Annotated in this window: 47 protein-coding genes and 1 pseudogene (1 of these 48 running past the window's edge); 6 read left to right on the top strand and 42 right to left on the bottom strand. The window is 70.3% G+C overall.

The window, feature by feature from the left end:
• Positions 1-296: 296 nt before the first annotated feature.
• The 8 genes from ACZ7J0_RS32780 to ACZ7J0_RS32745 all read right to left on the bottom strand — a co-directional run bounded on the left by ACZ7J0_RS32780 (position 297) and on the right by ACZ7J0_RS32745 (position 5,784).
• Positions 297-719, bottom strand: coding sequence for a hypothetical protein (locus ACZ7J0_RS32780; protein WP_470893555.1), 423 nt, complete (start codon positions 717-719; stop codon positions 297-299).
• Positions 716-1,117, bottom strand: a complete 402-nt coding sequence (locus ACZ7J0_RS32775) for a hypothetical protein (RefSeq protein WP_470893554.1) — start codon at positions 1,115-1,117, stop codon at positions 716-718. The genes ACZ7J0_RS32780 and ACZ7J0_RS32775 overlap by 4 nt, the downstream gene beginning before the upstream one ends.
• The gene (locus tag ACZ7J0_RS32770) at positions 1,114-1,956 is read right to left on the bottom strand and encodes a WhiB family transcriptional regulator (protein ID WP_470893553.1); all 843 of its coding nucleotides are present in this window, start codon (positions 1,954-1,956) and stop codon (positions 1,114-1,116) included. Before ACZ7J0_RS32770 ends, ACZ7J0_RS32775 begins: the two co-directional genes overlap by 4 nt.
• On the bottom strand, positions 1,953-2,240 hold the full coding sequence (locus tag ACZ7J0_RS32765; protein ID WP_470893550.1) for a hypothetical protein: 288 nt from the start codon (positions 2,238-2,240) through the stop codon (positions 1,953-1,955). The genes ACZ7J0_RS32770 and ACZ7J0_RS32765 overlap by 4 nt, the downstream gene beginning before the upstream one ends.
• A complete protein-coding gene (locus ACZ7J0_RS32760) occupies positions 2,237-2,437 on the bottom strand; it encodes a hypothetical protein (protein ID WP_470893548.1) in 201 nt (66 codons plus the stop codon). The genes ACZ7J0_RS32765 and ACZ7J0_RS32760 overlap by 4 nt, the downstream gene beginning before the upstream one ends.
• Before the next feature lie 73 nt (positions 2,438-2,510).
• A complete protein-coding gene (locus tag ACZ7J0_RS32755; RefSeq protein WP_470893546.1) occupies positions 2,511-4,202 on the bottom strand; it encodes a DNA cytosine methyltransferase in 1,692 nt (563 codons plus the stop codon).
• Positions 4,202-5,161 carry a Rad52/Rad22 family DNA repair protein gene (locus ACZ7J0_RS32750; protein WP_470893544.1) on the bottom strand — a complete coding sequence of 320 codons (960 nt, stop codon included), beginning with the start codon at positions 5,159-5,161 and terminating at the stop codon, positions 4,202-4,204. The genes ACZ7J0_RS32755 and ACZ7J0_RS32750 overlap by 1 nt, the downstream gene beginning before the upstream one ends.
• A gap of 83 nt (positions 5,162-5,244) precedes the next feature.
• Positions 5,245-5,784, bottom strand: coding sequence for a hypothetical protein (locus tag ACZ7J0_RS32745; protein WP_470893543.1), 540 nt, complete (start codon positions 5,782-5,784; stop codon positions 5,245-5,247).
• A gap of 224 nt (positions 5,785-6,008) precedes the next feature.
• Between ACZ7J0_RS32745 and ACZ7J0_RS32740 the strand changes: the two genes are divergently transcribed.
• Both ACZ7J0_RS32740 and ACZ7J0_RS32735 read left to right on the top strand, forming a co-directional pair.
• Complete coding sequence (locus ACZ7J0_RS32740; RefSeq protein ID WP_470893541.1) at positions 6,009-6,407, top strand: WYL domain-containing protein; 399 nt, start codon at positions 6,009-6,011, stop codon at positions 6,405-6,407.
• 14 nt (positions 6,408-6,421) lie between these two features.
• Positions 6,422-6,841 (top strand): hypothetical protein, encoded by a 420-nt coding sequence (locus ACZ7J0_RS32735; protein WP_470893539.1) that lies wholly within the window; start codon positions 6,422-6,424, stop codon positions 6,839-6,841.
• Between the two features lie 190 nt (positions 6,842-7,031).
• On the opposite strand, the gene ACZ7J0_RS32730 is transcribed toward ACZ7J0_RS32735, so the two are convergent.
• Genes ACZ7J0_RS32730 through ACZ7J0_RS32720 form a run of 3 tightly spaced genes read right to left on the bottom strand, consistent with a single transcriptional unit; the run spans position 7,032 to position 9,625 of the window.
• On the bottom strand, positions 7,032-8,195 hold the full coding sequence (locus tag ACZ7J0_RS32730; RefSeq protein WP_470893537.1) for a helix-turn-helix domain-containing protein: 1,164 nt from the start codon (positions 8,193-8,195) through the stop codon (positions 7,032-7,034).
• An 11-nt stretch (positions 8,196-8,206) separates the two neighbouring features.
• Positions 8,207-9,298: a tyrosine-type recombinase/integrase gene (locus tag ACZ7J0_RS32725; protein ID WP_470893535.1), complete on the bottom strand. Its 1,092-nt coding sequence runs from the start codon at positions 9,296-9,298 to the stop codon at positions 8,207-8,209.
• Between the two features lie 6 nt (positions 9,299-9,304).
• Positions 9,305-9,625, bottom strand: coding sequence for a hypothetical protein (locus ACZ7J0_RS32720; protein WP_470893533.1), 321 nt, complete (start codon positions 9,623-9,625; stop codon positions 9,305-9,307).
• A gap of 732 nt (positions 9,626-10,357) precedes the next feature.
• On the opposite strand from ACZ7J0_RS32720, the gene ACZ7J0_RS32715 reads away from it, so the two are divergent.
• Entirely contained in the window at positions 10,358-10,756 is a 399-nt protein-coding gene (locus tag ACZ7J0_RS32715) for a hypothetical protein (protein WP_470893531.1), read from the top strand.
• A 35-nt stretch (positions 10,757-10,791) separates the two neighbouring features.
• Here the strand turns inward: ACZ7J0_RS32715 and ACZ7J0_RS32710 are convergent, their stop codons facing one another.
• The 26 genes and pseudogenes from ACZ7J0_RS32710 to ACZ7J0_RS32585 form a co-directional block, all read right to left on the bottom strand.
• On the bottom strand, positions 10,792-11,817 hold the full coding sequence (locus ACZ7J0_RS32710) for a hypothetical protein (protein WP_470893529.1): 1,026 nt from the start codon (positions 11,815-11,817) through the stop codon (positions 10,792-10,794).
• Between the two features lie 145 nt (positions 11,818-11,962).
• Positions 11,963-14,275, bottom strand: a complete 2,313-nt coding sequence (locus tag ACZ7J0_RS32705) for a GDSL-type esterase/lipase family protein (RefSeq protein ID WP_470893528.1) — start codon at positions 14,273-14,275, stop codon at positions 11,963-11,965.
• A 12-nt stretch (positions 14,276-14,287) separates the two neighbouring features.
• Entirely contained in the window at positions 14,288-14,995 is a 708-nt protein-coding gene (locus ACZ7J0_RS32700; protein WP_470893526.1) for a collagen-like protein, read from the bottom strand.
• Positions 14,992-15,342 carry a hypothetical protein gene (locus ACZ7J0_RS32695; protein WP_470893524.1) on the bottom strand — a complete coding sequence of 117 codons (351 nt, stop codon included), beginning with the start codon at positions 15,340-15,342 and terminating at the stop codon, positions 14,992-14,994. Before ACZ7J0_RS32695 ends, ACZ7J0_RS32700 begins: the two co-directional genes overlap by 4 nt.
• 24 nt (positions 15,343-15,366) lie before the next feature.
• The gene (locus ACZ7J0_RS32690; RefSeq protein ID WP_470893522.1) at positions 15,367-15,723 is read right to left on the bottom strand and encodes a hypothetical protein; all 357 of its coding nucleotides are present in this window, start codon (positions 15,721-15,723) and stop codon (positions 15,367-15,369) included.
• Between the two features lie 34 nt (positions 15,724-15,757).
• Positions 15,758-16,030: pseudogene (locus ACZ7J0_RS32685) on the bottom strand (peptidoglycan-binding protein); the annotation flags it as partial.
• Between the two features lie 1,049 nt (positions 16,031-17,079).
• On the bottom strand, positions 17,080-17,904 hold the full coding sequence (locus tag ACZ7J0_RS32680) for a hypothetical protein (RefSeq protein WP_470893520.1): 825 nt from the start codon (positions 17,902-17,904) through the stop codon (positions 17,080-17,082).
• 146 nt (positions 17,905-18,050) lie between these two features.
• The gene (locus ACZ7J0_RS32675; protein WP_470893518.1) at positions 18,051-19,814 is read right to left on the bottom strand and encodes an autotransporter outer membrane beta-barrel domain-containing protein; all 1,764 of its coding nucleotides are present in this window, start codon (positions 19,812-19,814) and stop codon (positions 18,051-18,053) included.
• Positions 19,811-20,914: a hypothetical protein gene (locus ACZ7J0_RS32670; protein WP_470893516.1), complete on the bottom strand. Its 1,104-nt coding sequence runs from the start codon at positions 20,912-20,914 to the stop codon at positions 19,811-19,813. The genes ACZ7J0_RS32675 and ACZ7J0_RS32670 overlap by 4 nt, the downstream gene beginning before the upstream one ends.
• Positions 20,911-21,849: a hypothetical protein gene (locus tag ACZ7J0_RS32665; RefSeq protein ID WP_470893515.1), complete on the bottom strand. Its 939-nt coding sequence runs from the start codon at positions 21,847-21,849 to the stop codon at positions 20,911-20,913. The genes ACZ7J0_RS32670 and ACZ7J0_RS32665 overlap by 4 nt, the downstream gene beginning before the upstream one ends.
• Before the next feature lie 10 nt (positions 21,850-21,859).
• Positions 21,860-22,762: a phage distal tail protein gene (locus tag ACZ7J0_RS32660; RefSeq protein ID WP_470893513.1), complete on the bottom strand. Its 903-nt coding sequence runs from the start codon at positions 22,760-22,762 to the stop codon at positions 21,860-21,862.
• On the bottom strand, positions 22,755-27,968 hold the full coding sequence (locus ACZ7J0_RS32655; RefSeq protein WP_470893511.1) for a phage tail tape measure protein: 5,214 nt from the start codon (positions 27,966-27,968) through the stop codon (positions 22,755-22,757). The genes ACZ7J0_RS32660 and ACZ7J0_RS32655 overlap by 8 nt, the downstream gene beginning before the upstream one ends.
• 18 nt (positions 27,969-27,986) lie before the next feature.
• Positions 27,987-28,256, bottom strand: a complete 270-nt coding sequence (locus tag ACZ7J0_RS32650; RefSeq protein WP_470893509.1) for a hypothetical protein — start codon at positions 28,254-28,256, stop codon at positions 27,987-27,989.
• Between the two features lie 134 nt (positions 28,257-28,390).
• A complete protein-coding gene (locus tag ACZ7J0_RS32645; RefSeq protein WP_470893507.1) occupies positions 28,391-28,957 on the bottom strand; it encodes a hypothetical protein in 567 nt (188 codons plus the stop codon).
• 98 nt (positions 28,958-29,055) lie between these two features.
• The gene (locus ACZ7J0_RS32640; RefSeq protein WP_470893505.1) at positions 29,056-29,532 is read right to left on the bottom strand and encodes a phage tail tube protein; all 477 of its coding nucleotides are present in this window, start codon (positions 29,530-29,532) and stop codon (positions 29,056-29,058) included.
• 97 nt (positions 29,533-29,629) lie between these two features.
• The gene (locus ACZ7J0_RS32635) at positions 29,630-30,079 is read right to left on the bottom strand and encodes a hypothetical protein (protein WP_470893503.1); all 450 of its coding nucleotides are present in this window, start codon (positions 30,077-30,079) and stop codon (positions 29,630-29,632) included.
• Positions 30,076-30,462 (bottom strand): hypothetical protein, encoded by a 387-nt coding sequence (locus ACZ7J0_RS32630; protein ID WP_470893502.1) that lies wholly within the window; start codon positions 30,460-30,462, stop codon positions 30,076-30,078. The genes ACZ7J0_RS32635 and ACZ7J0_RS32630 overlap by 4 nt, the downstream gene beginning before the upstream one ends.
• Positions 30,459-30,911, bottom strand: a complete 453-nt coding sequence (locus ACZ7J0_RS32625) for a DUF6093 family protein (protein WP_470893500.1) — start codon at positions 30,909-30,911, stop codon at positions 30,459-30,461. Before ACZ7J0_RS32625 ends, ACZ7J0_RS32630 begins: the two co-directional genes overlap by 4 nt.
• On the bottom strand, positions 30,911-31,306 hold the full coding sequence (locus ACZ7J0_RS32620; RefSeq protein WP_470893498.1) for a hypothetical protein: 396 nt from the start codon (positions 31,304-31,306) through the stop codon (positions 30,911-30,913). The genes ACZ7J0_RS32625 and ACZ7J0_RS32620 overlap by 1 nt, the downstream gene beginning before the upstream one ends.
• A 3-nt stretch (positions 31,307-31,309) precedes the next feature.
• Positions 31,310-31,507 carry a hypothetical protein gene (locus ACZ7J0_RS32615; protein WP_470893496.1) on the bottom strand — a complete coding sequence of 66 codons (198 nt, stop codon included), beginning with the start codon at positions 31,505-31,507 and terminating at the stop codon, positions 31,310-31,312.
• A complete protein-coding gene (locus ACZ7J0_RS32610) occupies positions 31,504-32,343 on the bottom strand; it encodes a hypothetical protein (RefSeq protein ID WP_470893494.1) in 840 nt (279 codons plus the stop codon). The genes ACZ7J0_RS32615 and ACZ7J0_RS32610 overlap by 4 nt, the downstream gene beginning before the upstream one ends.
• Complete coding sequence (locus tag ACZ7J0_RS32605; RefSeq protein WP_470893492.1) at positions 32,340-32,681, bottom strand: hypothetical protein; 342 nt, start codon at positions 32,679-32,681, stop codon at positions 32,340-32,342. The genes ACZ7J0_RS32610 and ACZ7J0_RS32605 overlap by 4 nt, the downstream gene beginning before the upstream one ends.
• A 92-nt stretch (positions 32,682-32,773) precedes the next feature.
• Complete coding sequence (locus ACZ7J0_RS32600; protein ID WP_470893490.1) at positions 32,774-33,151, bottom strand: hypothetical protein; 378 nt, start codon at positions 33,149-33,151, stop codon at positions 32,774-32,776.
• A gap of 3 nt (positions 33,152-33,154) precedes the next feature.
• Entirely contained in the window at positions 33,155-34,216 is a 1,062-nt protein-coding gene (locus ACZ7J0_RS32595; RefSeq protein WP_470893488.1) for a major capsid protein, read from the bottom strand.
• Between the two features lie 12 nt (positions 34,217-34,228).
• Positions 34,229-34,963 (bottom strand): hypothetical protein, encoded by a 735-nt coding sequence (locus tag ACZ7J0_RS32590; RefSeq protein WP_470893486.1) that lies wholly within the window; start codon positions 34,961-34,963, stop codon positions 34,229-34,231.
• A 101-nt stretch (positions 34,964-35,064) separates the two neighbouring features.
• On the bottom strand, positions 35,065-35,865 hold the full coding sequence (locus tag ACZ7J0_RS32585; protein ID WP_470893484.1) for a hypothetical protein: 801 nt from the start codon (positions 35,863-35,865) through the stop codon (positions 35,065-35,067).
• 159 nt (positions 35,866-36,024) lie between these two features.
• Between ACZ7J0_RS32585 and ACZ7J0_RS32580 the strand changes: the two genes are divergently transcribed.
• Positions 36,025-36,915, top strand: a complete 891-nt coding sequence (locus ACZ7J0_RS32580; RefSeq protein ID WP_470893482.1) for a hypothetical protein — start codon at positions 36,025-36,027, stop codon at positions 36,913-36,915.
• Position 36,916: 1 nt separating this feature from the next.
• Here ACZ7J0_RS32580 and ACZ7J0_RS32575 read toward each other — a convergent pair whose 3' ends face one another.
• From ACZ7J0_RS32575 to ACZ7J0_RS32565, 3 genes are all read right to left on the bottom strand, one after another.
• Positions 36,917-38,773: a hypothetical protein gene (locus tag ACZ7J0_RS32575; protein ID WP_470893480.1), complete on the bottom strand. Its 1,857-nt coding sequence runs from the start codon at positions 38,771-38,773 to the stop codon at positions 36,917-36,919.
• 76 nt (positions 38,774-38,849) lie between these two features.
• On the bottom strand, positions 38,850-40,445 hold the full coding sequence (locus ACZ7J0_RS32570; protein WP_470893478.1) for a terminase large subunit domain-containing protein: 1,596 nt from the start codon (positions 40,443-40,445) through the stop codon (positions 38,850-38,852).
• Complete coding sequence (locus ACZ7J0_RS32565; protein WP_470893476.1) at positions 40,429-40,986, bottom strand: hypothetical protein; 558 nt, start codon at positions 40,984-40,986, stop codon at positions 40,429-40,431. The genes ACZ7J0_RS32570 and ACZ7J0_RS32565 overlap by 17 nt, the downstream gene beginning before the upstream one ends.
• A 107-nt stretch (positions 40,987-41,093) precedes the next feature.
• Between ACZ7J0_RS32565 and ACZ7J0_RS32560 the strand changes: the two genes are divergently transcribed.
• Entirely contained in the window at positions 41,094-41,513 is a 420-nt protein-coding gene (locus ACZ7J0_RS32560) for a hypothetical protein (RefSeq protein ID WP_470893474.1), read from the top strand.
• Between the two features lie 120 nt (positions 41,514-41,633).
• Positions 41,634-41,978 (top strand): DUF6300 family protein, encoded by a 345-nt coding sequence (locus ACZ7J0_RS32555; RefSeq protein WP_470893472.1) that lies wholly within the window; start codon positions 41,634-41,636, stop codon positions 41,976-41,978.
• 200 nt (positions 41,979-42,178) lie between these two features.
• On the opposite strand, the gene ACZ7J0_RS32550 is transcribed toward ACZ7J0_RS32555, so the two are convergent.
• Together ACZ7J0_RS32550 and ACZ7J0_RS32545 are read right to left on the bottom strand one after the other, a co-directional pair.
• On the bottom strand, positions 42,179-42,355 hold the full coding sequence (locus ACZ7J0_RS32550; RefSeq protein ID WP_470893470.1) for a hypothetical protein: 177 nt from the start codon (positions 42,353-42,355) through the stop codon (positions 42,179-42,181).
• A gap of 2 nt (positions 42,356-42,357) precedes the next feature.
• Positions 42,358-44,157, bottom strand: partial view of a DNA translocase FtsK gene (locus tag ACZ7J0_RS32545; RefSeq protein ID WP_470893468.1) — the 3' portion only. The gene runs 765 nt beyond the window's last position; the window shows 1,800 of its 2,565 coding nt (coding positions 766-2,565); its start codon lies off the right edge, out of view; the stop codon is at positions 42,358-42,360.

The raw sequence follows: 44,157 nt of genomic DNA, 5'->3' as shown, positions 1-44,157 counted from the left end.
TTCATTCGTTTCCGCGGTGGGGTGTCGGCGGGCCCCGCGTCCGGATGCGACCAACATTCGGACTGCTCCGCAAGGAGCGAGCGGGGCCTTTTGACGTTGTGTGGCGGTCCGTTCGGCCTTGCTCATATCTGAGTGGTCGTCTGGCGCCAGGCGCAGCCTATCTCTTGAGCTCGTCACTTGAACAGCTCCCTTCGGAACGTGTCGTACCAGTCGACTTGTCATCAGATATCCAGGTCATCGGACAGGCGTACGGGCCGCTGGCCGTGTCCTATAAAAACGCACACTAAATAAGGTGTTCAGGCAGCCCTGGGTGGCCGGACCAGAAGACGTTCTGGCAGCAAAAAGGAAGTGGGGGACTCCCGGCCGGCGGTGGGGGTGATGTCGCCGGTGTCGGGAGGTGGTTGCTCGGCGCGGCGTACGGCGCGGCCGCTGGCGTGGGCGGTACGGCAGCGGGGGCAGCGACAGCCGTGGACGTTGTAGCGGTACTCGTCGTGGGGGAGGTTGTCGATCCGGTGCTTTCTGCCGAGGGCTTTGGCGTCGGCGAGCCGGGTGGCGAAGTCGGGGTCGGTGCGGGCGCGGCGGGTGGGGACGTTGCGGTGGAGGCCGACGTGGGCGGCGGCCTCGGTGAGGGTCATACCGTGGGCGACGGCGGTGAGGAACTTCTGCCGCAGCGGCTCGTCGAAGGTGGCGGGCCGGCCCCGGCCCCGCTGGCCCGTCACGTCCGGTCCGGGCGGGTGGTGTGCTGTTCGGCGTCGGCCGGGTGTGCGGGGGGCAGGGTGTTGGCGGAGCGAGCGGCGAGGCGGCCCATGGCCTGGTATCCGGCGCCCGTGAGGGCGGTGCGCAGGCGGTGGAGCGCTTGAGGGGTCCAGCGGGGTTGTGCGGTGAGGCGGCCGAGGCGGTAGCCGACGGGCAGGGCGGTGTTCCACACCCGTTCGACGACCTGGGGGTCGAGGTCGGGGAAGAGAAGCGCGGGGAGATGTTCGGGCTGCCCGGCGGCCTCGAGCATGGCGTGGGCGAGGAGGCCGGCGAGGTATTCGCCGCTGCTGGTGCAACGCTCGGCGAGAGCCTGGTCGACGACTGCCGTGTCGGGGCCGGGGGTCGGGGTTGGGGTGGTCATGCGGCGGGCTCCAGGGCGCGGTACGGCAGGGGCAGCGGTGCGGGGGTGGCCGGCTGGACGGTGATGAGGCGCAACCGGGCCCGTGGCTGGGGCGGCTGGGTGGGGGTGCGGCGGCCGCGTGGGTAGGTGGGCATGCCGGGGATGGTGAGCTGGACGGGCCGGGTGGGGGCGAGGCGGCGCTGGCGGGCGCCGTCGGTGGTGGGGGCGGCGGCGATGGGCCAGCGGCCGTCGGGGGTGATGCGCAGGCTGGCGGGGAGGAGTCCGATGCTCTGGGCGAGGGTGAGGAGCTGCTCGCGGGTCGCGGTCTCCTTGTCCAGGCCGAGGAGGGTGCACAGGGCGGCCCGCTGCCAGTTGCTGGTCCGTACGTCCATGCCGGCGCGGTAGGCGACCAGTTCGGTGTCGGTCTCTCGCGCGAGTGCGCGCAGCAGGCGGAGTTTTTGCGGGGAGCGGGCGGCGTCGATCGCGTCGGCGGGGACGTCGACGGTGGTCGGGGTGCCGGTGCGGCGGGCGATGAGGGCGCGGTGGCGCTCGAGGGCGAGCTGTCCGCCCCAGATGCCTTCCGGCTCGGCCAGGCCCCCGTCCACGGTTTCGGTGTTGGCGTAGGTGCGGCAGGCGTCGATGACGGGGCAACGCGCGCAGAGGGTCTTGGCGGCCTTCTCCCGGGCGAGGCGGTCGCGCTGGGATTCGCCGCCGTCGGCGGTGGAGGCGGCCCAGACGTTCACGGACACGGTGGGGTCGCCGGCGGCGCGGCCGGGCTGGTCGGGGTCGGGGGCGCAGCCGCGGTAGCGGTAGTGCCGGTGCTCGGTCAGCGTCGTGTACGCCTGGGTGGTGGTGGTCATGTCGAGCCCCCTTCCTGTGGGTGCGTGTGGCGGGCGAGTGCCGTGTCGATGACGTGGGCGGCCTGGTCGACGGCGGTCTGCTGGCGGGTCGTGCGGGCGTGGCGGGCGCGGAAGGCGGCCAGGTCCCGCTGGCGGGCGGCGGCCGTCAGCCGGTCGGCCGCCTGGTGGCCGCGTGCGGTGCGGTGCGCGGCACGCAGCTTCTGTACGGCGGCGGCCGCCGCGAGCACCGCGGCGGCCGCCGCGAGCACCGCGGCGGCCAGGGCGAAGTGCTTGAGGGGCTTCACCGGCGGGACCGGGGCGTCTCGTACAGGTCGCCGACGGTGCGGTAGGTGCGGCGGACGATCGCCTCGGCGATGACGACCGTGTGGGCCTGGTCGAGGGCCCGGCGGGCATCCGCCCGGCGCCGCAGACGCCACCAGGACGACTCGGCGAGGCAGCAGAGTGCGCCGATGACGGCGACGAGCAGCACGATGTTGGCCACGGCGGGGTCTCCTTCAGGTGGTGGTGGGGGCCCCGCCGTGCGCGGGGTCAGGTGCGTGGACGGCCGACGACGCTCATGCCGCGGCCCTGGAGGTGTGGAGGATGGCCCGCAGCCGGGTTCCGATCCAGGTACCGACCTGGGGGGAGACGGCGTTGCCGAAGCCGTCGACCTGGTCACGGGCGGTGCCCCACACGATGAAGGTGCCGGTGTGATCGCGGAAGTCGACGTCGAATCCGCAGCCGCGGCCGATCTCGTGGGCGGCCATCATGCGGTAGGAGCACTCCTCGAACGGCACCTGCGACAGTGCGGGCCCCCACCGGGCGGTGAGGAGCGCTGTGGTGTCACGGGAGGTGAGCGTGCCGAGCGGGTCGGTGACCGGGTGGGTGGCGGTCTCGGTGCCGGTGGGCCCGTTCTGCTTGAACCAGCCGGCCGCGGTGAGCACGCCGGGGATCTGTTCCGCGGTGAACGTCGACATGGGTTCCGTGTGAACCGCCGGCACGGTGTGCTTCCGGTACGGGATGACCCCGGAGGAAACAACGGCGAGGGTCTCGGACCCGACCTGGGTGGGCAGCGGGTCGCCAGCGCCGCGCGGGGCGCCTTGGTAGTTGTCGACGGCGAGCGCGAGCGCCGTCTCCTCCCACAGTCCCGGGCCGGTCGACAGGAGAGCCGCCTCCTGCTGGCTCGTCTGCGTCGCCAGCGGCTGCAGCAGCAGCCGCTCCGAGCCGTGCACGCCCTTCGCGGGCATCAGGATCGCCGGGAAGTCGGCGAACTTCTGTCGGCACCGCTCGATTCGGGCGGTCGTCGACGCGGCGAACGGCCCGCGGTGGCCGTCCTTGAACGTCTTGACCGGCCGATCGCCGATGCGGGTACCGAGGTCGCTGAGGTCGAGCGCGGCGAGTGACGGCGTGGCCGGCGGCTCGACGCGGGTCCGGCACGACGGGCACCGGTACTCGTACTGCTCGCCGTAGGCGACCTTCCCGGTCGGCGGGATTCCCGTGCGCCAGGTCCAGACGGCCTCCACGTCCTTATCGCAGCGGTGGCAGCGGGACACCGGCCGGTGCTCCAGGTCCGGCATCGGCAGCGACTTGTGCACGAACACCCAGTAGCCGCGGTTGCGGGACTGCGGAACCCCGAAGAATTGAGAGTTCAGGAACAGCACTCGGTAGTTGTAGTCGAGCAGGTCGAACTGCTTGAGCCACCACCGGTAGGTGCTGCCGTCGCCGATCTTCTTGCTGCCGGGCAGGAGCGGACCCCATGACTGAAGCTCGGTGGTGCACTCCACGAGGATCATTCGCGGCCGGTGTGCCTGCGCGTAGTGCAGCACGCAGTTCGCGGTCGCCCGGTCCCGCTCGGAGCGGGTCACTCGGTCTTCGTAGTCGGGGTCGTCCATGCTAAAGAGGGACAGCCCCTGGGCGTACGCCTTGGTCGTGTTGGCCTGGGAATGGTTCACGCAGCTCACCCCGGCGACCAGCAGGTCCGCAGCGGGAAGGTCGCGGGCGGAGTGGTAGTCCGCGGCCTCGGGGTCGACCAGGTCGGCGATCCAGTGCTCGGCCTCGGGATGGTTCGCCTCGTGGACCTCGACCTTGTATCTGTTGTGGTTCGCCGCCATGATCGTGGTGAACCCTGCCCTCTTGATGCCTTCGGTGAGGCCCCCGAAGCCGGAGAACAAGTCGACGGCGACCAGGTCGTCGTGACGGAACCGCCGGCGCCTGACGGCTGGCCGGTGCGTGGCTGTACGCGTCTGCTGCATCGTGCGGCGGGGCATCAGGCGGCGCTCCTTTCGTTTCGGTCGGCGGCCGCGCGCTTCAGGGACGCGATTTGGTCGTCGAGGACCTTGCGGAGAGTGGTTACCGTGCCGTCCTTCGCCGCGAACTGCTCATCAAGGACCTGATGCGTCTCCGCGTCGGCCTTGATCTGCTCCAGTACCTGCGGGTGCTTCCAGCAATCCGAGGTTTGTTGCATCAGCTTCGCCAGGTGCTCACGCGAAGCCGTCGGAGCACCGGTGGCTGGTGAAGGAACGGTGTTGGGCGTCACCGCGGCGTGGGCCGTAACCTCGTCCGCCTCCTGGCGGGCTGCGGCGACCTCGGGCTCCGCCTCCACCTTGTCGTCCCTGAACTCGGTCTCCTTCGGCGCCTTCCAGTACGGCAGCGAGGCCTGCACGACCGGGTCCAAACGGCCCTTGTTGTACAGCGACAGGCCAAACTGGTCGCCGAGGTTCGTGGCGGCACGCTTCAACGCCTGCGAGTCCGCGGTCTTCAAGGCCAGGTCGTGTGCGTCGGCCCGGGAAGGCTGGTTCGTCGCGTCGCCTGTTGCCACGCCGGTCCAGTGCCCCATCTCGATGCCGTCGACCTTTACGGCCAGGCGTACGGACACCCGGTAGATGACGGTCCAGGCCTCGTACTCGGCTCCGTACTCCTGACCGTCCCGGTTCCTCTTGCGCAGCATCTGGCTGGTCTCGCTGATGAGAGTGACGTCGAGCAGGTCGATGTCGTGTCCGCCGAATCCGAAGATGCGGATCAGGTGCCGCTTGATGTCCCACGCTTCCATGTGGGCGAAGCCCTTGCCGTCCTTGCCCACGCGGTCCGGGTGGACCGGCCGCAGCAGGTGGCCGATCTGGAGTTCGGACAGGGCGCCCTGGCGACGGGTGGGAGCGGGCTGGTTCAGGACGTGGTGGGTCGGGCCCTCCGCCGGGGTGGTGGCGGGGGCCTCGGTGGCCGTGGCCATGAGGTCTCCTATGGGGTTGTCACGTGGTGCGGCGGTAGGGGTCTAGTTGTCGGCGTCCAGACCCGTTCCGCGCGGTGCGGGTCCTACTGGGCCGGCTCGTCCTCGGGGGCGTACAGGCCGATCTGGTAGCGGGCCTCGATGGCGGCCCTGGCCACGTTCGAGATCGCGATCTTCGGGTGGTGGCCGGCGGCGTTCATCGCCTCGCACTTCGCGCGGACGGCGTTGGCCAGGTCGACGTCGGGCCGCAGGTTCAGGCTGCCCTTGGCGACGTTGCTGACCGTCTTGCGGCCGGCGCGCCGGACCAGCGGCACGAACGTGCCGTCCAGGAAGTCGCGGAAAGCCTCTTCAGCGATGCCGGTGAGGGTCTCGCCGGCCTGCTCCGCCAGCGCCTTGGCGCGGTCCCGGTCGGCCAGGGCCATACGTACGGGCACATTCGACTCGCCCTCGGCGTCCGACTTGCTGAGGGACTCGCCGGCGCGCAGCAGGACCCAGCCGTGGGGGGCGAGGACCTTGTCGACGGCCTGGGCGAGGTTCTTCTCTCCCGCCTTGCGCAGCGCGGCGGCTGCGGTGGTCAGGTCGTCGCGCAGTTGCTGGGCCGCGGCGGTGCTGGGAGTGCGGGGCACGTAGGTGGGTCCTTTCGGCGGGCGCCGCTTGGACCGGTGGGTCGGCGGGCGCGTGGGGGCGTTCACGCCAGTCTCCTCCATAACGTATTGCGGGCGCCATACGGTAATGCGCCTGCGAGTCGGGTTCCGGGGTGCCCCGGTGGTCACACCATAGACGTTAACGTATTGCTTCTGCAATACGTTAACGATAGAGTGGAGCCACACCACAACGAGCGGGGGACACCGTGAAGCACACCAACCGCCAGACCAGCACCCGCACCCTCGCCGACCTTTACCGGTCCCTCGACCACCGCACCGCCGTCACCATCACCTACCTCGACGAAGACGGCGGCGAGACGATCAGGACCATCGAGCCGTACGACATCCGCACCACCAAGGGTGGTCGCATCGAGGTCCGTGCCATGTGCCGCCTGCGCAAGGAAGCGCGCGGCTTCCTGCTCCACCGGATCGTCTCCTACACCTGCCACCGCGCCGCGTTCGTCCTGGAACGCGAGGAGGCAACGACCCCGGCCGGAAAGGTCGTCGTCGTCCGCAGCGCCGCGCAGCTCATCGCCCGCGAACTCGGCCGCGACTACCTCCCCCGCACCGCCGTCACCCGCTCCGACACCGCACTCGCCGCCTAACCGAGGAAGCCCACGTGACCACCAGCACCCTCACCCGCAAGACCGCATCCCACCAGGTCGAGTTCCACATCACCGACGCCCCGCCAGTCACCCCCGAAGACGGGCAGGGTGACGAGCAGTACGTCATCAACGGCCTCCGGCTCACCTACAACGGCGACCGCATCAGCGTCATCCGGTACTTCACCACCGCCGGGAGCCTGTTCGTCTCCAAGGAGGACCTCGCTGCCCCGGACACCTGGCCGGGCTGGCTGCGCACCCTGGTCGAGGCCTACCGCCCCATCCCCGAGAAGCCGCAGCACGCAGCCCTTCACGCGGTCGCCAAGGAGGACTACGCGACCGCCGCCACCCTGGTCAGCGAAATGTCTACCCGTGACCGGACAGACCTGGCCAACCAGTTGGACGCCCTGCGGCACATCGTCGACCGCGAGTCCTGACACCCGCCCAGAAGCACCGAAGGCCACCGCCCCGAACCTGGGGTGGTGGCCTTGAAAGTCACACGCATTGCGCACGCGCAGCGTAGCGGATCATCTCGTCAGGGCACCAGCCCTCTGCGCAGAGCCCCATGTGCGTGGCCCCGCGCAACGTGCGAAGAAACGCGGGGCCTCCAGGACCACCCAGCGGGTGTCAGTCCGACCGTACGACGCCCGGCCCCGCACCGCCCGCAGGCGCATCCAACGGGGTCACCTCCACCGCGCGCCGCAGCTGCTCCATCGTCGTCGGCAGCGGCGACCACCCGTACCGGCCGGCCATCACCCAGTTGAGCGCGACGATGCCCTTCGTGTACGCCTGCCGCAGCCCACCCGCGCGGATCGTGACCCCCGGCGGCCCGGTCTTCGACGCCCGTAGCGTCACCCACAGCGCAGAACGCCCGCCCTCGAGGGGCAGCGCCTCGACCACCTGCTCCCGCATCTCAAGCCAGCGCCGCACCGCCACCCGGGAGCCCTCCCGCAGCGGGTACCACTCCACCTCCGGCACCGCCGGCAACTCCTCGACCGCCGCAAGAACCCGCTGCCGGCTCTCCTCCGACACCCGCTCCAGCCACCCGCCCAGCACCGACCGCACCGTCTCCGGATGCACCTCAGCCAACGCCGCGATCTCCTCGATCCGGGGCGGCGGCGCCTTCTGCTGACGCCGCCGCACCCCCACCGCCGCCTCACCCGACGCCACATCCGCCAGCCGCAGCGCAGCCAACTCCCCCGACCGGGTCCCCGCATCCAGCACAATCGCCACCATCGCCAGCAGCCGCGCCCGCTCCGCCGCCGACAGTCCGATCCCGTCCTGCTCCAGGGGCCCCTCAGCGGCCATGTCCGCCAGCCCCCGGTACAGCGCCGCACGTGACCGGGCGTCCACCGTCGCCTTCAGCTCCGGCTTATCCACCACCGGCAGCCGCACCGCCTTCTCCGGCACCACCAGATCGGCCAGGATCCGCAGACAGTCCCGCACGATCCGCTGCGACGGCAGCGGCACCGGCTTGCCCACATCCTTCGCGAAGTGACGCAGCTCGCCGGCGACCGCCAACCCCCAAAACGACTGCAGGGCGCGCCACGTGAACAGCTGCGCGGCCGACCGCCGGGCACGGTCCGGCATCTCCTCCCGGCCCACCGCCCGGTCGAACATCCCGACCACCATCCACAGCTGATCCGCCCGCGCCCGCGACACCTGCGCCCGCAGACCGGCCGCCGCCGGAGCAGGCTCACGCCGCTCCCACGATGCCGGATCCCGCGGCGCCACCCGCTCCACCACGCCCGCAAGCTGCCGCACCGACGCCACGCTGTACTGCTGCGCCACGACTCTTCCCCTCACACGAACCGGTCGACCAGATGGTCGTACACGGCGACGGCGGCCGCGGCGTGCTTCGCCTTGAGCGCACCGCCGTCCCGGCGCCGGATGTAGCGGAGCGTCGTCTCGATCGCCGCGTGATCGGCATACTCCTGGATCTCCTCCACCCGAGTTCCCTCATCGTGCATGTGAGTGAGCTTCGAGGCGCGCAGCACGTGCGGAGTGAGGTCCCGGTCCGTCAGGACACCGGCGGCCCGGCCGAGACGGGTGAGGAGCCGGTCAACGGCGTGCCGGTCCATCGGCCGGCCCTGGTCGTCCAGGAGCAGCGCACCGGCCGTACGCCCGGCGGTGGCGGCGTCGATGAGGTCACCGAGCCGGCCAGGCAGCGGGAACGCGCGGCCCTTGCCGCCCTTGCGCCGCAGGTCGAGGACCCGCTGCTCGTTGAGCGTCTTCAGGTGGTGGAGCTGCGCGGTGCAGCACTCGGTCACCCGGCCGGCCAGCGTGTAGATGAGGACCGGGACGAGGGCCTGTTGCGGGGTGTCGGCGGCGTTGATGACGGCCTGCAGCTCCGGCACTTCGAGGATCGGAGTGGCGGTCGTCTCGTCCCGCGGGTCGAGACGGGGCCGGTCGTGCTTCGTCACCGGCGAGACGATGCTCTCGTCCTTCGTCTTCCACCTGGCGTACTCCGACAGCGCGGTCAGCACCGACAGGCGCCGGTTGATCGTGCGTGGCGCCTTCTTCTGCGCCTTCTGCGTCTTCGTCCAGGTCTCGATGATGCCGGGGGTGATCGCTCCGACGAACAGCCGCTCGTGACCGCCCAACTCCCGTGCCACACCGGCCCACAGGCGCAGGTCGTCGGCGTACGCCTGCTTGGAGGTGACGGCCGGCACGGCCTCGGAGCCGAGCCAGGAGGTGACGAGGAGGAAGGTGTCACGGTCGAGACATTCGGCGAGGAGTTCGAGCCGGTAGCGGCGCGGCCCGAGCCGCCGGGTACGCGGGTCGCGGGGGGCGACGGTGCCCAGCAGGTCCCGGAGGTAGAAGAAGGCCTCCTCGGCCGAGCCCGGCGCGGCGAGCTCGGCGCGCGGCCGCGCGGTGATGGTGCGCTCAGTCACGGCGAGTCAGGCCACGTCGTGTTCTTCCGAGCCGAACTCCGGCAGGAAGTCGGGGTGGTCCTTCCACTGCTTGGCCACGCGCTGCAGATCCATCCACGCGAAGCTCATCGACAGCCCGACCGCCACCCGCATGCTGGGCTCGTCGTCGTCATCCCTCAGACTCGCCCTCGAACGCAGACTCTTCACCACATCGAGCAGCGCGCGAAGGTTGCGAGATGCGTCGTCCGTATCCCAGTAGCGATTGGCGTTCTTGCCGGAGAACTGCTCGTCGATACGCGCTTCGACGAAGTCCGCGATGCGGTTGATGTGCTCCGGCGTGGCGGCCATGTGCGACTCCTTCTGAGGGCGGACTGATGCCGTGATCACACCCTACCCGTCTCACGCTTAACACAGATTATGCGCTTCTGAGAGAGCGATCCTAAGGGCCGAGCTCACCCGGCATGAGTCGTAACAATCTCCCGAGACAGCACAGCTAGACCGCCGTCCAGTTACCCTCGTCGCTGAGCACCATGGGGCAGCCGCAGCGGGTACACATGCCGTTCGACACCGGGTCACCGAGGCCCGTCGTCTCGACAGGGTCGTGGGTAAGGCACGCGCCTACCCGGCGCATCGCTATCACGAGAGCCGCTGCGGTGCCCGGCTCTGGCTGGATGCCGAACAGGTCATGTTCCAAGACGGCAATCCGCGTTGGGTTCGGCCGCATCGTCGGCGGCTCAGCGCGGGAAGGCCGGGCCCAGAGCTTCATGCCCCTACGGTCTCACGACCGCGCCGCCGTCATCTCCCTGCGGATCAGAAACCTTATCTGGAGCGAGACGCACCGATGCCTCCGACACTGCCCGAACCAGGGGGAGTTGTTCGAAACGTTCGATTCTTCGCCAGGAACGATCCTAAGCTCCGGCACCTCGCGTGGGCGGATCGCTCTCGATGTCTCGACGGGCGTCCGGTCTGGGCACACTAGTCGGGTATGGGAAATTATACGAGGGTGATCACGATCCGATCCCGCCGACTCACCCGCACCAGTACGATCCCAGCTATCCGTCGCGACGAGGGGAGCGGGCCATGACCAGCCGAGACAGCGAAGAGGAATACGGCCCACACAGCCCCGATTATGGACTCTCGTACGACCCAGACCCCCTCGCCGAGCCTGGCTCCGTCGACGACCCCGACGCCTGGGAGCTCGACTTCCGCGAAGGCGACCCGAACGAAGACCACGCCGAAGCCGCATGGGAACGCGCGTACCGCGAAGGGCACATCACCCGGGAGCAGCTCGCCCAGCGACACGCCCTCCGCAGACAACCGGCAGCCCCGCCGCCGGCCCGCGACCCGGCCGTCATCCAGCGGGCGATCGACAACGTGCGCAGAAAGATCGCCGACCCTAGCCTGAGCGCCGAAGAGAGGACGCTCCAAGAATCGATCCTGACCTGGCTCGAAGAGGACCTGCCGCCGAAGGGAGAATAATCGGCGCCTCGGGGGCGTCTGGAGGTATGCCGCGCTCACGCGGCCGAGTCGATCGTGCAACGCCATCGACTGGCTTCCACCTCCCGGATCAGACTGACTGCGAGCATCAACGAGATCAGCCCGTTGGCCGGTGTGTACTGCTTCGGGGAGGCAGCATGCGCAGTCGCGTGCCGGGAGTACGTCTCGGGCACCGGCCCACCGTGAAACGCACTCAGGGCGCTGGGGATCGGCGCCAGTACGCACACCGAGCGAACCTTCGAGATCAGGATCGCTTCGCTGTACTGCGGCAGGTTGTCACTGAAGGTCTTGTAATCGAAGATCAATCCCTTGTTCTTTGTCTTCTTTCGCAACTTGTCGGAGTGGCGCGAGATCCCACGGATCAGCGTGTCCCACACCGACGCTGCCAACGACTGCGTGGCTGCCCAGGCGCCTGTCGCCGCTACATCGACGCACTCGTTCAGCAGCTGCACGCAGTACGCCAGGCTCTCTCGCTTCACCTCCTCAAGGCGCCGTCGGCAAGACTTCAGCACTTCCCCGCGGTGATCGACGAGGACGTCCAGCAGCTCGTCCTCATCCGCACCCAGCAGCTCCTCAACAACATCAGCATCAGGAACCCAGACGAGGGGAATCCCAGCTCTCATCACACGGAGCAGGTCGTCAATGTCTTGGTCCTCGGGCCAATTCGGGGCCCAGTAGTCCAGGTTCGCCTCCAAGCGCTCCCAAACCGTGCGAAGCACTGGCCCCATACGAGACGGACCAAACTCGAAACCTGCCGCTTGCGCCCACTCGAGGGTTGGCTTGAACACCGTGGACCACGGCACCGCGAACTGGGGCGCCAACTCTCGTAGCGCCTGGGTGGCTGCGCTAACGCTCACGGACCGCCCCCGCGCCCGCATGGCCTGCTGTCGCCGGATTTCCTTTGCCGCCACCCCCGCGAGCGGGTGAATGGGCGGACGGGCCCGCAGCGCGAGTTGCCTGGCCGCAACTCGGTAAGGCAGGTCGGCCCCAAACGGCTTCATTTGCCGCCCGGCCATGCGAGATCTCTCGCGGTCGTCGCTCATCGAGACAGTATGCGCACTGCTGGCGGCTCAGTGAGGGGGATTGGGCGCACGGTGAAGGTTGGCGGAGGCGCAGCCCCTTGGCGTGCTTGATCACCTTATTTAGTGTGCATTTCTATAGGACAACGGGGCGGCGCCGCCCCCCTGCTCAGGCGGGCATGAGCTCGCGCACCGCCGCAACAATCCGGCGGGCCAGGTACAGATGACCGGCGTCCGTGGGGTGCACGTCGCCCGCGCCGACGTACGAGGCCACGTTGGCGGTGGTGATCCACGGTCCATGCGTGGCCACGAGCGTCCCCGTGCCGTCGTAGACGGAGCCGGTGACCGGGGAGATGAAGCGGAAGCCTGCGGTGGCGGCCGCCGCGCGCAGCGTGGTGTCGGTGTTCGTGATGCCCGCGCTCGGGGAGGCGGTGGGTGCCCAGCAGCCGATGACGAATACCTCGCAGCCTGGCAGTCCCGCCTTGACCTGCGCATACAGCGCGTCTGCGGCGGCCGCGATGGCCGTTTGGGAGCCGCCGTTGTCGTTGTAGCCGCCCCAGATGATGAGCCTGTCGGGGGCCCAGGCGATGACGTCGGTGGCGGCCCTGTTTCCGAACGTGGCGTAGACCGGGCTGGTGCCGGCGCTGATGTAGCCGGTGCCGCCGCGGCCTTGTTCCCAGGCGTCGGTGGAGCCGAGGAGCCGCGCGGCCCGGCTGAACCAGGTGCCCGCGCCGGCGCCGGTGTTCTGGGCGGAGCCGTCGCTGATGGAGTCGCCGAGGACCATGAGGCGGCCGCCTTGCAGCGGGAGGCCCCACATGGTGGCGGTGGGGGGAAGGTAGATGCCGCCGAAGGGCACGTTGTAGAAGTCGAGCCGGATCCGGCGGGGTGCCACGCTGCCGAGGTCGATGGTCATCAGGTGCCCGGAGCCGGGCGTGGTGCCGCCCACTGACTGCATGAGGTCGGTGACCCGGCGGCCGTCGATCGACAGGCGGTACACGGCCGCCGTCTGGAACTGGAACTTGAGCTGGAAGTCCTTGGCGTCGGTGCCGAACTCGACGCTCCACACGGCCTGTCCGCTGGTCCAGGTGTTGGGGTAGCGGGACGTGGCCTTCACGTAGTTGACGTCGGCGCCGGATGCGCCGATCTGGAAGCCGCCGGCTCCTGCGTATCGGAACGGTCCGGTGACGTCGGAGCCGGTGAGGGCGACTCCGGGCGGGGCGTACTTCACGTATCCGGTGGTGGGGGTCGTGGTCTGCGCTGTGGAGATGGACGGTGCGGTACCGGCGTAGAGGGTGTCGGCGACGACGGGGTCGGGAAGGTGGCGCTGTCGCCAGGGCTCGGCGATGCCGGCCGTGCTGCCGTTGGCGATGAGCCCGGTGGCGCCCAGGGCCGTCAGCAGGTTCGCCAGCGCGGTGCCGTCGCTGCGGCTGCCGGTGACGGCCTGCTGGGCGACGGGGGTGGCGCCGTAGAGGCCCAGGGTGTTCGCGGCGCCGTTGAGGGCGTGGCGGACGGTCCCGCCGGTGCCCTCGACGCGCAGGTCGCTGTTGATGACCCGCGCGGGCCCGGTGGTGTTCAGGCCTGCGAGGAAGGCAGTGCCGCCCTCGATCGCTGCGATCCGAGTGATGCTGTCGTTCAGGTAGCCGTCCAGGGCGTTGCCCGAGGCCAGCGGGTAGAACTGGCCGGTGGCCCAGGACCGGGCGCCGTGCGGGTCTGTCGCGCCGGCGTGGACGGTGACCTTGTTGGTGGCGTCCGTGGCCGCAGCGCCGATGGCCGCGGACTGGGCGAGATCCGCCTTCGTCTGGGCGCCCGCCGGTGTCTCAGCCCCGATGGCGGCCGGGGTGAGCGGGTCGGTGCCTCCGGTGGCGTGCGTGGCCGCGTGCGAGGTCGGCGTTCGGGCGTTGGTAGTCGTGGGGTCGGTGGAGCGCAGGGCGATGTCGGCGCCTTCTCCGGCCGCGCCGAGCGGCGGCTGGGGGCCTGCCGGTCCGGTGTCTCCGGGGTCGCCCTTCGCGCCGGGGGCCCCGTCCTGTCCGTCTTGGCCGTCGGCGCCCGGCACCCCGGGCACGCCCTGCACGCCCGGCTCGCCCTGGGGGCCGGGGACTGCGACGTAGTGGGCGCGGGAGGGATCGATCTGGTCGATCAGGGCCATGTCTACCTCGTCCTGGGTGACCGACAGGCGCATGTAGAAGGGGCGCACGGGCGCGCCTTTGATCCTCACGGTGACCAGCCACACCCAGTCGCTGGGGTTGGCGCCCGGGACGTCGTTGGGCAGGAGCCGCACACCGACCTGGTTGCCGTCGACCAGGCGCCCCAGGCTGTCAAAGCTGTAGGTGCCGCTGCCGGAGTACACCGTGCCGAAGTCGGGGACCGCGACGGCCGGCACCGCCGGGGCGAAGTCGACCGTGCCCACGGCCGGGCCGCCGCCCGCGGGGCTGGCGGCGGTGTAGCGGACCAGGGTGGTCGGCAGGCCATCAGGGAACGGCATGAGGATCTCCGGTCAGTAGCGGCGTCGGTCCGGGGCCAGGCCGAGGATGGTCAGCCCGGTGTTCTGCGGCTGGCTGGGCCCGGGGCCGGGTGCTGGGCTGCTGGTGGGCGTGCAGGTGTAACGGGGCGCGTCGGGGTCGAAGCCGTCGACCGGCGTGCAGACGTAGGTGACGCCCTTGGCGTCGGTGTACGTCCAGCTGGCCGGGGGCTTGCCGTCCGTTCCATCTGCTCCGTCGCGGCCGGGCTGCCCGTCCTGTCCCGGGGCGCCGTCCTTGCCGTTGGCGCCATCCACGCCGTCGCGGCCCGGAGCGCCGGTGGCGTCCTGTCCGGGCGGTCCGGTCGGCCCGGGGGCGGTGGAGTCCGCGCCAGGCGGGCCGGAGGGCCCCGGCTTACCCGTTCCGGCAGGGCCGGGTGATCCGGCCGGTCCTGTGGGGCCAGGTGACCCGGGTGGGCCGGAGGGTCCGGTGACGCTGCGGCCGGGCTCACCACGGGAACCGGGCGGGCCGGCGATCGGCTTCTCTCCCAGTCCCTCTATCTGGTGGGCCAGCGCGTCGCGGGCCGTGTTGGCGGTGCGCAGTTCGTGGGACAGCGTGACGACCTGCACGGCGAGCCAGCCGAGAAAGAGGACGACGAAGACCAGGGTGGTGGCGAGCAGCAGCTCGGCGCGCGGGAGGAGTCGAGTGGCGGCCGCGGCGATGCGCCCGGGCGTACGGTGCTTCATTTCGAGATCACCGACCAGAGTGAGATGGCGGCTCCGACGAGGCAGATCAGGACCGGGATGACGGCCTGGTACAGGCGCTTCTGCCGCTCGTCTTCACGCTTGATGGCCTGGTCCCTCTGGTACTTCTCGAACTCGTCCTCGAGTTTCTTCGTGGCGTCGGCGTTGCGCTGCCCGTCGGAATGCAGCGCGGCCAGGCGCTGCTCGAGGTAGCTGGTCTGGATCGTGTAGACGTCGAGGGAGACGACCTTGTCGAGGCGGGCGTTGATGTCGCCCAGGCCGTTCTGGAAGCGCGTGTCAAGCAGGCCGATGAGCCGAGACAGCTCACCGTTCGTCGGCTCATCGGCCATGGTGGGGCTCCGGAGGGAAGGGCGTCAGGACAGGACGGTCGGCCGACGGGGGCCGGTGCTCGTGGGCGTCACCTGTCCGCGGGTGAGCAGCGTCAGCAGGGCGAGGACGAAGACGTTGATGGCGCCGACGGTCTCCTGGGCCACGTCGTAGCCGAAGGTGGCGAGCAGCACGGCCCCGGCGGCGACGACGGTGGTGAAGGCCTGCGGGGCGACCGGCCGCGTCTTCCACGCGGCGTACGCGCCGAGGACGGCCGTCACGAAGGCGACGCTGCCTCCTGCCATGGCGTCGGTCAGGCCGGTGATGCCGAGGCTGACGATGAGGCCGAGGCTGGCCGCGAGGGTGTTCATGAGCACGACGGGCTCGTAGCCGAGGATCTTCACGGGGACTCCTTTGATGGGGCTGGGGTGGGAGGGGTCAGAGCTGCTTGGGGACGCGGAGCTTGTCCCAGGAGGTCTTGCCGGGGATGCCGTCGGCGTCGGCGCCGGAGTAGCGGAGCTTCTTCTGCCAGCGCCGGTAGGACTCGCGGTCGGCGTTGGTCCAGTGCGGGCCGGGTCCCTGGTTGTAGGCGCTGCAGCCTTCGGCGACGAGGCGGCGGCCCATCGCGGTGATGATCGGGCTGCGGCGGCCGCCGTGGAAGAACGCCGCGCCCGGGAACGGCTCGTACTGCGGGGCCGGGGGCTTGCCGGGGACCTTGAGCTTCTGGCCAATGGCGAGCTTGTCGGGGTTCTTTAGGGCGTTGAGGGAGACGAGCTTGGCGACGGTGGTCTCGTAGCGGGTGGCGATCTCGGAGAGGGTGTCGCCGTCCTTCACGGTGTACGTGGTCGTGCTCGAGCCAGTCCCTCCCCCGCTGCCGGGCGTGCTCCCGCCGGTCGGCGTGGCCTTGCCGGGCACGATCGCGGTGTCGATCGCACCGGGATCCCAATGGTCGTTGCCAGGGACGTGGCAGTGGCCGTAGTGGCCGCCCTTGGTCTGCCAGGTGGTGCGGTCCCGCTTCGTTGCGGTGGCAGCGGTGGCAATCGGCTTCCCGGCCGGCCAGACGTCGGGGACTCCGTGGGCGCGCCCGGCGGCGATGAGCTTGCGGAAGTTGGGCTTCTTGGCCGGGTCGAAGCCGTTCGTCCAGGGGTTCTTCGCGCGGGCGAGGACCTCGACCTGAATGTTGACCTTGCCTTCGCGGTTCGTGCGGCGGGAGCCGTCGTTCCGCAGCGCGCGGCCGGACTGGGTGAGCGGGCCGAACTGGCCGAGCAGGTCGGACTCGGGGTCGTAGATGACCTGCGGCTCGGCGGCGACCCTGATCAGGTAGGCGGCCACGCTGTAGAAGTAGGGCTTCCCGGCCGGGGACTCGGTGGTGTGCCAGGTGACCCTCGGCGGGTTGCCGGGGGTGTCCATCGCGCCGCCGATGACCTGGTCGCCGAACCGTACGACCCCGTCGATGTAGGCGGGCCCGGAGGCGCCGCGCGGCAGGTCCTCGAGGGCCGCGGGCTCCTGCCCGGGCTCGGGCATATGGATGACAAAGCCGGGCGCATCGGTGGGGACGTAAACGTCGAGGTCGCCGTCGTCGCGCAGGACCATGAACGCGCCCGCCTGGCGGGGATGGTCCTTGACCCACCGCTCGGTGTCCTCGAGGTCGGCGATCGCGCGGACTTCGTCGACGTGGGCCTGGTCGACGGTGCCCAGGTAGGTGGTGGTGAGCTCGAGCGTCTCGGGGTCGATGTGGTCGACCGCCACGTGGAAGGTGGTCACAGGAGTACTCCGTCGAGTCGGGGCTGGATGAGGTCGATCTCGTCGCGCAGGGCGAGGTAGGTGGACAGGCGCAGCCGTCCGTCGCCGGCGTCGCCCCAGCCGGTCCCCCAGGAGTTCCGGAACCGGAGCACGGTGTGCTCCGGTTCGAGGGCGCCGTCGATGCTGGCGACGGACTCGAGGGCGGTCAGGCACACTTCGTGGCCGCCCTCGATGGGGCTTGCGGTCCAGGTGGGGTCGGCGTCGATGAAGCCGTCGGTGTCGAAGTCGCTGGTGAAGGCGGCGTGCCAGGGCATGCCCATGAGCACCGGTCCCGTCTGGAGCAGGGTGCAGAGCTCTGCGGCGGTGGTGGCGTGGCCGTACTGGTCGATGAGGCCGCGGTCCCGCATGGCCTTGGCGACGCCGAGTCCGGAGGAGCCGACGTCGTCGGACGGCCAGGCGTATTCGTGCCAGCGGTCGCAGGCGGTGGCGTCGGCGTACAGGCCGATTGCGAAGTGCTCGGCGGCCGCCGCGTCGGAGGTGTGCAGCCCGGCGGCCGCGGCCCGCTCGGGAGAAAGCAGGATGGACAGGAGGGCGGTGGCTGCGTTGCCGGTGCAGGACGCGAGCGCGTCCAGGTCGCTGTCGAGGCCGTAGTCGTAGCTTGTGTGGATGCCCTGGGCGGTCAGGTTGCGCTGGTCCAGGACGGGCAGGCGCGGCTCCCACGCAGAAGGTCGGAGCGGCTGCCCGTCGTAGGGGCGCCGGTAGGCGAGGCTGCGCGGGTCCAGCACCTGGTGGCGTCCCAGATGTGGCTGGACCTCGTAGGTGTGGACCGTGGTGTCGGGCACCTGCCCGTGCTCCTGCACTCCCCGCGCCCAGAGCTGACGGTGTATCAGCGCACCTTGCTGGTGCGGTCCCTCGGGGGTGGTGCGGGGGCGGAGGGTCGCCCGGTGATCTCAGCGTAGGTGCCGGGGGGCTGATCGCTCCCCCTGGCTCAGGCCTCGCGGTAGTTGCCGGAGATGGTGATGCGGGCACCGGCGAGGAGGTTGGTGCCGTTGAGGATGTTGTCTCGGTTCGCGGCGCCGTCGTTGGAGACGCTGATGCGGTCGATGACGGCCCCGGTGCCGGTCTCGAGGGCGACGGCGTGGCCGTTCATGACGGCGCCGGCGGTGGTGGTGGATTGGGTGTGGCAGGGGATGACCTGGCGGGTGCCGCGGTAGATGCTGCTGGGCGCGGTGACGGTGACTGCGGTGGCGCCGTTTCCGGCGGCGTTGACGACGAACTCGGCGGTGAAGAAGACCACTTTGCCGAGCTTGTAGTACCAGCCGGTGCGGGAGGTGAACGTTGCGGTGCCGCCGCCGGCGACCGTGGGGGTGTAGGTGGTCCACTCGGTGTCGGTGGCCTTGATGATGCCGGTGACGTACAGGCCGGGCGTGGAGCCGGAGTCCGAGGTGTAGTAGAAGCCCTTCTCGTTGACGTCGGTCCAGTCGAGCGTGTCCGCGGTGAACGTGAGGTCGGCGGTGTCGGCTGCGGCGGGTTCGTAGATGGAGGCGACGATCTGCCCGGGGTTGGCGGACCCGTCGGAGGCGTAGGCGTAGATGCGGGTCAGGCCGCCGGATCCGTCTCCGGTGGTGAGCTCCCACTCGCCCTGGTCGTTGCTGGTGCCGCCGCCGGAGACGAGCTGGAGCGTGGCGCTGGTGTCGGCGGCGGCGACGGTGGGCGCCCACAGTGCGGCGTAGGGGCGGGCGTGCGGCGAGGTGCGCACGGACGCGACGAGTTCGCCGGGCGCGGTCTCGGTGGCCTCTCCGGAGTAGAGCTGGACCGCGGGGATGCCGATGGAGTTGCTGGGGATGACCTTGACGCGCTTGCCGGCGGTGTCGGTCTGCAGCGTGGCGCCGGTGACGGTTCCGCCGGTGATGGTCTTGCCGGTGATCGCGTCGGCCTTCAGAGCGACCGCGTCGACGGATCCGGCGGCGAGCTTGGCGGTGGTCACGGCGTTGGCGTCGAGCTTGCCGGTCGTGACGGCCAGGGCGGCGATTTTCGCGGCGGTGACGGCGTCGGCGGCCAGCTTGTCGGTGACGACGGCGCCGGCCGCGATCTGCCCGGCGAGGATCGCCCCGGCCACGATCTTCGCGGTGGTCACCGCGTCGTCGGTGATCTCCGTGGTGCCGACTGCGCCCGCGGCTATCTTCGCCGCGGTGACGGCGTCGTTGGCGAGCTTGAGTTCGGTGACGATGCCGTCGATGAGCTGCTCGGCGACGACCGGCGTGGGGCTGGTGGGGCCGACCTGTGCCGTAGATGTGGAGGCGGTGCCGGAGGTGTTGCGGGCCAGCAGTCGTACGTACAGAGGGCCGGTGGCGGGAAGGTAGACGACGGCGCCCTGCGGGGTCTCGATCGTCGCCTGCAGCGTCACCGTGCTGGGGGTGAACCCGGAGACCGGGGAGGCGTGGACTTCGACGCGGGAGAAGTCCAGCGGCAGGATCTGGCCGCCTTCGAGGGTGCCGTCCCAGGTGACTTTGATGCCGCCGAGCGCGGCGGCCACGACCGGCGTGGAGGGGGCGGGCGGAGGGGGGCCGTTGACGACGTTCACCGCGGTGGTGCCGTCGGCCTGCTGCCCGACCAGGGCCCGTAGCGACCCGGCGCCGTCGCGGACCTGCAGGTGGGTGTCGTCCAGGGACGCGGAGGACAGGCGCGAGGCGCGCTCCACCGCCTCGACGCGCTTCTTCAGCTTCTGCAGCTCGAGTCCGAGGTTCGTCATGCGACGCCTCCGTACTGGTAGGTGTTGGCCGGGCTGAGCTGGACGGTGGCCTGAGGGCCGCCGGGCGCGTCCGGGCGGATGGTCCAGCCGGTGACGCGGCACCAGCCGGTGTAGTCGGTCCAGGCGTTGTGGACCCGGGTGTAGATGTCGTCGCCGACCTGCCAGCTCCCGAACGGCGCCGCCGTCGTGTCGCGCAGGGTGATCTGGTTGACCGAGCCGAGGTTCTGGCGCTGGGTCCGCTCGGAGGCGGCGCGGGCGGCGAGGATGTCGGTGCCCTTGACGTCCGGCAGGTCCAGCACGTGCTCGAGGCGCAGGCGGCCGTTGCGGATCGCGGAGATCTGGCGGCGCTTGGCGGAGCCGTCGCCAGCGCCGGAGGCGATGACGACCTGGGCGTAGTCGTCGCCGGCGAGTTCGACTTCGGGGTCTTCGACGATGTTCACGCCGCTGCTGAAGGAGATGTCGGTGCGGCGGGCCCCGAGGCGGGGCCAGCCGAGGCGGATGTGCTTGATGACATCGCTCTTGTCGGCGTTCCACGAGGTGGTGCACGTGTAGTCGGGGGTGGCGTCGCCGGAGACGAGGTCGTCGAGGCGTTCGCCGAGGACCGGGTGCTCCCAGGCGTTGAAGTGCAGGACGTCGTCGGGGGTGCCGACCGTGGAGGTGGAGGTTGTGGCGTCGACGGTGACGCCGAGATCGCCGTCGGCGGCCGCTTGGGCGTAGGCCCAGATGTCGCGGATGACCTGGCACCGGTCGGCGTAGGTGTAGGGGCCGCGGGCGCCGAGTTCGCCGTCGATGTCGTGTCGCTTTTGCAGGTACGACGGCCAGGAGGCGGCTTCCAGGGCGAGGCTGTTGCCCTGGGTGCGGACGTCCCAGACGATGCCGCCCCAGCGGATTTCGCCGTCGGATTCGACGTAGATGTTGGTGGTGCCCGGGTCGACGAGGGTGGGGTGTTGGGCGAGGAGGCGGGGCTCGAGCTGTCCGGAGAGGGATCCTGGTCCGTTGAGTTCGGGCCCGTACTCGCGGTCCTGTAGCGGCAGGTCGAGGGAGAGCCACTCGCCGGTGAGGGCGTGCTGGGTGAGGACCCGGTCCCGGCTGGGGCTCATCGGGGGGCCTCTTCGAATTCGACGTCGTACAGCGCGGTGGAGGACGCGTCGACGGAGATTTTTCCGGTGTTCCCGGACGCGCCGGCGGCTTGGAGGCGTAGGAGCTGGGTGGTGCCGCGGTAGGCGTCGGGGATGGTGAGGGTGTCGGCGATGCCGTGGGTGATGCGGCGTGTGGCGCTTCCGCCGTTGTCGTCGATGGTGGTGGCCTGGACGATGAGGGAGGCGCCGAGCGTGGCGCGCATCGCGCCGAAGAAGTTCGCGGTCGTCAGTCGGACGCCCCACACGTCGCAGCGGACTTTGACCTTGCTGGCCCAGGTGGGCACGGTGAGGTTCCATCCGCCGAGGGTGTTGAAGTAGCTGTACGTGCTGGTGTTGCCGGTGATCTCGGTGGACAGCAGGGTCGGGGACTGGGGAAGCTGCTGGCGCTCGCGGCGGGGGTTCGCGAGGGTCCGAATGTCCTTGATCATGGCGTCGGTGATCGTGGATGTGGACGCGGGGATGTCGATGCGGGCCAGGGGGATTCCGGTCCGCCCGTCCGGGATGGTCGTGGCGGACGCGGAGACATTCGAGATGACCTGGAAGTAGGCGATCTGGCCGGTCGCCGGGTTGAGGGTTCCCTCGTACTCGGGGTCTTCGACGCGCAGGATGACCATGTCGGAGCGGCCGGAGCCGCCCGTGGCCGCTATGGGCACGGACGTGGCGCCGATGTTGCACACCGAGTAGTGCCCCTGAAAGGTGTTGACGCGGCCCCGGACGACTCCGGATCCGTCGCCGACCTGGACGCTGGTGCCGGGTGTGCCGAGCTGGGTGACCTTCAGGTCGGTGCCCTGGGTGATGCCCTCCGCGCCGCGCGCCAGGTCACGGACCAGCAGGCGGAACTGCTGGGCGCTGTGGGTGGCGCCGTTGATGAGGATCGGACGGGGAAAGAGCGTCATCGCGGTCTCCTCAGAGGGCGGTGTAGGCGTCGCGCCACGTCAGTGACAGGCGGGCGGTGTTGGTGGCGTCGAAGGCGGTGAAACGCATCTCGCTCTGCCCCGGAGGCAGGGAGAAAAGGTCGATCCGGGAGGCGGGCGTCAGCAGCGAGGAGGCGTTCCCGCCGGTCTCGCGGGTCACGGTGCGGTGCCCGGGCCGGGTGTCGATCTCCACCCACTGGCCGGCATCCAGGTCGAGGGTCGGCAGGGCGAGGGTCCGGCCGGATTCCACGTGGGTGACGGAGGCCTGCGCGCACGGCCCGGTGATGCGGATGATGGGCCAGGCGTCGGCGTCACCGTTGTTGATGACCCAGCCGGGCCGGTCGGCGGCCGTCGTCCCGGACTGCACGAGGATCGGCGCGGTGACCGGGGCCGCGAACCCGCCGCCGGTGAGCCAGCCCAGCGGCAGCTCGGTGGCGGATTCGGTGTCGGCATACCAGGTCGGGTCGGTGGCCAGGAACTCGATGTCGACGGGGACGTAGCCGTGGATCGACTGCCGGATGTCAGCGTCCAGGCGGCGCAGGCGTCCCTCGAGCCGCTTGACGGCCCGGCCCGCCATTGCCAGGCGCAGGGTGTGGGTGGCACCGCCGGTGAGCCGTACGGCCGGGTTGGCGGCCGGGCGCTGGAGGGTGGCGAGCATGTCGAGGCAGGCGGCCCGGTCGCCGGGGATTTTGATGGCGGCGTCGATCTGGACCTGCCGGGGGGCGAAGTAGTCCGGGCCGGGCCAGGCGCCGTCCATGGAGGGCTGGTCGTGGTCGTTGTCGCGGACGGGGGGCCGGCCCAGGCCGGTGATGTCGATGACGTTGACGCTGGTGTCCCGTCCGATGACGGTTCCGCACAGGTCGATCTGGCCGGTGGTGAGGGCGACGTCAGGCACGGGCGGCCACTCCTCCTCTGCGGGCGCGCCGGACTTGGCGGCCGACCTGTGCGCCGATGTCGGATGCGGTGGCGCCGGTGCGTACAGCGGGCACGGTCACGTAGGTGTCGCCGCCTTCCTTGATGACGACGATCTCCTTGGAGGCGGACAGGTCAGTCAGGCCCACGCCCATGCGGCGGGCGGCGTCCCGCAGGACTGGGAGGGCCTTGCGGCGCTTGGTGGCGCCGAGAGGGATGAACGCCTCCCCGCCGGTGGAGGGTTCGGCGAAGGTCACCGCGCCGCCCTGGGTGGAGTAGATGCCCTCGCGGATGCCGCCGTTGGCGTACGAGAGGCCCTTGCCGGCGCGGGCGAGGTCGGCGAGGAACCGGGTGGCGCGGGCGCCAAGGACGGACTTGATCCAGCCTCCGGCCTTGGTGCCGGTGGCGATGATCTCGTCCTCGCCCATGCCGGTGGTGGCGGCGACATCGTGGATGCCGGTCTTGGAGGTGGAGATCGCGGCGATGATGGCGACGACCTGCTGGACCTGCTCGTTGGTGAGGGCGTTGTTGGCGCGCTTGGCCGCGGTGTTCGCGGCGGCGGCCTTCTTGGAGTCGCCGACGGCGGAGGCCGCGATGTCCATGGCGGCCTGGTCGCCCTGGGCGGCCAACTGCTTGGCCAGGTCGCCGTAGCCGCGTGCGACCAGCCTGGCGAGGTTCTGCCCGAAGGCTGAGTCGGCGGTGGTGGCCTTGTTCAGGGCGTTGGTGTAGTCGGCGAGCGACGCCTTCGCGGTCATGCTCAGACCGTTGAGGGCGTCTGCCATCTCCTTGATGTACTTCGTCGAGCCGTGCGCCATCTTGCGGGTGAGCGCGACGCCGTCCTTGCCCATGGCGGCGAGCGCTTCTGCGACGTCGCCGCCGACTCGGTCGGCGACGATCTCCAGGTCCCGGTTCCAGGCGCGGGTCGCCTTGGAGGTCGACTTCAGGTTCCGTTCGACCTGGCCGAGGTCGAAGTAGGAGATCTCCTTGCCCTTGACCTTCTTCGTCTTGCGGCCGGCGCTTCCCGCATCCGAGGGGCTGTAGAGGGAGCCGGTGGTGGGGTCGTAGCGCCAGTCGGTCACGCCGCCGTCCGCGTTCCACTGGATGGCGGCCGGATCACCGCCCAGGCGCCGTACGGTCTCCTCCACGATCTGCCGGGAGCGGGGCCGCTTCGAGGGGCTGAGCGGAATGTAGGACTCGCCGCCGGTTTCCTCCTCGGCCCACACGCGCCAGGCGCCGCGGGGCGCGATCTGGGCTACGTGGTTCTCCCGGATCCCGTTGCGGTTGGTGCCGCCGTCGGCGTAGAAGTCGAGGACGGAGCCGCGGGCCTGCTGGGCCTGGATCATGTCGGGTACGCCGTTGGCGTCCCGGTCGGAGCCTGTGGCGGACAGGTAGACGCCGATGCCGACCTGCTTGCCGTGGATGTTGTCGATGGCGTTCTGGATGATGCGGGCGTTGCGGGCGGCGTCGCCGGTGGGGACGCTGATCGTGACGGTCTTGCCCTTGGTGTCGCGGATCTTGAAGCCGAGTGCTTCGAGCTGCTGACGTGCCTCCCCCGTGGGGGCCTTCATCGTCAGCGTCTTGCCCTTGGTGGCCGCGACCTTCGACTGGATCGCGGACAGTTCCTTGACCGCCCCGGCCGACGGTGCCTTCATCACGAGGGTCTTGCCGTTGGCCTGGGCGAGCTTGGCGATCAGCGCGTCGAGTTCGGCGCGAGCCGCCGCGGTCGGGGCGGTGATCTTGTATTCGCGGGTGCCGGGGATGAGCTCGATCTTGTAGCCGATTTCCTCGAGCTCCCGCTTCGCGTCCGCGCCGAGGGCGTCGACCTTGATGGTCTTCTCCTTCGGCATGCGGGCGAACTCCGCCTGCACGGCAAGCAGCTCGGCGAGAGCGGTGTCGACGCCCTCGGTCTGCAGGAGGATCGACACCTGGCCGGGGATCAGGCCCATGGAGTCGGCCATCTTCGCGGCGTCCTTGCCGGCGATGTCGTAGCCGGCGGCGACCTTCAGCGCGGCCGTGCGGCCCTTGGCCATCTCGCGGCGGGCAGCCTCAATGGCCTCGGGGACGGTGCGCTTCTGGCTGATGGCGAAGTCGTAGGCGGCGATCGCGGCGGACGTCGAGCTGTCGGCGATGGTGTTGAAGGTGTCGAACAGGTCCTGGCCGTTGCGGGTGGTGGTGTTGATCGTGCCGTTCATGCCGATGAGCTGGTCCCCGAAGCCCTTGGACTTGTCGATACCGGCGGCCATGGCGTCGTTGGCGCGGGAGACGGCTTCGTTCACCCGGGCCTGGGCGGCCTGCAGAGACACCGAGCCGCCGGACAGCAGGTCGAGCGCTTCGCGCAGGGCCCGGGTGCGGGAGTCGGCGTCCGCGGTCCGGTCCGCGAGTTGCCCGACAGAGGTCTTGAGCAGGTCGTAGGCGGTGGTGTTCTTCCCGGCCTTGGCGACCCCTTCGGAGAACGCGGTGGCGTCGTCCTGGGCGCGCTTGAAGTCCCCCGACAGGCCGGTGATGCCGGTGCGCAGGTCCTCGGCGGCGCGGCCGGTCGCCGTGAGCGACTCTGCGCCGACACCGCTCTCGGTGTCCATGGCCCACGTCTTCTGTGCCTTGGACGCCTCGAGGAGCCTGGTCTGCAGCTCGCTGAGGCTGGAGCCCTGGTTGGTGTAGGCGTCGACGAGGTCCGCCATCGGGATCTTCGCCTGCTTGGCGACGTCGATGAGACGCTGCTGCCCGTCGAGCGTCGTCTTGATCTTCGTGTCCATGAGGGTCTGCATGGCGATCTGGCGGACGTTCTCATCCACGATGCCGTTCGACTCGCGCAGCGCCGCGGAGAGGTTCGCGATCTGCGTCTCGTGCTCCCGCGCGGCCGCGGCGGCCTTCTGCTGCCGGGTGGCGAGCATGCCCAGGCCGACGACGGCGACGGTCAGCGCCAGACCCCATGGGCCGCCCAGGACGCCCATCGCGCCACCCATGGCCGCACGGAAACCGGTGCCGGCCGCTGCGGCGGCGCCGCGCAGCGACCCGGCAAATCCGGCGGTCTGCGCGGACGCGGTACGGAACGCGGTGCCCATCTGCCCGACGAGGGGGACCCGGGACTGCAGGACAGCGAACGCGGCGCCGTAGCGGCCGATGGACACGCCGGACGCGGCGGCCAGGGTGCGCTGGATCGCCATCTGCTGGTTCAGGGACCGGTAGGCGCCGGTGAGCCGGCCGCCGACGGTTCCGGCGAGGCCTTGGGCCATGGGGCCGACGCGGCGCATCAGCAGCATCGCGAACACGGCGGTCTGGATCGGGCCGGGAAGGGACCCGAACGCCGAGGCGAGGCCGCCGACCAGGTGGCCGAGGGGGCCAAGGACCGTGGAGACAATCTCGACGGCCTTGGCGAGCGCGTCGATGACCAGGACAACCAGGTCGAGGGAGGTCGCGGCGCCGCTGGACTCGCCGGCGAGCTCGCTCAGGCCGGACATGAACGCCTCGGCGCCCTCTGCGGCGTTCCTCAGCACCTCGGCGGCCATCCGTCCGACGGACAGCAGGATGTGCAGGAGCGCGGCCAGGGCGTCGCCGCCGAAGTCCTTCAGCGGCCCGAGCATGTCGCCGACGGAGTCGCCGATCCCGCCGAGCTCCTTGCGTACGGCCGCGCTGATGCCGGGCCCGAAAAGGGTTGCGGCGTCGTTGAGGTACCGGAAGAACTTTTCGATCTTCGGGGTGGCCTCGGACAGTCCGGCGGTGATGCTGCGGGTGAGGTACTCCAGGCCGGGTGCGAGGCCGTTGTAGATGGTTAGACCGGTCTGCCGTGACTGCGTCTTGAGCTGCAGCATCGCACCTGCGAGGCCCTTGCCCTTGGCGGCCGCGATGTCGGAGGCGGCGCCGGTGGAGGACACGGCCTGGATGAGCGCGTCGTAGGAGGCGACGCCCTGGTGGGCCAGGGCGATGGCGCCGGACATGGCCGGCTTGCCGAAGGCCTTGGCGACCGCGGCGGTGAAGTCCTTCTGGGTCATGGAGTGCTCGGCCTGGGCGAGCTTGTCCACGACGTAGCGCAGGCCCTTGAACTTGCCCTGGGTGTCCCATGCCTCGATGCCCATGGCCGTCAGGCCCTGCGTCATCTGCTTGGTGGGCTTGGCCAGGTTGGTGAAGATGCCGCGCAGTGTCGTTCCGGCGGTCTGGCCGAGGATGCCGGCCTTGCCGAGCATGCCGACGCCGGCGGCGGCTTCCTGCATGGTGACGCCGAGGCCGTGGGCGACCGGGCCGGCGTACTTCATCGAGTAGTAGATGTCGACGATGTCGCCGGAGGCGGCGTTCGCGGTGGCGGCGAGGGTGTCGGCGGCCACCGATGCCTGGTCGGCGCCCATGCCGAACTGGTCCATCATGTCGCCGAGGTACTTCGCGGAGTCGGCGGCGTTGACCTGCGCGGCGGAGGCGAGGGTCAGGGACGCGCGGGTGGAGGAGATGGCCTGGTCCGTGCGGAAGCCGGCCTTGGCGAGCTCGACCATGGATTCGGCGGCGTCGGCTGCGGTCGCCCCTGGCAGGGTGAGGTCGTTGCCGAGCTCCGCGGCGGTCGCGGCCGCGCGCTGCATCTGCAGTGCGGTGCCGCCGGTGACGGCCCCGAACGTGTTCATGGCCTGCTGGTATTCGTTGCCCTCCTTGACCATCTCGGCGCCGCCCATCAGGAGCGCACCGCCGGAGAGCAGACCTGCCAGGCCGACGACCTGGTGACGGACCCGGCCGGTCTCGCGGGCGTAGTTGCGCATGGAGCGCACGCCGCGATCGCCGATGGAGTTGAGGCGAGAGTCCGCGCGGCGGGCGGCGTCGGCCAGGCGCAGCAGGTCGCGTACGGCTCCGTCGACATGCCCGGACATGCGGGCCAGGTCCCGGCCTGCGGTGCGGGCGCCTGACCCGAGGCGGTTGATGTGACGGTCGGAGCGGCGGGCCGCGTCGCCGTACCGGTTGACCTGGGTTCCGGCCCGGCGGGCGTCGCTGCCGAGCCGGTTGACGTGCCGGGCGGCCGTACGCGACTCGCGGCCGAGCGTGCGGACATGGCGGGAAGCGGTGGTGGAGTCCTGCCCGAGGGCACGGACCTCCCGGCGTGCGGTGCGGGCCGCCGTGCCGAGGGTGCGGGCGTGGGTGGCGGACTGGCGCAGCTCGCGGGCCAGGCTGGTGCCGGTGCCCCGCAGGTCAACGCTCAGGTTCCAGTTGCCCACTGCGCCCTCCCCTCCTTGCTAGTCGTCTTCGTTGTCGCGTTGCCGGTGAGGCCGTCGGGCGGCCTTCAGCGCCCGTTCCGCTTCGAGCGCTGCGGCGTAGGAGACGGGGATGAGCGCGATCTTTTTGCCGTGGAGGTCGCCGGTCTTCTGGATCTCTTCTTGCTTGTCTGCGATGACCTGGCAGCCGACGCATCGCTGCACGCTGGCGACGTAGGCGTCCTCTTCGTCGGGGCCGCCGTGGTCCCAGTCCTCGTGGCGGGTGCCGCACTGCGGGCACACGGTGCGCATGTAGTCCCGGTAGGCCAGGGCCTTCTCCCGGTCGCGTGCACTCCAGCGGCCGTCGCCGATGGAGCGGAACTGGGAGTGCGGGATGCCCCACCGGTCGCACAGCTCCAGCTCCGCGCGCAGACGTTCATCGGCGATCAGCCTTTTCCCAGGTCCATGCGGGTGTCGGACTGGACGCTCCAGGCGGTGTTGAAGAGGGTGGCGGCTTCGCCTTCGGCCCACTCGTCGAGGTAGAACTGCGCGTCCTCGACGGTGATGCCATCCAGGGAGGCGGCGGCGATCAGCTCGGGGCCGATGGTGTCGATGTTGACCGCGAAGTCGTTCTCGGCCTGCTCTTCGGTCGGCGGGTGCGCGGCCTTCAGCTCGGTGAAAGCGGGCCGGGGCATTGCCTGGAACCGCAGCACCGTGGCTGCCTCGTCGAACGCTGCCTGCGCGGCGTCCACGTCGGCCTGGGCGGCCGCCACGGCAGCCTTCAGGGTCTTGTCGGCCGGGTCGTCGGCAGCCTGACCGGTGGCGCGGCGCAGCGCGTACTGGGCGGCGGCCAGCGCCGTCTTGATGGCGTGGTCGTCGCAGATCGTCATGGTGGCGATCGGCCGGGCGCGGTTGCGCAGCCGCTCGCGGGTGGCGGCCCAGTGGGCGTCGGCTGCGACGGCTGCGGCCGGCGGCGGCACGGGCACAGGGGTGTTCTTGGTGGTGGCAGGCATGGGGTGGTCCTCCGTCGGGGAAGGGGGACCCGGCCGGGCGCCGTACGACGCCCCTTCCCGAACGTGTCGGGCCCGGCCGGGAGCTCAAGGGGGGTGGGTCAGGGGCCGGCGGCCGGCACGGGCGCATCGAGCGCCGGGGTGTCGGTGATGACGAACTTGGCCATCCACTTCGCCGATTCGTTGTCGACCGTGATGTTCGACGACTTGGAGGCGACCGTGACCGGATAGACGTCCATCGAGTTCGAGGCGGGGACGTCGCCCTTGCGCAGGATGATCACGAAGCCGGTGGTTCCCTTGGCGAGGGCCTGCTCGAGCTCGTCGTCGGTGTCGTCCTCGTAGAACGTGAGCGTCGAGTCGGCGGCCTGGTCCTCGCCCTCGATTTTCGAGGTGAAGGTGGACTCGAGGTCGGGGGTGTCGATCGGCGAGTTCTCGAGGGCGAAGCCCTCCACGGCGGCGATGGCCTTGGTGAGCTTGGTGGCGCCGGTGATCTCGGCGCGGGTGGGGATGTAGGAGGTGGAAGCGATGGTCGTGGCAAAGAGGATCTTGGTGTTTCCGCGACGACTGAACCTGGGCATTGGGGACCCCTTGTGATGCGTACGGCAGTGGCGGCCACCTGCGTGGTGGCGTCCGCGTGGGGTCCCGCCGCGGTGCGGTTCTACATGCCTGACAGGGTCAGGCGGGGGTCAGGTCGAGCCTGAACCTCTGCACTCCGTGAATGATGGCATCGGCGGGATCATTCGTTCCCCCTGGTTCGTTCTCGAGGGATCTGCGGACGACCTTCGCGCCGGGCACGGTCAGGGCATGCAGCCACAGCCCGGTCTCCGGGTCGCGGCCCAGGAACGCGTTGCGGGCCTTGTCGGCCATCCACTCGGCCTGGTCTTCGCTGCCGGTCGATCCGGGGATGTCCGGGTCGGGTCCGGAGATGGAGTCGACCTGGTAGACGAGGCTGGCGTCCTCGTTTTCGTCGGCGAACGGCGCCCCGGAGGTTGAGTGGTCGACCAGCCGGAGCACGTAGTACGGCGGGTCCTGCCCCAGGGGTAGTGCGCCGCGGCCGACCGGGAGGCCGGTGGCGGAGGTGAGCAGCGCGGACAGGGCCAGGGTGACGGGACGGCGTGAGATCACAGCAGGGCCTCCGCGACGGCGAGCCGCATCTGCGCCATGAGGATGGCCTCGATGAACGTGAGGGCGGGCTGGACGTGCGGGAACGGCGGCTGGTTGTAGACGCGGCCCAGCGAGTCGGGGCCGACGAACCCGAACTCCAGGCGCCGGCCCTGCGGCGCGTAGGTGCCGATGGTGCAGTGCCCGCCGTAGGGGATGCGGGCCGGCGTGGACTCCCAGGAGTTGCGGTAGCGGCCGGTGATGACGTTCGGCCCGGGCCGGCCCGAGGCGTTGCCCCGGATCTTGGCCTTGCCGAGTTCCCCGGTGTGCCGGACGCCGTTGTAGATGGCGTTGCCGAGCCTGTCGGCGGCGTGGTCGAGCCGGTCGGCCAGTTCGTCCGGGGTCACGGTGCCACCGTCCTGGGGGCACGGTTCTGGTCCAGCGGCGTACGGCGTACGGCCTCGAGCGTCGCGGCCTGGCTGACGTCCATGCAGATCCAGGTACGGCCCAGGAGCGCCGTGTTGGCGGGGTCGTGGACGGCGACGACGGACGCGAGGGCGTCCTTCGGCGCGATCGGCGCGGACAGCGGGGTGAGCATCCGGTAGCGGGAGGTCGTCTCCTGAAGCCACTGCTGCCCGGCGTCCGGGTGCGCGGACAGCTGCGCGGACGCGTCGGACGGCTGGATCGCGCCCGGCCCCTCGTACAGCACCTCGCCAGCCGGGTACTCGAGCTGGCCTGTTGTCTCGTTCAGGACCGGGGCGCCGGCGGCGGGCAGCGCGATCCGCACCGTGTCGAGAAGGACCATCTCCTCGACCAGGTCGGCCACCGCGGCCAGGGCGTCGTCGAGGATGCCCATCAGGAACCCCCCTTGCCGCGGGCCCAGTCCGCGAGCTGGGCGAGCATCGCCCGGGTCAGGGCGTACCGCTCGTCATCGAGGTCCTCCCGGTTCAACGCCGCGTTCTCGAGCGCTGAGGCGTCGATGTTCGAGAGGAACGCGGCGATCAGCTCACCGTGGTCGACCTCCTCGGCCTGCTCGCCGACGGCGACGTGGGCCAGGCCTTCGAAGAGGGTCTCGGTACGGGCGGGGTGGGCGTACAGGACGAGCAGCGGCGGCTGCATGGCGCGTTGCTCGAGCGTGTAGCCCTGCAGTCCGCTGCTGATGTCGTGGCCGTCGACCTCGACGCGCGCGGTGCGCCCGCTGCTGGCGATGCGGACCTGGTGGGGGCTGTCGGCGACGCTCGGCTCGCTCACGGGTCAGTCCTCGTCCTTCTCTTCTAGGTGCTCCACGCGGGCGGATTGCCAGGAGCTGATGTGGCCGATGGCGATGGCGTACCAGGACATGCCGACGAGGTACGGGACGGACTCTCTCCACCAGAGGATCGACGGCGGCAGCAGGAGCAGCCAGGCGAAGAAGAGGCCGAGGTGCAGGCGCTTCCAGAAGACGGCGGTCATAGCTCGAGCCCCGATTCCAGGTCGGGCCGGCCGGTGAGGTCGGGGCGCGGGATGAACTGGCGGATGCAGCCGTGGTGGGCGGCCGGGTAGGCGGCGCAGTCGTCGACGGTGCGGATGGTGCGGTGCGCGAGGTCGGTGTCGGCGTGATTGGTCCACCCGCACTCGGGCCCGTCGGCGACTTCCATCCATTCGACGCCGAGGTCGAAGCGGGCAAGGTTCAGGGCGCCGGTGTTGGTGGTGACGACGGCCTGCCAGGCGAGCGCGGAGCGGGCCCAAGCCTGGACGGGGTGGCGGGACTGGTCGCTGTAGATGACGGTGCCCAGCGGGTGGTCGGCGAGAAGCGCGCGCGTGTCGACGCCGGTGTGGGCGCGGGCCTGGTCCTGAGCGGCGCGGGCGAACGCGTGGGCGCGGCGCACAGCCGAGGTGATGCGGCCGATGAGGTCGACATAGAAGGCGGCGGTGATGCCCGTGATGGCTGCCTGGTGGGTCGCGTTCCAGGTGAACAGGCGCAGCGGCCAGTCCAGGGAGCGCAGCGCGCGCAGGGCGCCGTCGCGGTAGGCGGCGGGCAGATCGGTGGCGGCCCACCGCTCGGCCAGGGCGCGGGCGAGGCGGTCGAACTCGCCGACCTCCTGGTTGAAGGCGAGGATCGCGGCGCGGGTGCGGGCGGTCGCTCCCCGGCCCGGGCGGATGCGCTCGAGACGCCGCAGGAGCAGGTCCTGAGCGTCGGTCAGGTGCTTCCACGCGGTGGCGAGCTGGGTCGTGGTGGCGAGGATGAGGGTGAGGAGTTCCTCGCGGTGCTCACGTCCCGTCTGGAGGGTGCGGGTGGGGGTGGTCATCTGCGTGGCCGCTCGACGAGCTGGATCACTCCGATGCTGCTGTCGCCCGCGGTGCCGTCGCCGTCGGGGTCGCTCTCGTCGGGGGCCAGGGGCCTGCCCGCCTGCAGCATGGCGATCTGGCGCTCCAGGGCGCGGATGTTCTCCGCGTACGACACGGACACGACGCTGGACAGGTTGATGGAGGCAGGCCGGGCGATCAGGGCCGCCTTGCGCTCCTCGAGGATCTGAATGGCGACGGCGCGGGCGGAGCGCAGGACCGTGTAGCGCTGCTCGAGGTCGACCAGGCTGGTGGTGGTGCCGAGCTGTGAGATGAGCCAGGCGCGTACGGCGGCGTCCATCAGGCTCCTCCGGTGTGAGGTGAAGAGGGGGAAGGGGATACAGCGGGTACGGGCCCGCCCGGCGCCCCCACCGGGGCGGGCCCGTACGCCGCTTACTGACCGCCGGTGCCCTCGGCGGCGTTCGGGGCCGTCTTGCGCGCGGCTGTCTTCTTGGCCGTACGTGCAGGCGGCTTGGTTTCCTCAGCCGGCGGCGCCTCGGCGTCCGGGCCACCGTCTGCGGAGGCTGCCGACCCGTCGCCAGAGGCGCCGTCCGGGCCGTCGCCGGAAGGGCCCTTGTCGCCCTCCGGGTCCTTCCCGGTCTCCGCCTTGGCCGGGGTCTTCAGACGGGGCAGCTTCCCGTCGACCCACGCGGCCGGGTTGGTCACCAGCGCCGCCAGCCGTGGCTCGGGGCTGCTGCCCGCGGCCAGGGTGACGGTCTGGTGGGTGTCCGGGTCCGTCACGTAGACGGTCCCCTTCAGCTGGGCGGCCATGGCTCACCACACCGTCGCAGCGATGTGGATGTCCGGGGTGTACATGACCGGCAGCGCGGCGGCGGAGCACTTCGTGTACACCTGCGGCGGGTCGTCCTTGTAGCCGCGGGTGACGACGATGCCGGGGGCCTCCTCGCGGAGGATCGCCGGGTTCGATCCCTGGGACAGGATCAGGCCGTCGGCGGTGAGGCCGTACTGCGTCTCGGCCCACTGCGAAGGGTTCGGCGGCAGAAGGAAGAACATGTTTTCCGGCAGCACGCGGACGTCCGAGCCGGTGTCCAGCTCGATCCGCACGTCGTAGCGGGTGATCGGCGGCAGGCCGTAGCGGGCCCGGACGACGTCGACCTCGTTCGGGGCGAGTACGGCGGTGGGGATGGTCGACGCCGAGTTCACGCTGCCGTAGTAGGCGGCGCGGTAGGAGTCGTTGGACAGCATCAGCGCCCACGTCTTGTACGAGGTGAGCGCCCGGGCGGGCTCCGGGGCGCCGGACGAGCGCAGGACCTCCATCCAGCGCATCTCGTCGCCGAGGATGTCGGCGGTCGGGTCCGTCCACGCGGTGGGGGCGGTCGGCATGTTCTCCGACGGGACGCTGTAGTCCGCTTCGAGCTCGAGGTTGTTCTCGCCGGTCAGCGTGAACTTGCCGTCGACGAGGAGGTCGCCGGCCGCGAGCTCGAGACGCTTCTTGATGGACAGCACGTGCGCGCCGACGTCGTCGTAGACGGCGCGGACGAGGTCGCGGGTGTCCATGCCCCGGTCGAGGCTCTCCAGGATGGACTCGAACTCGCCGACGATGTACTTCTGCCCGAGGGGCAGGAGCTTGCCGGAGGTCGCGAACTTCGTGATCTCACGCGTGGCGACCTTGGTCTGCGCGTCCCACGCGCGGTAGGACGCGGCGGCGACCCGTCGGCGGGTGCCCCGGTGCTCCCACATCACGGAGTCGATCGTGCGCTCGGGCATGACCGACAGCGTGAGGGCGTAGTTGGCGGGGGTCTGGATCTCGCGGACGAAGGCCTGGATCTCCGTCGGGTTCAGGTCGCGGAGCAGAAGCTCCATCATGTCGGTCATGGTGGCTCCTGCTCAGATGCCGTAGACGAAGTTGGTGTTGGAGCCGGCCGGGACGTCGGTCGGGTCGAACGCGACCGGGAGCTTGGCGACGTCGATCTGGCCGTGGACCATGAGCGCGGCAGCGGCCTTGGTGTGTCCGGGGTAGAAGGACACCTCGGTGAAGAGGAACCCGGCGAAGACGTCGGTGCCGTTGGCCGTGGCGGCGGTGCCGCCGGCGGTGGTGGTGGCGATGGTGATGTCGGGGGTGGTGCCACCGGTGAAGGACTCGGTGGTCGTCGGCGCGGCAACGTTCTCACCGAGCTGGGTCCCGCCCCACGTGAGCGTCCACGGACCCCCCGCGTTGCCGGTGACGACGACGTCGCCGGGCGCGATGTTCGACAGGGCCTCGAGCGCGGCCTGAACCGCCGCGGCGGTGGCGTTGTAGGCGATGGCCGCGGTGGTCTGGCCGCTCCACGTGATGGTGAAGGTGCCGCCGGTCGGGCCGCCGGTGACCGTGAGGGTCTGCACTTCGTTGGTGACGGCGTTGTACGGCTCGTACAGGCCGGTTGTGGTGTTCTTGCCGAGCGGGATGCCGGACTTCAGCTTCCGCTCGGGCTGGTACCTCGACGCCTCGGTCCAGTGGAGAGTCTCGTCGAACGCCGACAGGTCGAGGGTGACGCTCTGGTTGGCCTCGATGCCGAGCATGCTCATCAGCCACGGGCGGCCGATGGCAAGGGTCTCGCTGGTGGTGTACGGCTGGATGTCCACGCCGTGACCCCTTTCGCGTGAGCGCGGGATAGGTGCGGGCACCTGGTGTGGTGCCGTCCACGGGGGTCAGGGCGTGGTCCCTCGGGTGGTGCTGGTCTTGGTCAGGCTGCGTCGTCGGAGCGCAGGCCCATCTGTACGGCTCGGGCGCGGGCGGCCGCGCGGACTGCGTCCTTACCCGAGGCGGGGGTGCGGGCGGGTGGCCCGCCGGCCGGGGCGCCGCCGGGAGCGGGCGGCAGAGTCTGCGGGGCGGGCCCGGTACCGAAGAGGGTGCTGCGGCGCTCCTTCAGCGCCTGGGCCGCTGCGGTGATGGCCGCAGTGTCAGCGTCATCGGCGAGCTTTCCCTTCACCAGGGCGAAGGCGTCGTCCAGGTCGTCGCCAGTGGCGCCCAGGCGGACGAGTTCGGCCCTGATCTTCGTCTCGCGCTCGAGTACGGCGGCCGCCTGCTCCTTGGCCTCGGCGGCTGCTTCGCGCGCAGCGGCGGCCTGCTCCCGGGCGGTCAGCTCTTCTGTGCGGCGCTGCTCCTCGGTGAGCTGGGCCTGCCGGGTGGCCTGGGCGTCCTTGAGGAGCTTCGCGACCTGGGCCGGGTCGAGGTTGTCGGTGGGGATGCCCGCTGCCTCGGCGATCGCCCGAAGTGCGGCGTTGCGACCTTCGTCCTTCTCGTTCTTCATCAGGACGTTCAGGCGCCGCTGGGTGATGGTGACCTTGTCCTCGTCGTCGCCCGGGGCGGCAGGTGCCGGGGGCGTGGCGGGAGGGGTGACGCTGCTCTGCGGCGGCATGTTCGCCGGCGTCGGCGGCGCGGCGGGGTCGCCGTTGTAGAAGACGGCGAGGGCCTCCACACCCGTGTACGGGCGGACCCAGGCTGCGCGGGCGGCGGTGGTGCGGGGCTGCGCGGGGCGACGCATGAGAGCAGTCCTCCCAAGGACAGTTCAGGCCCCGCGCCTGAGATCAAGGAGACCACACGGATCGCGGATCGTTCCCCCTGCTCCGCTTCGAGACGGTCGGTACTCTGAGCGGTCCCCGGGGAACGGGGCGATAGAGCCGACCAGCCGTAAGGGGGCGCCATGCCCACAACGATCCGCTTTCCCCCAGTGGACAACGGGATCGACTACCTCGTCAGCGTCGTACGCCACTTGGGCAAGGGGGTTGAGGAGCTCACCCCCCGGGATCTCAAGTACGGCGTGATCCACCTGTACGCCGCAACCGAGGTGCTGCTCAAGGCACGACTCACCCAGGAGCACTGGAGCCAGGTCCTCGAGAACCCCGCGAGCGCAGATCGCAAGAAGTTCGTCTCCGGCGAGTTCAAGAGCTGCGGCCTGGAGCAGGCCATCGAGCGTCTTGACCTGGTAGCCGATATCCAGATTGACGTCGCCGCCCGCAGAGCTATCAAGAGCCTGGCGATGACTCGCAACGCCCTCCAACACTATGGTCTCGAGCTTTCCCCCGCAGCCGTCGAGGGCAACGCCGCTGCGGTCCTCAGCTTCTTGGTCGACTTCCTCTCCGAACGCCTTCTGCCGGCGCTCGAAGAGAACGAGCGATGGGACGCCGAGACCGCCATGGAGCCCGTCAGTCGTGGGCTTGCAGCAATCCAGCGCTTCAAGAAGCAGCGCATGCAGGAGATCGCGAGTGAGCTGGAACGGAACGCTCAGCGCATCGTGCAGTGCCCCTCCTGCCAGAGTTGTGCCCTCGTCGTGGGGAACCCTGAGGTGTCGTGCAAGTTCTGCACCATGGGATGGCCTAGCGAACTGGCCGCCGAGGAGTACGCCACCGTGATCCTGTCACGCGACTGGCGTCCCGGCCGGAACTCCCCAGGAGCCATGTTCAGCCAGCCCTCCGTACCTCCAGTGGATCGATGCCAGCATTGCGGCAGCGATGCCCTGGTGACGGGTGCCCCGACTAAGGCCGCTCCCGAGGGTGTGGACCTCTGCTTCAACTGCGCGCAGGCGGCAGTCTGACTCAGGTACCTGCTCCGGCTTTCGGTCCCTCCGTGCCGACACCAAACTCCTCAGGGGGTGGCAGCTGGACGACGGGCGGCGCCGGGTCGGGGTTGATGTCGATGCCGAGGAACTTGCCGACGGCGTCGGTGGAGCCGGTGGCGTCGGCGAGGAACCGGGCCTGCTCGAACTGGCGGGACTGGATCTGCTCGATCTCCTGCTCGGCGTCGTCGATGGCCCACCCGGCTTCGGTGAGGGTCCGTACGGCGGTCTCCAGAGAGATCACGGCCGCGCCGTAGGCGGTGGTGACCTGGTCGAGGACGGCGGCCTTGTCGGTGGGTGTGTACGGGCCGAAGACGAGCTTCGCGGGCAGCGGTGTCACGCCCGTCCAGTCGGGGTGCTGGCCGGCCAGGTGGAGGCGGGTGACGAACTTGAGCAGCAGCGCGTACTTGTGGGCGCGGGCCAGCCGCATGGAGTCGATGAGGGAGTCGAGGGGGCCGAGGCTGAGCTCAAGGGCGTAGCCGGAGGGCACCTTGGAGGGGTCCATCGTGCCGAGGGAGACGGCGGGGAGGCGGGCGTTGGTGGCGGCGCGTTCGGTGAGGTCGGCGCGGTGATTGCGGAGCTCGGCGAGCTGCGGGGCGGTGTTGAGGGTGTCCATGCGGCCGGTGTCGCCGAGCTCGAGGACCATGCCGGCGCGCACGGCGAGCTGCTGGGTCTGTCCGCTCGACGGGCGTCCGGACACGGCGATGATCGGCGATCCGGTAGTCGCGGACGCCTTGGAGGAGTCGGTGTCGGTGCCCGCGATCTCGTCGAAGACTTGGAGGACCTTGGCGAGGGAGGACTGGCCCCAGTGTTCTTCGGCCGGGGGCACCGTGTTGGGGACGTGGATGACCGGGACGAAGTCGATGTATAGGTCGAGGTGGTCGAGGACTTCCCCGCCGGGGCTGGTCGCGAAGCGGGCCTTGTCCATGGGGAGACTGTCGACGTCGACGGGGCCCTTGAGGTCGCCGAGTTCCCAGGTCGCGTCGGTGAGGTAGCAGGTGCGGTAGACCGGCTCGTCGTTCCACACGTACTCGCGGGAGATCGCGCCGAACTCGTCGACCTGGTCGCCGATGCCCAGGAGCGGTACGGCCGGCTCGTCGTCGGTCGGCTCGGACATGAGCGGCGCCCGTACGGCGCGGCCGGCCCGGTCGACCCCGGACGCGGTGGCCGGGCGGATCCAGTCCATCTCGTAGGTGATCCGGCGCAGGCGGGCCTTCAGGCCGCGCTTGGGGTCCTCGGGCAGCTCCCAGGCGAGGTGGACACGGTCGGGGAAGTCCGCGGCGTCGCCGTCTTCGGGCAGGACGGGGAAGTAGAAGCCGGGGTCGTAGGTACGCAGCCGGGCGCGGCGCTTGGCCGGGTCCCAGAAGACGAGGTACACGCCGTCGCCCAGGCCGACGGCTTTCCGCTCGGTTTGGAGCATCCGCATTGTCAGCAGCTCGTCCTCTGCCCAGTCCCGCAGCAGGTTCTGCAGCTGCTCGGCGGCCGCCTGCTCGCCGCTGTCGTCGTCGCTCTGCTCGGCTCCGGGGACGACGATCTGCTGATCGCGGCCCATGACGTGGGACACCAGCGTCTCCACGAACATGGCCGGGTCGCCGAACTCGCGGCGTTCCCGGGCCCCGGCGCCGTCGCGGATCTCGGCGAGCTCGGCGGCCTGATTGTTGTCGTAGGAGGCGAGGAGCTTGTACGCGGCCAGGCGCCGCTCGTCGGCGGCCGGCACCCAGGACGCGAACGCCTCGGGGAACGCCCTGCGGTGGGGCATGCCGAGGAGGCTGTCGCTGTAGATGGGCTTGTAGTTCAGCCACGACCAGGCGTCGATGACTACGGACTTGAGGCCCACAGAGAGTCCCTCCGTACCAGGCCCCGCGCCTACTGATCAGCGTACGGGCGCAGGGCTCTCGTGTTCCCGCTGCCCGTCAGCGTCGTCCTGCGAGCCGCTGGTCGGCGTACGATCCGGTCTTCATGGGGGCTGCGGCGGGGTCGGCGAGTTCGGTGAGTGCGTGGACGCCGGCGTCCATGCGGTCGGGTGAGTCCATGCCGGGAATCCAGGTGACGAGCTGGCCCTCGAAGCGGGGGTGTTCGCCGACGTGGTGGACGAGGCCCTGGGCGTAGAGCTGGGCGATCGGTTCGGCGCGCAGGCGCTTGCCCTGCTTGGCGTGGACTTCAATGATCGCGGGCATGAGGCGGCCCTTGGGTTCGCCCTGTTCGGCGAGCTCCTTCCAGGCCTGGGTGACGATCTGCTTGGCCATGTCGCCGCCGAAGTTGTCTTCCACGATGATCGCGTCCGCTTCGACGTCGAGGGCGAGGCGGCAGGCTGCGTGTCCCCAGGTGTCGGCGCCCATGCGGCCGGAGCGGTCGGCGACGACGTACATGTGCCCGTCGGTGGTGCGCCCGGCGGCGATGAGGCCGGTCTCGTCGTTGACGTCGTCGGCGCCGCCGGCGTGGTCGACGGCGACGACGATGCGGGAGAGGTCGACGCCGCGGAAGGCGACGGGGGTGATGCGGTTGTCGGTGATCCAGGGCCACTTCCACACGCCGCCTTCCATGGGGCGGGGCTTTTGCTGGTAGAGGGACCACCAGACGCGTTCGCCGACGGCCTTACGTGTCTTGGCGAGGGCGCGGCGGCCGTACCGCTTGGGCCACAGGGCTGCGCCGAGGGGGCGGCCGAGGGGGTCGTCGTCGGTGTCGCAGATAGCGGGGAGGTCGAGGGTGATCCAGTCGGAGGTGTCCTGGCCTTCGAGGATCCGGCCGGCGAGGTCCTGCTCGTGCCAGCGGGTCTGGATGACGATGATCGACCCGGCGGGTTCCATGCGGGTGTTGAGGACTGCGGTCCACCAGTCCCACAGACGGCGCCGCATGGTCGGGGATTCGGCGTCGGCGGCGTCTTTGATGGGGTCGTCGACGATGGCGACGTGGGCGCCCTTGCCGGTGAGGCCTCCTCCGACGCCGGCGGCGACAAGCCCTCCGTCGAGGCGCTCTCCGGTCTGGGGGTCGGCTAGGTCGAAGCGGCCTGCGGCTTTGGAGCCGGAGTGAAGGGCGAGGCCGATGCGGGGGCCGTAGGTGTTGATGGCGTCGCGGATCCAGCGGGAGTGCTCTTCGGCCAGGTCGGCACCGTAGGACGCGATCATGATGCGGTGGTCGGGGTGCCGCGCCAGGTACCAGAGCGGTGCCCAGCGGGCGGCACGTCTCGATTTTCCGTGCCTTGGGGGCATGGTGATGAGCGCCTTGACCTGCTCGCCGCGGGCGATCCTCTTGAACAGCTGGTCGATCAGGGCGAGGTGCGGGGCCTGCATCTCGCGACCGTCGGTGAGGATCGCGGCCATGGAGCCCGGCGAGCGCTCCAGCGCCATGGTCCGCTCGACCTCGGCGAGAACGGTACGCACTTCGGGGCTGGCCCGGCGTGCAATGCGGCGCCGCTCCGCCCGGTTCATCTGCCGGTAGGCGGCGGTGAGGCGGAGGAGCTCCTCGGCCTCGGAGACGACGTCGAAGTCGAGGTCAGGCCTCGTCGTCATCGTCGTCCTCGTCGACGTACGTCTCGCCCAGGTCCTCATCGACGTCCGGGTCATCAGGGTCTGGGTCGCCGGCGGTGGCGATGAGCTGGTTCAGCTCGGCGAGGCCCGCGTGGTCGAGGCGCATCGCTCCCCCGCCGGGTCCGGACAGCTCCGTCTTGACGGGCATGTCGAGGCCGTTGAGCTTGGCGCGGCGGTCCATGAGCTTGAGGACGGTGTCGACGGCCTTGAAGTCGATGCCCTCGCCGACGACGATGCCGTCCTTGTCGACGATGGGGCTGGGGCTGGTGGCCTTGGGCCAGGCGGCCTCGAGGAGCGCGTCGAGGCGTTCGTTCTCCTGCTGCCGGTAGACGGAGACTTCGGCCTGCTCGTCGGCGCGGTTGCTCTCCAGGGCGCGGATGAGGTCCTTGGTGGCGTGCGAGCGTGAGGAGTAGCCGAGTGCCTGGATGCGGGGGTCGTCGAAGGGGACGCCCTGGCGGCGCAGCTTGACGAGCTTGGCGCGGCGTTCGGCGACCTCTGCTGCTTGTGCTTTGGACAGGGGCATGGCGGTGGGGCTCCCGCACTTCGTGTCAGGCCCCGCGCCTGTCTACATGATCCCTGATCGGGTCGTTTCGGTTCCCCCGGCCAGAGGTGGGTGCGATCCTGCCCGTCATGAAACGCATGGGGATCGTGGGGGCTGTGGCGGTGCTGCTGGTACTGGCGGCCGGCTGTTCGGACGGTGACGGGAAGAGCGGTGCGTCGCCTTCGCCTTCGCCTTCGCCTTCGGTGTCGGCACTGGGGGTGGATGAGGCGCTGGACGCGTACACCGCGGCAATTGCCCCCGGGTGTAAGACGGCGCCGGAGTGCCAGGACCTGGTGACGGCGGAGCTCGCGGCCGCGGTGGACGTGCGTACGGCGATGCAGGCGAAGGACAAGGCGCTGTATGCGGAGCCGATTGGGTGGGTGAACCTGGCGGAGGAACGGGCCGACCACTATGGGCGGGACAACCTGGGGGCGAAGGGCAACTCGTTCGCGGTCTCGCAGCCGCTGCAGAAGATGGTGGCCTGGTTCCGGGAACACCCCGGTCAGTAGGACATGGCGCGGACGGGTTCTGCCTGAAGGCTCTGCGGAGAGAACTGCTTGCCGTCAGTGGGTTGACTGTCCTGGTCAGGCGGACATTTGATGATCCTCCTCGGTGTAGGGAGGCACCAAGTGAACGGTATTTCGTTCGAGACATCGGACAGTATTTCGCCGTGTTCGCGTTGTGGTGGGGCGCTCGCGAGCAGAGGCTCGATGCCGCAGCGCGATGCGTTCGGGCGGCCGATTGTGCTGGAGCTGTGCCCGGCGTGTGATGCGGAGAAGCCGGCGGCTGGTGCTCTGCTGCGGTGGTTCGAGGCGGGCTATGGCCATGACACGTCGAGGGTTGGGGAGGCCGCGCTGCTCTTCCTTGAGTGGCAGAAGGAGGTGATGGCCGTGCACGGCTGGCACCTTGTCTTGGATGCGGGTCCGGAGGGGCTTCCGCCGCACGCGGGGCCGTCTCCGATGGGCCGTGGCTGAGGAATGCGTGGGCCCCGCCGGGCTGGGCAGCTGGCGGGGCCGTGGGGCTCCGCGACGGGGGCGGTGTGCTGGGTTCGGGGGCACGGCCCGGTCGGAAGTGGGCGCGGGGACACCGGGGCTTCTGACTGGGCCGTGCAGGTAGAGCGTGGCGTACGAGCTTGGGTTTGTCCGGGCTGCTTCCCCTGGCGCGGTGCCGATGGCTACTGGCCCCTGGTGGTCAGGGTGATGTCGGCCGCGCGCAGGGCCCGCTTGAGAGGGCTGTGGCGCTCCGGGGTCTGGGGGTCGATGCGTGCGATGAGGAGCCGCCCGTCGGGGAGACGGGCGGTCACTGCGTGTGGGCCGTACGGTCTGTCGACGACCCGGATGGTGCGTGGCACGGCTACTCCCCGGTGTCGCGGCGCAGGCCGTGCTGGTCGAGGAAGTCGTCGAGCTGGTACTGGGCGATGAGCACGTCGCGGGCTTTGTCGTCGTCGGCGGGGCCCACGGCGCCGAGGTGCTCGAGGGCGTCCATCAGGTGGGTGACCTTGTCCCAGCCGATACGGAGCTTGCGCTGGAGCATCGACGGGGAGCCGAACTGGGTGGAGATGACCAGCTCGGCGGCTTCGGCCAGGTGCTCGGTGTGCTGCTGGGGGGCGTGGCGGTCTTCGGTCGCAGCGCTGGGCTCGGTCTGGGTGCTGGGCTCGTCTGCCTGCGGGGTGGGGCCGAGGCCGTACATGCCGCGAACCTCCTTGCCGGCCTTGGTCTGCCGGTGGATCTTGTTCGTCTTGGCGAGGCGGGACAGAGCGTTGTTGACGGTGGGGCCGGGCTCCAGGCGCGCCAGGGAGGCGATTTCGTCCTTGTGCTTGTAGATGGCCTCGAGGCCGAGCGGGTCGGCTACTTCCTCGAGCGCCTGGAGGATCTTCTCTTCGGCGCTGGCGGGCTTCGCGGGGACCGTGGTGGCGCCGGGGTAGAACATGCCGCCGTCCTCGTCGTCCGCGTCGTCGTCGGGCAGGACGGAGCGTGCGGCAAGGTCGTGCCGCTGTTCCCAGAAGGGCCAGTCGGTGGGGATGGCGATGTTGTCGGTGTCGATGTGGGGGGTGGCGTCCTCGAGGATCCAGTTCCGCATCATTTCCGCGTGTGCGCCGGGGCTGGCTGCGAACGCCAGGCCGAAGGTGCGCGTGGGGTCGTTGAGCGGGGTGTTGGGGTCGTAGACCATCTCGCGGTCTCCGGACCAGGCCGGGGGGATGTCGGCAGGGTTGCAGCCGGCGAAGTTCTCGGGGAGGTCAACGAGGGTCTTCTGCTGGGAGTCGGAGCGCAGGAGGACAAGGGATCCTCCGTAGAAGATGTTGTCGCGGATGGCGGCTTCGCCTCCGAGCTGGTCGAGCTGCATGATCTGGTTGGCGAGGATGACGGGCATGCCGAGGGATCGGCCGAGGCTGGCTCCTGCCTTGATGATGAATTTGGCCTCGGCGCGGTGCTCGGCCTTTTCGCCGAGGTGCTGGCTGGCCTCGTCGAAGAAGAGCGGCACCCAGGGGCGTTCAGGGCTGGCCTGGAAGTTCTTCATGCCAAGGCGTGCGGATTCGGCGATGCGGTGCTGGAGGCCGTGGTACCAGATGCGAAGTGCGCCGAGGGAGCCGTCGATGCCGAGGCCGGAGTAGGCGGCCATCTTCTCGATGGCCGGGTTGGAGGAGCCCTTGGGGTCGGCGTAGATGATCGCGGACTCGTTGACGTGGTGGGCGAGGGCGATGAGCTGGAGGGTGCCGCCCTTCCCGGAGCCGGTGACCCCGGCGATGATGCAGTGCTGGGCGCCGAGGGCGGGGTCGTGGAGCTGGATGCGGGCGGGGAATCCGGAGACGCCGAGGCCGAGCTGGATGTAGCCGTTGGCGTTGGCCTTGAGGACGTGCACGCCAGGGAAGGGGCATCCCTTCTCGAGGGGGTTGTGGTCCATTTTGCGGATGACGGCTTCGCGGGGGTTCTGCCGGGGCTCGTAGGAGATGAGCAGGGGCGTGGTGCGCAGTGCTCCGGCGAGGTCGAGGCGGTTGGGGTGCTGGAGCCGGTCGAGTTCTTCTCCTGCGACGACGACGGCGACCTGCCCGCCGGTGTTGGGGTCGTCCTGGATGTCCTTGAGGTAGGTGCCGGCCATGAGGCCGCCCTTGCGGGCCACGTACTTCTTCCATGCGCCAGTGAGGGTGGAGGGGTC

This window comes from Streptomyces sp. NPDC038280 (assembly GCF_055600045.1).
This window is presented reverse-complemented; position numbering and strand designations above follow the sequence as displayed.

What these genes read in the sequence shown, in the direction of transcription:
- ACZ7J0_RS32610 (WP_470893494.1), bottom strand. Translation starts at nt 32,343, where the DNA reads ATGACCACCCCCACCCGCACCCTCCAGACGGGACGTGAGCACCGCGAG.
- ACZ7J0_RS32700 (WP_470893526.1), bottom strand. Translation starts at nt 14,995, where the DNA reads ATGAAGCACCGTACGCCCGGGCGCATCGCCGCGGCCGCCACTCGACTC.
- ACZ7J0_RS32565 (WP_470893476.1), bottom strand. Translation starts at nt 40,986, where the DNA reads ATGCCCCTGTCCAAAGCACAAGCAGCAGAGGTCGCCGAACGCCGCGCC.
- ACZ7J0_RS32605 (WP_470893492.1), bottom strand. Translation starts at nt 32,681, where the DNA reads ATGGACGCCGCCGTACGCGCCTGGCTCATCTCACAGCTCGGCACCACC.
- ACZ7J0_RS32570 (WP_470893478.1), bottom strand. Translation starts at nt 40,445, where the DNA reads ATGACGACGAGGCCTGACCTCGACTTCGACGTCGTCTCCGAGGCCGAG.
- ACZ7J0_RS32585 (WP_470893484.1), bottom strand. Translation starts at nt 35,865, where the DNA reads ATGCGTCGCCCCGCGCAGCCCCGCACCACCGCCGCCCGCGCAGCCTGG.
- ACZ7J0_RS32560 (WP_470893474.1), top strand. Translation starts at nt 41,094, where the DNA reads ATGAAACGCATGGGGATCGTGGGGGCTGTGGCGGTGCTGCTGGTACTG.
- ACZ7J0_RS32615 (WP_470893496.1), bottom strand. Translation starts at nt 31,507, where the DNA reads ATGACCGCCGTCTTCTGGAAGCGCCTGCACCTCGGCCTCTTCTTCGCC.
- ACZ7J0_RS32710 (WP_470893529.1), bottom strand. Translation starts at nt 11,817, where the DNA reads ATGAGCGACGACCGCGAGAGATCTCGCATGGCCGGGCGGCAAATGAAG.
- ACZ7J0_RS32705 (WP_470893528.1), bottom strand. Translation starts at nt 14,275, where the DNA reads ATGCCGTTCCCTGATGGCCTGCCGACCACCCTGGTCCGCTACACCGCC.
- ACZ7J0_RS32640 (WP_470893505.1), bottom strand. Translation starts at nt 29,532, where the DNA reads ATGCCCAGGTTCAGTCGTCGCGGAAACACCAAGATCCTCTTTGCCACG.
- ACZ7J0_RS32755 (WP_470893546.1), bottom strand. Translation starts at nt 4,202, where the DNA reads ATGCCCCGCCGCACGATGCAGCAGACGCGTACAGCCACGCACCGGCCA.
- ACZ7J0_RS32770 (WP_470893553.1), bottom strand. Translation starts at nt 1,956, where the DNA reads ATGACCACCACCACCCAGGCGTACACGACGCTGACCGAGCACCGGCAC.
- ACZ7J0_RS32720 (WP_470893533.1), bottom strand. Translation starts at nt 9,625, where the DNA reads ATGGCCGCCACGCCGGAGCACATCAACCGCATCGCGGACTTCGTCGAA.
- ACZ7J0_RS32650 (WP_470893509.1), bottom strand. Translation starts at nt 28,256, where the DNA reads ATGCGCACCGTGTGCCCGCAGTGCGGCACCCGCCACGAGGACTGGGAC.
- ACZ7J0_RS32695 (WP_470893524.1), bottom strand. Translation starts at nt 15,342, where the DNA reads ATGGCCGATGAGCCGACGAACGGTGAGCTGTCTCGGCTCATCGGCCTG.
- ACZ7J0_RS32665 (WP_470893515.1), bottom strand. Translation starts at nt 21,849, where the DNA reads ATGACGCTCTTTCCCCGTCCGATCCTCATCAACGGCGCCACCCACAGC.
- ACZ7J0_RS32715 (WP_470893531.1), top strand. Translation starts at nt 10,358, where the DNA reads ATGACCAGCCGAGACAGCGAAGAGGAATACGGCCCACACAGCCCCGAT.
- ACZ7J0_RS32675 (WP_470893518.1), bottom strand. Translation starts at nt 19,814, where the DNA reads ATGACGAACCTCGGACTCGAGCTGCAGAAGCTGAAGAAGCGCGTCGAG.
- ACZ7J0_RS32600 (WP_470893490.1), bottom strand. Translation starts at nt 33,151, where the DNA reads ATGGCCGCCCAGCTGAAGGGGACCGTCTACGTGACGGACCCGGACACC.
- ACZ7J0_RS32580 (WP_470893482.1), top strand. Translation starts at nt 36,025, where the DNA reads ATGCCCACAACGATCCGCTTTCCCCCAGTGGACAACGGGATCGACTAC.
- ACZ7J0_RS32625 (WP_470893500.1), bottom strand. Translation starts at nt 30,911, where the DNA reads ATGGGCATCCTCGACGACGCCCTGGCCGCGGTGGCCGACCTGGTCGAG.
- ACZ7J0_RS32750 (WP_470893544.1), bottom strand. Translation starts at nt 5,161, where the DNA reads ATGGCCACGGCCACCGAGGCCCCCGCCACCACCCCGGCGGAGGGCCCG.
- ACZ7J0_RS32670 (WP_470893516.1), bottom strand. Translation starts at nt 20,914, where the DNA reads ATGAGCCCCAGCCGGGACCGGGTCCTCACCCAGCACGCCCTCACCGGC.
- ACZ7J0_RS32645 (WP_470893507.1), bottom strand. Translation starts at nt 28,957, where the DNA reads ATGCCTGCCACCACCAAGAACACCCCTGTGCCCGTGCCGCCGCCGGCC.
- ACZ7J0_RS32775 (WP_470893554.1), bottom strand. Translation starts at nt 1,117, where the DNA reads ATGACCACCCCAACCCCGACCCCCGGCCCCGACACGGCAGTCGTCGAC.
- ACZ7J0_RS32595 (WP_470893488.1), bottom strand. Translation starts at nt 34,216, where the DNA reads ATGACCGACATGATGGAGCTTCTGCTCCGCGACCTGAACCCGACGGAG.